This window comes from Enterococcus sp. DIV1328a (assembly GCF_050536905.1).
Taxonomy (GTDB): Bacteria; Bacillota; Bacilli; order Lactobacillales; family Enterococcaceae; genus Enterococcus; species Enterococcus faecalis.
Window position 1 is genome coordinate 621,200 of record NZ_CP172912.1, and the last position, 57,671, is coordinate 678,870.

Genomic DNA, 57,671 nt, shown 5'->3' on the forward strand with positions numbered 1-57,671 from the left:
AAGTAACAAGGTACGATGTGATTGCATTTAAAGCACCGTTGGCTAGCACAGGTACGTACGTCAAGCGAATTATCGGGGTTCCTGGTGATCAAATTTGGGTAAACGAGACAAAACTTTATCTTTCGGAAGGACCTACAGCAAGTGATAATGAGGCACTGCCTGAGAATGCCAGTCGTTTTGACTTATCAGAAGAAGCGGCAGCCCAACTTCGCCTGTTTCAGAAGATTCCAGCTGGTCATTACTTTGTCTTAGGGGACAATCGTACGCATTCAAGTGATAGTCGTACGTTCGGCTTTGTCGAGATACAAGCGATTGAAGGAATCGTGGTGTTTAAAATGGCGCCGTTTAAGGAAATAGGGAAAGTAAAATAAAAAGCTTAAGTCAGCCATTTAAGAGTAGGGCACTTAAGCTTTTCTTTTTAGAGATTATTTGCCCAATAACAATTGAATGATTTTTTCAATTGATTGCAGGTCATAACGATTACTAATATCCGAAAAAATATAGTAATGGTCATACTGGGCAACGAGCTGTTCATTATTGGTATTCATTAAAAGCAAATCATAATGGTTTTCTGCGTTGTAAGGCTCAATTTTCAGCGGATATTTTCCAGCGATACTCTGTTGTATTTTTTGTGCTACCAACTCGCTATAGGCACTGCTCAGTGAGTGATAAACACCAATCGTTATTTTTTTTCATTTAATTCAGCAATGTGATTCAAAATAAGCGTATAATTAATTTCAGTAAATTGATTTTGGTATTTAGAAATAGTGGCTTCTGTGGCAAAGTTCGTTGTAGCGATTTCCACTAATTCGTAAACTTCACTTTCACTAAAAGGATGACGTAAGACTTTCAAAAGTGACTGAATCGTCCAATAATCAAAGGGTAAAATAAATCCTGAAAAATAGTAGAGTTGCGCATGTAATTGGAAAAGTAAATTTTCAATATAAAGTAGCCGAATAGGCAGCACGTAATGGGATAAATAACCACGTGCTTTAAGGTACGTTAAAATGACCCGGTTCATTTCGTTAAGATACGTTTTTTCAATTCGTTGTTGTTTTGCTAAACGAAAGGCGAAAGCAGCATTCGCAGAATAATTATGCATGGAACAAAAAAAGTCATAAAACATATAGGCTTCATTGATTGTATATGGACGGTCGATTCTTTTCATATATGTATGTATAGATAATTTAATTTCTTCAAATAAAGGTCGATCGAGTTGGACATCATGTGGACTAATCGTTGGCAGGGGTTCTAAAACCATGCGACGAAAAGAAATTTTCATCCAAAGTTTAATTTGGAGAATTTCTGTATGGTCAAAGGTAATTCTGGGGATTTCTTGTAATATCTCGATTAATCCTAGGTATTGATTGGCCAGTTCTTTTTCTAAATCTGTTTTTTCTTCAAAGATAAACCAGAAAAAATTAAAAAAGAAAAAGCGAATTTGTTTTTCTTCGCCGATAAGTTTTCCTCGTTTGATACATAAATTAAACTCATTGAGTAAGTCATTTAATTCAACAATTTTTCGATAATAGGTAGCAGAGCTGATGGCATAATTCTGTTGAAAATACCCGCCATTTATTTTATTTTTATGAAAGAGTTGCTGAACCATGTGAAACTTAATAGATTTATTCAAGAACAACATGATCATTGCTTTCATGGAAAAGGTTGGCGCTTTATTTAGATAAAGGGTATCACCTAGTACAGTCATGGTGAGGCTTTCTTGGAGTTGCTCTTCTTTCAAAAATTGTTCTAAAAAAGAAAGATATTCATTCAATGTTGGTAAACTAATATTGAAAAAATCTACTAATTCATTTCGTGTCGCTTGGCCTTTATTATTATATAGGAACAATAGAATATCATTCATATAATCATACGGTTTTTCTAAAAAATCTCGTTTTAACATCGTTGCTCACCTCTCTTTTAAGAATACTGCATCTATGATAAAATGGCAATAAACAACTGATAAAAAGATTGTTTTTTGAAGTGTTTTTTATTATCATTGAGAAAAAGAAATAAAAAGAAAAAACAAAGTATTTAAATGACAACAAAATAATTAAAATGAAGGAGCGACAGAATATGAACAGCGTAGTGAATTTTAGAGATATTGGAGGATTTCCAACGCAACAAGGTACAGTTGTCAAGACAGGGCATTTTTTTCGGAGTGGTGAACTCGTCAATGTTGCACAAGCGGATCAACAGAAACTGGTAGAGGACTATCAAATTAAACGAATCTATGATTTTAGAAGTGCAGCAGAAACGCAAGAACGACCAGATGATTCAATTCAAGGAACCAACTATTTACATATAGATATTTTGGCCGATATTCAGGCACAGACCGCTTCATTAGAAGGAATGCTTAAAACGGTTGGTTCACCCGATGCAGCAATGGACATGGCTTATAAAGAGATGGTTCTTTCCAATTCGGGCCGCAAAGGTTACCAAACATTTTTTGAAAACTTTTTAAGTTATCCACAGGAAGCTATTTTATTTCATTGTTTCGCAGGAAAAGATCGAACAGGAATCGGTGCAGCCTTGATATTAAGTGCTTTAGGTGTGGAACATTCATATATTTTAGAAGATTATTTAAAGACGAACGAGCAAAGAAAAACCGCTAACGAGCAAATTATTGCGCAATATCAAGCAAATGGAACGCCTCCAGCAGAAATTCAACAATTAGAAACGCTGCTTTATGTGAAAAAAGAGTACTTAGCGACCGCTTTACAGGCGATTGAAAAAGAATTTGGTTCGGTAGAGGGCTATTTAAAAGAGGGACTCGGCTTACCTTTATCCGCCAAAAAAGACATGCTAAGTCTGTACACAAAATCATAGATCCTAAAAAAAAGACTATCCTTTCTAAAAAAGAAGTTTTATAATAGAAAAGAATCTGTTTGTAAGGAGGGATAGGGAATGAAAGAAGGACAAGAACAATTCTTAACGTTCATACTAGATCGAACAAAAGAAGATAAAAAAGAAAAAATGCAAGCGCTACTTGCAGAAATGTTTGAACGCCAACAAACAGGCAAATTAGATAAAATGTACTTGATGACAAAAGCACCAAAACTTTTGGCTTATTTAAAACCAGAAGCCATTGATGAAGTTAAACAAGTCGTTTCGGAATTTTCTAAAAATATGAAATAAACAATCTTAGCTTGAACTTACGACATTTTAAAAATGTGTCGTAACATTCAAGCTTTTGTTTGTTATTCTCTTGTATTTTATGCTAAAGTTATTCAGGCACAAAAAAAAGCAGGTGATTTTATGAAACATATAAAAAATACATGGGAACTATTTATTTTAGATTGGAAAAGAATTTTTAAAAACCCAGTAGCAACATTTTTGATTGTTGCCTTAATGATTATTCCATCATTATATGCATGGTTTAACATTAAAGCACTATGGGATCCGTATTCAAATACAGGAGAGTTACCAATAGCGGTCTATAGTGATGACCAAACAGCAACTTTTCAAGATAAATCGGTCAATATTGGTGATGAAGTCTTGAAAAACTTGAAGAAAAACAAGCAATTGGGTTGGCGTTTTGTTGATTCGAAAAAGGAATTAGACAAAGGAGTCCAATCAGGAAAATATTTTGCCGGGATTTATTTACCTAAAGATTTTTCCAAAGATTTGCTAAGTTTTACTTCTGGTGATATCAATAAACCTAAAATTGAATACTCAATTAACGAAAAAATTAATGCAATTGCGCCGAAAATTACGTCAAAAGGCGCTTCTTCCATTCAGTCACAAATTTCGGAAGAATTCATCAAAACGGCAAGTAGTACGTTAATCAAAACATTCAATGATATTGGCTATGATATTGATAAAAACATGGTTAGCATTCAAAAAGTTAAGAGCATGATTTTAGATACAGATGCCAACATTGGAACCATTGATACGTACGCAAAACAAGTCACAGACTTACATGGTAAGATGCCTGAGCTAAAAGAAAAATTAGCGAAAGCCAACGATGCGATGAAATATTTACCTGAAGTTGATGCTTTAGGAGAGAAGATTGTTGAGCTAAATGGCAAAATGCCAAGCATCAAAGAACAAGCTAGTGTTATTTTGACGTTACAAGACAAAATTCCAGAAATTCAAAACGCTGGCCGACAAATTGCTATGATTGATGAAGACTTTGCCTCTGTGGAACAAACAATGAGCGAAGGAATCCAAGAAGCAAAACAAGGATTAGAAATCATTCAACAAGTCCAAACGGCGTTACCAGATATTCGTAAACTAGGTGATCAAGCCAATGATTTAGGGAATGTCACATTAGATGGCGCCAATAAATTGCAAGAGGCGTTACCAAGCATTACGAATAGCGTTGAAGTGACTTTGAAATCTATCCAGCAAGTCGCTACAACAACAACTTCTGTAGTCGCGACTATTCGTCAAGCGTTAGATGATGGACAGTTAACGCCAGAAGAAAAACAACATATTAATGAAGTAGTACAAGATTTCACAACTAATATCCAACGGCAACAGCAAGCAATTAGTAATCTTATAGAATTTATGCAAAAGATTCAAGAAAATGCCGGTAATCATGACTTAGATGAGACTATTCGTCAACTTACTAATTTAAGTACTTTATTAGGAGATTTTAGTAATCGATTAAATGAACTAAATAACTATGTACAGAATAATGATTTACAAAGTGCAAAGAAATTGCTAGACGAAATTGATGCAGCAGCGAAAAATATTGCTGGGATAGCTGGAGCAATTAAAGCAGATGAAATTAGTAACACTGTTAATACAGTCACAAGTAAATTAATTGCTACCATCCAAAACGCTCAAGGTCAACTAAACAAAGCGCAACAAATTGACTTTGAAGGATTATTGAGCTCAACAAGTCAAACGGTCACTAATGCGATTTCTTTATTAGAAAAATATCAAGCCGAAATGCCGGCAATTAAACAAGAAATTCATGATGCGAATACGATGTTGAATGGCAATATGGAAACCATTGTCAATGGCATTAATCGTGGTGCTGATTTGTATAAAAATGATTTACCAGTCATTCAAGACAAAGTCAGCAAAGCGGCAGCCTTTATGCAAAATGACTATCCAGGTATCCGAAAAGATTTAACGAATACCTTGAAAACAGTCAATGAGAAAATGCCAGATGTTGAAGCGGCCTTAGACAAAGCCAACGAGCTGATTATTAATGATTGGCCAAATATCAAAACAGGATTACACAAAGCAGCGAATGCAATCCGTAAAGGTGAAAAAGAAGTTGACTTAGGCGAAATTCTTAAATTACTAAAATTAGATGCCAATAAAGAAAGTGACTTCTTTACACAACCAGTTGAAGTCAAAGAACATGCTGTTTATCCGATTGCTAATAATGGTTCGGCAAGTACGCCATTCTATACAGCTTTGTGTTTATGGGTTGGCGCTGTGTTATTCTCAAGTGTTGCGACAACGGATGTTTATCTCGAAGGAAAAGATAAAAAACGCTTCTCTAAACGGGAACAATTTTCAGCACGGATGTTTACCTTCATTGTCATGGGGATTGGTCAAGCACTGATTGTAACCTTAGGTAATTATTTTGCGTTAGGCGTAGATGTTCGTAATCCAGCGTATAGCGTCTGGTTTGCGGTATTGATTGCCATTACGTTTATGATAATGGTTTATGTGCTCGTTGCTCTCTTTGGCAATGTAGGGAAAGGAATTGCGATAATAATCTTGGTACTATCCATCTCTGGTGGGGGTGGGAACTACCCAATTCAAGTCTCAGGTAAATTCTTCCAAATGATTAATCCGTTCTTGCCGTTTACGCATGCCGTGAACTTGCTAAGGGAATCAGCAGGAGGCATTTACTGGCCAAATGCTTGGTTTGCAATTTGGATTATGGTGGGGATTTCAGTCGTCTTTAGTATTGGCGGCGCAATTCTTTATCCACATCTGGAACACAGATCGAAAAAATTTGCGGCTTTAGCACAAAAGAGCCATTTATTCCATTAAAAAACAAAAAGCTGAAAACGTCTCTAGCGTTTTCAGCTTTTTGTTTTTCTTTATTTTCAAGGCAACCCTAACAAAGAAGTTTTGGGGGCTCTTGCTTTTGACTTTTTGGCAATGCTAAATAATAAAATCTCCCTCAGAAAGTGAGGTTTTTTGTGTACAAATACATAAAAAGGTTTTATAGTATTTTTTTAAGAAATAAAAAGTGGGTAGGGGTTGTAAAATGATTCAAGCATTGCTTCAACGATATGAGAAAAAAATTGAACGTCGTAAATTGGAAAAACGAACAGCATTCGGTGCTTTTGCCGGGCGGATTGGGCTTGTTTCTAATTTATTTTTATTCGTTAGTAAATTTATGATTGGCTTGCTTTCAGGTAGTGTTTCAATCATGGCAGATGCCATTAATAGTTTGTCCGATACTATTTCATCTGTTTTAACATTAGTCGGTTTTTATATTGCTGGTAAGCCAGCAGATAAAGAACATCCCTATGGCCATGAACGTTTTGAATATATTAGTGGAATGCTTGTATCATTAGTGATTACGTTTATTGGGTTTGAGTTTCTAACGACCTCCGTTGATCGCATCCTGCATCCAGAATCAATCAAGGTGACACCCATTTTATTTGCTGTTTTAGCTTTATCAATTGGGATTAAAATTTGGCAAGGGCTGTTTTACAAAAAAGTATCAGCAAAAATTGATTCTCAAGCATTAGTTGCTTCTGCTAAGGATAGCTTTAATGATGTTTATACTACATTAGCTGTTTTGGTTTCTGCATTTATTGAAGGCGTCACTGGTTTGCGAATTGATGGATATATTGGTTTTTTAATTGCTGCATATATTATTTATAGTGGCTTGCAGTTAATTCGCGAATTTATTAATGAGTTGATGGGCATGCGTCCGAGCCAAACAGAAATTGATGAAATGAAGAATGTCTTATCAAAAATGGAAACAATTGTAGGGTATCACGATTTACTGATTCATAATTATGGTCCTAGCCAAACGTTTGCGTCTGTTCACATTGAAATTGATGATCGCTGGGATTTAAATAAAGCCCATCAGACAATCGATGCGATTGAAGCGAAGTTTAAAGAAGAATTGGATGTTAACCTTGTTTGTCATATTGATCCAGTGAATTTGTATGACCCAACACAACAATTTGTTCATCAAACAATCAAAAAGATTATTCGTTCTTTTGACGCGTCTTTAAAAGTCCATGATATCCGCTTAGTTACCCATGGCGAAGAGCCGAAGATTTTGTTCGACTTGGTTTTGCCTACAGAATCAAAATTATCTGAATTTGAACTGGGTGTGGAAATTCAGCGGCAAGTTTATGAAAAAATTGGTCGTTATAAAGTGGAAATTACCTTCGATCATACGTACTTGTTACAATAAAAGGGAATAATTAACTAAGTTTTCAAGCGAGAGCCAAAAGGTCAAATAGACTTTTAGCTCTCGCTTTTTTGTATAGAGAATGCAAATCCTTTTGTTATCTGGATTCTCTTGATAAGATAAAGGAAGCGGGGGACTTTAAATGAGTGTCTGATTAAAAAAAGATGGTGATTTTTTTATCTTTTTCAGTAACAAAAATCAATTGACTTTTCATTGTGAGAAGCGTAGCATATGGATTTGTTTGATAAAAAATAATGAAAAAAGTGAGCGGGTCACTCTAGAGAAAAGGAGTAGAAAAAAATGGCGGATTTAAAACGACTGTTCATTGGGAAACCATTGAAATCAGCCGAAAATGATGAACATAAATTAAGCAGATTTGCAGCGCTTGCGTTGTTATCTTCTGATGCACTTTCATCCATTGCGTATGGTACAGAACAAATAGTGGTGGTTCTGGTTACTTTGTCGGCGGCTGCGATTTGGTATTCATTGCCAATTGCTGCATTTGTTATTATTTTACTTATTTCTTTAACATTGTCGTACCGACAAATTATTCATGCGTATCCGCATGGCGGCGGCGCATACGTTGTTAGTAGTGAAAACCTCGGCAGAAATGCCGGTTTATTGGCTGGTGGTTCGTTGTTAGTCGATTATATGCTAACAGTAGCCGTTTCAGTTTCAGCGGGCGCAGAGGCGATTATATCGGCGATTCCAGCGTTATATGGTCATCAAGTAGCAATTTCTATTGGGATTGTGATATTGATTACCTTAATGAACTTGAGAGGCCTGCGAGAATCTGCTTCGTTCTTAATGTTGCCAGTGTATAGTTTTATCGCAATTATTACCTTACTGATTGTTGTTGGGCTATTTAAAATTGTGACTGGCGCACAGCCATTGAATGCGACAGCTTTACCAGGAGCCGTGGTTCCAGGAATTTCTATTGCCTTAGTTTTACGGGCGTTTTCATCTGGTTCTTCTTCCTTAACAGGGGTTGAAGCAATCAGTAATGCAGTGCCATTCTTTAAGAAACCACGAGCAAAAAATGCTGCTGGGACGTTAGCGTTAATGGCAACGATTTTAGGGTTCTTCTTCGTGGGGATTACATTTATTAACTATTGGTATGGGATTGTGCCAAAAGAAGAAGTGACAGTTCTTTCACAAATTGGGAAAGCGGTCTTTGGTCAAAATATTTTATATTATTTATTACAGTTTGCGACAGCCTTAATTTTAGCGGTTGCCGCTAACACAGGATTCTCAGCCTTTCCAGTTTTGGCTTATAACTTAGCCAAAGATAAGTTTATGCCGCATATGTATATGGATCGTGGCGACCGTTTAGGCTATTCAAATGGTATTTTAACTTTAGCTGCTGGTTCCATTGTTTTATTATTGATTTTCCAAGGTTCCACAGAACGTTTAATCCCATTGTATTCAATTGGTGTGTTTATTCCGTTTGCTTTGTCTCAATCGGGGATGGTTGTAAAATGGCGAAAAGAAACTAAAAATTGGTTGCCAAAATCAATTGCTAACATTGTCGGCGCCTTTATCTCTTTCGCGATTATCGCCATTTTGTTTATTTATCGATTAGGGGACATCTGGCCGTTCTTTATTATTATGCCAGTGTTGATTTATGCATTTTATCGGGTCAATACTCACTATAAAAATGTGGCGGAACAGCTACGTTTAGAAGACGGGGCACAGTTACATGAGTTTGACGGGAATACAGTTATTGTTTTAGTAGGGAACGTAACCAAGGCAAATGTCGGCGCCTTGAACTATGCGCGTTCCATTGGTGATTATGTTGTTGCCATGCATGTCTCAATGGATGAAAACGTTGAGAAGGAAAAAGAAATCCAGGAAGAGTTTAAAAAACACTTCCCGGACGTTCGTCTATCAATTGTCCATTCTTCGTATCGCTCACTGCAAAACCCTATCTTACGTTATGTTGATTTGGTTAGTAAAAATGCCACGAAGCATAACTACAGTACAACGGTTTTAGTACCACAATTTGTACCAAATAAACGTTGGCAAAATATTTTGCATAACCAAACAAGTTTACGTTTGCGGATTCGTTTAGCGTGGCGGGAAAATATTATTGTGGCTACCTATAGTTATCACTTGAAAAAATAAATAAAAAAATCTGCCATCTTTTGATGGCAGATTTTTTTATTGACGTAATTGTTTTTGATAAATTCTAGCGCAAGACTGCTCTTCAGTGGTTACCATTGTCAAAAATTCCCAGTCATATCTTTCATAAAAAGTAGTATGGTCTGTGAGCAAATAAAGCTTTTTAAATCCAGAATTAGCAAGAAAATCACCAACTGTTGTTAAAAGAATTCCTGCTAAGCCTTGGTGACGAAATGTTGGTTCGACATACAATGCACAAAGGTTTGGCGTAAGGTCTGCACGATTGTGGAAGTCATTATCAATTACGCCCACGCCTGCAACGATGTCCTGCTGTTTATTCAAGCAGACCCACCAATGTGGTACGTGATTTTCACTAGTTAGCATTTCCTGCATACTTGCTTGATACGCTTCAGCGGGGATTTGCCACTTTTGGCTAAACCATTGAGCAGCTGACGGAATTAAGTGTGGTTGTTGGTTTAAATCGATAATAGTATAGTTAGACATTATTAATCTCCTAGATAAAAAAACAGATCCCATTGAAAAGAAACAATGTTGGATCTGCTCTTTATTTTTTATTAATTGGAATGTTTGCTAGCTGGGTCTAAACGACGTTCAATAATCCCTAGAACCCAATCTGTGATAATCGCCATAAAGGCCGTTGGTAAGGCACCGACTAAAATGATAGAAGCACCATCTGTGGCATTGGTTCCACGAATAATAATATCCCCTAAACCACCAGCTCCAACGAAAGCACCAATCGCAGTAATTCCGATTGCGACGACTAACGCATTTCGAATACCTGCCATGATTACTGACACAGATAAAGGTAACTCGACCATATAAAGAAGTTGTACTTTTGTCATACCCATTCCTTTACCAACATCTAAAATATTGCGATCCACTTGAATCATGCCAGTGTACGTATTTTTGATGATTGGTAGGAGAGAATAAAGGAAGACCGTTACAACCACCGTGTTGACGCCTAAGCCCATTCCCAACATTAAAATCGAAAGCATTGCCAAAGCTGGTACTGTTTGGATAATGTTCGCTAAACGGATAATCCAGTTGGCTAAGCTACGTTTACGTGAAATCATAATCCCGATAGGAATACCGACAATTGCAGCAAAGATTACGCCATAAATCGAAATTAAAAAGTGACGTAAAAATTGTTGAAAGACGTAGCCGCCATTTTGTTGGAAATAGTAGATAAATTGTTGGAATAAATTCATATTATTCATCTGTTACTCCCCCTCAAAATAGTTATTTTCTTTTAAGAAACGTTCGGCTACGACCGCAGGTTCAATTAAATCATTATCTGCTTGATAGTTCAATTCTTGCATTTTTTTGGTAGAAATTTTACCATCTAAGCGATTTAAGACATCTTTAATTTCCGGCGTTTCTTTTAATAATTTGTCACTAACCACAGGAGCGGCATCATAAGGCGGGAAAAAGCGCTTGTCATCTTTTAACATGACTAAATCGTAACTACCAATCCGGCCATCTGTTGAGTAACCTAAGATAACGTCCATTTTTCCAGCGTTGACTGCATCGTACACCAAGCCAATTTGCATTGGTAAAATAGATTTAAATTGGAAGTTGTATTCCTTTTTAAAGCCTTCATAACCGTCGCCTTCACGTGTGATCCACGCAGTATCGACACCAGCAACTAATTTGTCTGCGACTTTCCCTAAATCACTGACTGTTTTTAAATTGTATTTATCAGCCGTTTCTTTTGTAACTAAGAATACATAAGTATTTTCAAACCCATATGAAGGGAACCAAGTTTGTTGATAACGTTTTTCAAATTCTGATTGAACTAGGTTAAACGCTTTTTTAGGATCTTTTTCCGCTGGTAAGCCCAGCGTAGTAGTCACGTCAGTACCAGTATAACGAGCTGCAGAAATTGAGGCATCTCCGTTTAACATTGCTTGGTGATTGATGGTAGTAGTGGCTAAGTTGTTAATCACATTTGTTTTTTTATCTGTGTAATGCTCAACCATATCCGCTACAATGCTCCCTAAAATCTGCGCTTCTGAAGTAATCCCACCTGTAATGGCAACAGTGTTATCATCAGAAGTTGAAGCGAGACCAGGTAAAGAACAACCTGCCAATAAAAGTAAACTGCTTAAGAAGAGTAAGCTTAACTTGAGTTTCTTTTTCATCATTATTCGCCCTCCCTTAAAGCTTTTGGCGTTAAACGATTTTCTAATAATCCAAGAAGAACATCTGCTAAAAGTGCTAAAATAGTTACTGGAATAGTCCCGCCAAAGATTAATTCTGGCTGATAGTTATTTAATCCACTGAAAATCATATCACCAAGACCACCTGCACCAATATAAGAAGCCAGTGTAGCCCAAGCAATGACATAGACAGCAGCTAAACGAATGCCGGCCATAATTGTTGGCATGGCAATGGGTAATTCAACACTAAAAATAGACTGTAAATTGGTCATGCCCATGCCTTTAGCAACATCTCGGTAATTTTCATCGACATTTTTCATTCCGATATACGTGTTTCTTAAAATAGGTAGAAGGGAATAGATGAATAGCGCGATAATAGCGGGTGTTTTGCCGACACCAAAAATTGGAATCATCAAAGCTAATAAAGCCAACGAAGGAACCGTTTGTAAGGCACTTGTTAAACCAATGACAATATTGGCTACTTTGGGCAAACGTGTTAACCAAACGCCAACGGGCACAGCGATAGCGACCCCTAATAAAAGTGCAAAGAATGAAATATAAATATGTTCAATACTTTTTGAAATCATTTCTGATCCATATTCTTGAAAGAAGCTACTCATTGCTTACGCCTCCTCTTTATCAGTTTCGGACTCGCTTTGTTTTGCTTCTACAGCTTCACTAATCGTTGTTTCATCGCCCCAGATAACATCATAAACAATGTCAACAAGGGAAGCACGTGTTAAGATGCCCACCACTCGTTTTTGTTCATCAACGACTGGCACATATTTTAAGCCACGTTTTAAGATTCTTTGTAAAGCATCACGTAAAAGAGCGGTTTTTTGAACAAAGAAGACATCTTTATTCAAGATATCACCAACACTAGAAGCTTTGCCCCGTTGCTGGTCTAATGTTTCAACATCGATAAAGCCTTTAAGCACATGGGAATTATCAACAACTAATAAGGTATCAACCCGTTTTTCACGCATCAATTTAATCGCTTCTTGTAAAGATTTTTCCGGCGTGATAGTAATGGCTGAATTTAACATGACTTCATCCACTGTGGTGAAATCAGGTTTGGCTTGTAATAAGCGATCTTCTCCGATGAGTTCTTCTACAAATTCATTGGCTGGATGACGTAAAATATTATCTGGTGTGTCAAATTGAATTACTTTGCCTTCGCTCATAATGGCAATTTTATTTGCTAATTTCAACGCTTCATCCATATCATGGGTAACAAAGACAATCGTTTTTCCTAAACGTTCTTGCAAATCTTTCACTAAATCTTGTAATGAATCACGGGTGATAGGATCTAAAGCACCAAAAGGTTCATCCATTAGAATAATATCTTGATTGGCAGCTAAAGCCCGCACAACGCCGATTCTTTGTTGTTGTCCGCCAGAAAGTTCATTGGGATAGCGGTCCAACATTTCTCGTGGTAACTCAACCAAATCAATCATTTTTTCGGCTATCTTATTGCGTTCTTCCACAGGTACTTTTAATAATTTAGGCACTAAAACGATATTTTCACGAATGGTCATGTGAGGCATCAAGCCGATATTTTGAATGACATAGCCAATTTGGCGACGTAGCTCTACAGGATTGATTTTTTGAATATCTTGGCCATCAATTAAAATTTTTCCTTTTGAAGGGTCGGTCATGCGGTTAAGCATCCGCATTGATGTTGTTTTTCCACTACCACTTGTTCCGATGAAGCAGATAAATTCACCTTTATCGAAAGACAAATTAATGTCATCAACGGCGACTTTTCCGCCTTTATAAAATTTTGATACATGCTGAAATTCTATCAACTTACTCACCTCAACTAAATATTTTGAAAATGTATCTTATTACTAGTATGCTATAAAAATGCGATTTCGACAAATGTAATCTATTTTTAATGGGAAAAAGAAGGCGGTAAATTTTTTTTAATTCGTTCTAAAAAAAAGAAAAGATAACTATTGTTTAGTAAAAGTTATCTGAACGAAACAAGATGTTAAAAAGAGTATTCTGAGAAGGAAGAAAAGCCGCTATAACAAAGAAAAGTGTCCTTTGTAGCAAGTTGACGGGAGCTGAGTTTTTCATTAGAATGGAAAGAGAACAAGGGAATAAAATAAAAAAAGGCGCTTCATGATTTAGCGGCAACTAAATCACGAAGCCTTGAATAGTCACCTGTGCAAGTGGACCATCAAGTTGCCCGTTCAATCAATGGAAACCATTGATCACTTTTATTTTACTGAATTTTTGAAAAAATTACCAGTTTTTTTAAGAAGTAAGAAGTGGAAGAACGAAGGATGCTTTTTATGGAATGTGCAATGACGTTCAGAAAAATCTGAAGGTCATTTTTTATTCTCTTGTTCAAACATTCAAACATAGGGGAAGAGAGACGGACGTAATTTTGTCACCGATTATTACGTCCGTCTTCCGTTGTTTTCTAAAGCGTTGGTTACATGTCTTTGTAGAGGTTGGCTTCGATTGCAGTCCGTTTTGGTTCTAAAAAAGGCGGTAAAGCCAATGTTTCTCCTAAATGTTCCAGAGGCTCATCCAATGTAAAGCCAGGAGTCAAAGTAGCAAATTCAACCCGATTCCCGCCTGGTTCACGAATGTATAAACTTTTAAAATATCCACGACTTACATACATTTCAATTTCCCAGCCTTGTGCTAAAGCGCGCGTGTGTAGTTCTTGTAATGCTTCATCATCAGCCACAGAAAAAGCAATATGATCCATACTGCCACGCCCCATTCGGCTTGTTTTATCCGACGTTGTTTGATGAACAGAAAAGCTTTCCGTCTCACTCAAAATAATCGTATTGCCAACTGCTTGCCAACCAAGAAATGTTTCAAAAAAGGCCAAGGTTTTTTCAGAATCTGGTACATGAAATTCTGTAGAGGCCAAACCGATAATTTGAACCGCTGCTGGAATGTCGTTAGAAACAACGAGTGTTTCTTTTAATGGATTTTCAGGAACTTCTGTCAGGATAATATGCGTATCATCTGGATCACTGAAATGTAGGCTCTTTTCTTTTTTGTTAAATGGAATTTTGTTTTCTGTTAAACGTTGTTCCCAAAAGGAAAGGCTATTTTGGGGAATTTTTAAGCCAATCGTGGCTAAATAATTTTTTTCTTCATAGCGGTTGCCTAATAAGGGCACGATAAAAAAAGTTACTAAGCTTCCCGGCGTGCCTTGATAATCGCCATAAAAATAATGAGGCATGCGATTGTTGTCTTGATTTACGGTATTTTTGACAAAGCGTAAGCCTAACAATTTTGTATAGAATGATTGGTTTTCTTGACCATGACGCGCTAATAGTGAAACATGATGAAATTGAGCATGCATTTTGAGTTCCTCCTCTAAATAACTATGTATACTTACTTAAAGTAAGTATAGTGCTTCTGACATTTTTTGACAACTATTTAGTTTGATTCAGAAGGCTGACATAGCCAGAAACAAGAAAAAGTGTTAGAATAACCAAGATAAAAACTAGTAGAAAGAGTGACGGAAATGCTAAGTACAGAAGATTTTGATTTTGATTTACCAGAAGAATTAATTGCTCAAACCCCACTAAAAGATCGCGCTAGTTCACGATTATTAGTTGTAAATAAAGAAACAGGGGACATGGAGGATAAACATTTCCATGATATTCTTGATGAATTACAGCCTGGGGATGCATTAGTCATGAATAATACCCGGGTACTGCCGGCCCGTTTATATGGAGAAAAACCTGAAACAGGCGGTCATTTGGAAGTTTTACTTTTAACAAATACAGAAGGCGATACATGGGAAACCTTGATTAAACCCGCGAAACGTGCAAAAGTCGGCACGGAAATTCAATTTGGCGATGGTCGCCTAAAAGCGGTGGTTAAAGAAGAGTTGGAACATGGTGGTCGAATCATTGAATTTAAATATGATGGTATTTTCTTAGAAATTTTAGAATCGTTAGGAGAAATGCCATTGCCGCCATATATCAAAGAACGTCTAGATGACCCAGATCGTTATCAAACGGTTTATGCTGAAGAAAATGGTTCAGCTGCAGCACCAACAGCGGGTTTGCATTTTACAAAAGAACTATTAGAAGAGATCAAAGCAAAAGGTGTTCATCTCGTTTATTTAACTTTACATGTCGGTTTAGGAACATTCCGTCCCGTGAGCGTTGATAATATAGAAGAACATCATATGCATAGCGAATTCTATCGTTTAACTGAAGAAGCGGCTAAGCAACTAAATGAAGTACGCCAAGCAGGCGGTCGGATTGTTGCGGTTGGAACAACTTCTATTCGTACGTTGGAAACAATTGGCACAAAATTTAATGGTGAAATCCAGGCTGACAGTGGCTGGACCGATATTTTTATCACACCAGGGTATCAATTTAAAGTCGTAGAGGCTTTTTCAACGAACTTTCATTTGCCAAAATCTACGTTAGTGATGCTTGTGAGTGCCTTTGCAGGAAAAGACTTAACATTGGCTGCTTACCAACATGCAATTGAGGAAAAATATCGTTTCTTTAGTTTTGGCGATGCAATGTTTATTAAATAAGCGACACTTTGTGAGCAGAATACTTGGGATTGAAACAAAAATATATTATGATAAACACGTGATTTTTGGAATCACAGTAAAGGTGTGCTTTATTTTTTCTTCCCCTGTAAATAATAAAGTTAGAAACCAAAACGCTACTAGAGCAAAAATGCTTAGTAGACAATCTTAGAATAAAAAGAACGACGCAACCAAGGTTGCGCCGTTCTTTTTTTATGTAAGAAAAGATTAATTATTGAAACAACAATACGAAGAAGTGCTTTCTTCGTATTGCCGGTACTAAGTTGTACCTCGGCAACTCCAAGTACAATCAGAAAAATTGTCTTGTTAAGTACAGCTTATACTGTTTAGGCTTCTTGTTCTACATCGTCATTCAGTGTTTCTTTGAAGGTGAACACATCATCAATGGTTACGCCAAAGACGTTCGCGATGTCATGCGCAAGAAGTAATGAAGGATTGTACTTGTTTCGTTCCAGTTGAATAATTGTTTGTCGAGAGACACCGACTCGATTGGCCAAATCTTGCTGGGTCATACGAGCCATAGCACGATAAACATGAATTGAACTTTCAAACGAAGATTTTTTCTTTTTTCGCATAGCATTCCCTCCTTTAAAAGAAGATAAAATAGAATGTGCACCTTGAATATAACACATATGATTATTTGATACAAATATATTTTATTGCCTAAAAGAAAAAACCGAGCTTAAATTTAAGCTCGGCCTTGTTAACGGGAAGACATCAATTGGTTGAATAAGTGTTTACATTTCGCGATACATGTAAAGCAAAAGGTGAACGTGATGTGGTGAAACTAAAACCTTGTTTTCATACAGTTTCGACGCTTGGATGGTGGATAACTTGCGTTAGGTGATAACAGATAGGGTAAATGCTTTATAGAAACTCCATCCTTCTATAACCTTTCCCTATTTTCCGATACGAGTTATCACTAACAATTACTCTACACGTATTGTTTACAGGTGAATCTTGCAATTCTAACAACTTTGAGTTTACCGATTTTTATCTACTGAGAAAATCTTCAACCAATTGATTTGCATGTCCTCCTTACACTTAAAGAATAGCACCTTTTGGAAGCGTTTGCAAGTTATAACACTTATTAATAAGATTAAATATAATATTTTTCTGGTTATTTTATAACATGTAAAATAAATAATTGTGCGAACTAAATAACATTGTATTTTTTGTTGTTTTTGTGTTGAATATATAGAAATAAACTATTTTTTATCAGACAAAATGAAAAAAATGTCCATTGCTTTTTGGCTGAATTCGTTTCTTTTTTCATAAAATTCCCATAATCAAATAGAAACATTGCTGTAGCAACAACGAAAATACCAGTTTTTTCTGGACATATGAGAGAACGCTAAGCCAAAGATGAAAAAAGTTGCGTGTTCAAAAAAAATCATGTTATATTTAATAGAGACACTATTATATAGGAAGAAAAAATTAGAGGGGGAATAGGATGGAAGCTTACAAGCAAACTGTCGATACTGTCACAAAAGAAGTTTCAGTCAATACTGAAACTGGTTTAACACAACAAGAGGCCCAACAACGGCTGAAAGAAAATGGCCGCAATCAATTTGAAGAGGCTAAGAAGGATTCTGTGTTAAAGAAATTCATTCACAGTTTATCTGATTTTACGACGATTATTTTATTAGTTGCTGCGGCAATTTCGTTTTATACAGCAATCGTAACAGAACATGGCGAATATTTTGAAGGAATCTTAATTATTGCAATTGTGATTATCAATGCTGTTTTGGCCATTGTTCAAGAAGGAAATGCTGAAAAATCTCTGGCGGCTTTACAAGACATGAACAAGCAAAGTAGTGCAGTCTTACGAGATGGCAAGGTAATCGAAGTCGATGCTGAAGAACTAGTAGTAGGAGATGTTCTAGTTCTTGAAGCTGGTTCAATGATTACAGCCGATGCACGACTTATTCAAGCTTCTCAAATGCGCGTAGAAGAGTCAGCACTAACAGGTGAAAGTGAACCTGTTGAAAAAGATCCTACATACGTGGGGCATGACGATGATGGCTTAGGAGATCAAATAAATATGATTTTCAAAGGCTGTACCGTTGTGAATGGCCGCGGACGAGCAGTAGTAACTGCAACAGGAATGAATACAGAAATGGGTAAAATTGCTGGGTTACTGAATAACAGCGATCAGCAAAAAACACCATTACAAAAACGCTTGAATCAATTAGGCAAACGTATTAGTTTGTTAGCTTTAGGGGCTGCAGCAATTGTTTTCATTATTGGTGAACTGCAAGGAGAACCGCTTCTTGAAATGTTTATGACAGCCGTTTCCTTAGCGGTGGCAGCTGTACCAGAAACACTAACCGTGATTGTAACGTTAACCTTAGCATATGGTGTTCAAAAAATGGCTAAGAAACATGCGATTATTCGTCGATTGCCAGCAGTAGAAACGCTAGGAACTGCGAATGTTATCTGTTCTGATAAGACAGGAACACTGACACAAAATAAAATGCGCGTCCGCCGAGTATGGCATCGTGGTGATGAAGTAACGGATACGGAAGATGCCATGACCGATGAAGCCATGGAAGTATTGAAAATGGCTGCTTTATGTACAGATGTCATTGTGGAAAAAGAAGGCGATGAACTAACTGTTACAGGGAATCCGACAGAAGCGGCAATTGTTCGTGCTGTCGAAGAAAATTATCATACTAAAGAAGAACTTGAAGAAAAATATCCTCGTATTGGTGAAATTCCCTTTGATTCAGAACGAAAAATGATGACTACGGTCCATCAATGGGGGAAAAAGTACATCTCAATTACTAAAGGAGCCTTTGATGTGTTACTACCACGTTTTGGTTTCGGAGATGTCGATCAAGCGGCTATTGTTAATGATCGTTTCGGAAAACGAGCGTTACGAGTTATTGCTGTCGGTTATGCCGTATATGATGAACCACCCAAGGAAATTACATCAGAGGCTTTAGAAAAAAATCTTCGCTTGTTAGGCTTAATTGGCATGATTGATCCACCACGTCCAGAAAGTAAGGGCGCCATTGCTCGTGCGAAAAAAGCTGGAATTAAAACAGTCATGATTACTGGTGATCACGTGGTAACAGCCAGTGCAATTGCTAAAGAATTAGGAATTTTAAAAGATAAAAGTGAAGCCTTATCTGGTTCAGAACTGAAAAAAATGAGTGATGAAGAATTAGATAAACGTGTTAAAGATTTATCCGTTTATGCACGTGTAACCCCTGAAGATAAAATTCGAATTGTTCAATCATGGCAACGTTCTGGCGCTGTTGTAGCAATGACCGGAGATGGCGTGAATGATGCGCCAGCCTTGAAAGCTAGTGATGTCGGTTGCGCAATGGGGATTACTGGAACAGATGTGGCCCAAGGCGCTTCAGATATGATTTTGACGGACGATAACTTTGCAACTATTGTTGATGCGGTTGCACAAGGACGTGCCGTGTACCGAAATATTCGTAAAGCCATTAACTTCTTATTAAGCTGTAATATTTCTGAGATTTTTATTGTTTTAATTGCCATGTTACTTGGTTGGGGTGCGCCATTTACTGCAGTTCAACTGTTGTTTGTTAACGTGGTCGCAGATGGGTTACCTGGTTTTGCATTAGGAAAAGAACCAGCGGAAAAAGGAATTATGGATGAGGCACCAATCCCTAAAAACGAAGGGATTTTTGCACGAGGCTTATGGCAAAAGATTGGGATTAATGCAGCAGTGTTCACAGTCATTACTTTGTTTGGTTTTTACCTAGGTGCCTTTGTACCAGGTGTTTCAGCCTATGTTTCAAACAGCTATGAAGTTGGACAAACAGTGGCATTTTTAATCTTAGCTTATTCCTCTATCTTACATGTCTTTAATGTTCGTAGTGCGAACTCTGTTTTCCGTGTAAAATTATCAAGCAACAAGTCGCTCTTTGAAATGGTCGTTTTAGCATTACTAATTACCACAACCATTGCTTTATTACCATTCACACAAGAACTATTTGGATTAGTGCATATTAGTTTAAATCATTGGATGTTAGCAATTTTCCTATCCTTTGTGCCAATTTTCGTCAATGAAATGATTAAGTTCCATTTCTCTGAAGTTGAAGAGGAAGAAGAAGTGATTTAAATTTAACAGGAATAAAAGGAGCTACCTTTGTTCAGAAAATTATCTTAATAGTTAGCAAGTGGGGCAGCAGTCGTTTCGACTGCTGCCCCACTTATTTTTGATTTTCCTTTTTTCAAAATAGGTGGGTTTCTTATCTAAGATGAACATTCTCTAATAAAAAGACTTGCTAAACGATTTAAAACGTATTATAGTGAGTAGCATCGTTAGTCAAAAAGCGCTTTTTGACTAATGAAAAAGATATATAAAACGTTATATAATAAAGAGTTTTAAAAGTTTTTATGGAGCTGTTGGTTAAACTAAACGAAGTCATTTCTTTTGTAGGAGGAAAGTATTGTGTTACACAAAGCAGAGGGGTTTGATCGTCGGAAATTTACGATGGCAGGGATCTTAGTTGCCATGGGCGTTGTCTATGGAGATATTGGAACGAGCCCTTTATATGTAATGAAAGCCATTGTAGGAGATAATGGTGGCTTGGCACGGGTTTCTGAATCGTTTATTTTAGGTTCGGTCTCGTTAATTTTTTGGACATTGACTATCTTAACCACGATTAAATATGTTGTTATTGCTTTAAATGCTGATAACCATGGAGAAGGTGGGATTTTCTCTCTTTATACATTGGTTCGTAAAAAAAGTAAGTATTTGATTATTCCCGCAATGATTGGCGGCGCCGCTTTACTGGCTGATGGCGTTTTGACCCCAGCTGTGACAGTGACGACAGCGATTGAAGGCTTACGGGGGATTCCAGCATTTTTTGAACGTTTTGGCAATGACCAAACGATTATAGTGGTTATTACGTTGACGATTATTTTAATTCTTTTTTCTGTTCAACGATTTGGAACAGAATTGGTCGGGAAAGCTTTTGGGCCGATTATGTTCTTGTGGTTTACTTTTTTAGGCATCATTGGTTTAATGAATTTTAGCCAAGATTGGACGGTTATTCGTGCATTAAATCCATATTATGCTTTGCAATTACTAGTCAGTCCAGAAAATAAATTAGGTCTATTTATTTTAGGGAATATTTTCTTGGCTACAACTGGTGCTGAAGCTTTATATTCTGATTTAGGGCATGTAGGAAAAATGAATATCCGCATTAGCTGGCCGTATATTAAGATTTGTTTGATTCTTAATTATTTAGGGCAAGCTGCGTGGTTATTAACGGTCAAAGAAAACCCTGAAATGCAGGCATTAGCTGAAATTAACCCATTTTTCCAAATGATTCCACGAGGTATTCTTGTATTTGGCGTTGTTTTTGCAACAATCGCCGCAGTGATTGCTTCGCAAGCGTTAATATCAGGTTCGTATACTTTAGTTTCTGAAGCGATTAAATTGAAGTTATTACCAAGACTTAAAATTATTTATCCTGGGAGCAATATCGGTCAAATGTATATTCCAGCGGTAAATTTAATTTTGTGGTTAGCTTGTTCAGCAATCGTGCTGGCTTTTAGAACATCGACACACATGGAAGCTGCGTATGGTCTATCGATTACGATTACGATGTTAATGACAACCATTTTATTGTTGTTTTATCTTTTGGATAAAATTCCAGCTTGGTCTGCGTATCTAATTTCCTTGTTCTTTGCTGCCATTGAAGTTGTCTTTTTCTTTTCAAGTGCTGCGAAGTTTTTCCATGGTGGATATGTTGCTGTGGGAATGGCAGTCTTCTTGTTATGCATCATGATTATTTGGGAACGCGGCAACGAGATTAAGGAAGCGACGGCGGAACAAGTGTCGTTGGAAAAATATGTACCACAACTTAAAGCTTTGAAAGAAGATACATCTGTACCTATGTATCAAACCAACGTGGTCTTTTTAACCTCCGATCGAGTGGACGGCGAAATTAATCGTAATATTATTTATTCGATTTTGGACAAACAACCAAAACGAGCGAACGTTTATTGGTTTGTTAATGTTCAGGTAACAGATGAACCCTTTACTCAAGAGTATTCTGTTGACATGCTAGGAACTGATTTTATTGTGCAAGTTCAGCTATATTTAGGCTTCCATATTTCTCAAGAAGTGAATGTATATTTAAGACAAATTGTTCATGACTTGATGAAAACAGGCCGCTTGCCAAAACAGCCACAACGTTATTCATTAACGCCAGGGAGAGAAGTTGGCGATTTCCAATTTGTATTAATTCAAGAAGAATTATCTAACGTTTCTGAACTGAAAAAATGGGATCGACAAATTATGCAGGCAAAATTAGCTATCAAAAACTTAACTACCTCTCCTGAAAGTTGGTTTGGCTTGGAATACAGTGAAGTCAAATATGAATCCGTTCCTTTAATCATTGGCCCACAACGGAAAACGCACTTAGTCGAACGAAAGAATCGTTCATAAATAGAAGAAATTTAACTAAAAGATTGAGCCTAAGTCCTTGAGATACATGGCTCAATCTTTTTTGTAGAATCAGAGTAAATACTGTAATTCCACAAAGAATTCATTTAAAAGTGTTTGGTCTTTAAAGGAATTCATCCGCTTAAAGATGGCCAGTAAGACTTCTTTTTGAGGTTCAGTTAATTGATCTACTTTTAACAAAGGAAGAAAAGCGATAATCAGAGAATAATCCAATTCTGGATTTTGAGAATGTGTAAATAATTCATGGAGTTCTGACAAAATAAACGGATGATAATAAGATTGGTCAGACTGTTCTTCTGCAGTTGTTGGTTCATAAATAGAAATACTCTCTTGGGAATGAGAGGGGGCTTCTACTGTTAAAGGAAAAGCATAAAAGGACTGCTGTAACTTTTGCGCTTGAATCATAATTTTTAATGAATCGTGATAGGATAGCTGTTCTTCAGATAAACGTACCATCAACTGAGTAAAAAAAGGTGGTTTTAGTAGTTGTTTATTTTGAAAATTTTCTTTTAATAGCTGGCGCACAAATCGATCGAAATCACCATAAAGTAGCCAATCTACTGTTGTGTCACAGGCTTTAGCGATTTTTTTTAAGTATCGTTTATTGGGTAAATTCAAACCTAATTCCCAGTTACTAATTGTACTTCCACTAGATAGACCAATTTTATTGGCTAAATAACGTAAAGTGTACTTCTTCTTTTTTCGAGCTTCACGCATGCGCGCCCCGACTTGCTTTGTAGTAATTTTCATTGAAACACTCCTTTTGTAATAAATATGAGGATAAGGTGTTCTTAAAATATACATACGCAAAATTCGGCTCTTTTTTTTTCTAAACTAAAAAAAGTAATTATTTCTAACAATTTTCATCTTGTGCTATGCTTAAGATGAAAATACTTAAGAAGAGAAGGGATCATATGTCAGCAAAACATAATCATGAACAACATCAGGAAAAACAGCCAACAATGTCCCACGATAAAATGAATCACATGAATCATGATATGGCGCATGAACAAATGGCTATGTCACACCAACATGAAGGAATGAAGGGAATGGACCATTCAATGCATATGGGGAATTTTAAACAAAAATTCTGGCTGTCATTGATTTTAGCTATTCCGATTATTGTTCTTTCACCAATGATGGGTTTTCAATTACCTTTTCAATTTACTTTTCCAGGTTCTGATTGGTTGGTCTTAATTTTAGCAACTGTGCTATTTTTTTATGGTGGACAACCATTTTTAAGTGGCGCTAAAATGGAATTACAGCAAAAGAGTCCAGCAATGATGACGTTAATTGCGATGGGGATTTCGGTATCATATTTTTACAGCCTATATGCGTTTTACATGAATCATTTTACGAATCAGGCCCACGTGATGGACTTTTTCTGGGAATTAGCCACTCTGATTGTTATTATGCTTTTAGGCCATTGGATTGAAATGAATGCTATTTCTAATGCTGGTGATGCCTTGAAAAAAATGGCTGAACTGTTGCCTGACACAGTCAAGCGAATGACTGAACATGGGGAAGAAGAAATTCCTTTGCAAGATGTTCAAGAAGGCGATCGCTTGATTGTTCGTTCGGGAGATAAAATTCCGACAGACGGTAAAATTTTGAAAGGAAGCACAACAGTCGACGAATCGATGGTTACAGGGGAATCAAAAACAGTAGAAAAAAACATTGGCGACTCCGTGATTGGTGGAGCTGTCAATGGCAACGGAATGATTGAAATTTCGGTAACTGGCACGGGTGAAAATAGTTACCTGTCAAAAGTTATGGAGATGGTTAAACAAGCGCAGTCGGAAAAATCAAAACTAGAATCCATTTCAGACCGTGTAGCCAAGTGGTTATTCTATATTGCCTTATTCGTAGGTGTGTTAGCATTTATCGGTTGGTTACTCGTAACGAAAGATTTGTCTCTAGCATTTGAACGAATGGTTACAGTTTTTATTATTGCCTGTCCCCATGCGTTAGGCTTAGCAATTCCTTTAGTGATTGCTAGAAGTACCTCCATTGCTGCTAAAAATGGCTTACTTTTAAAAAATCGGAATGCATTAGAACAAGCCAATAAGGTTGAATATGTGTTGCTGGATAAAACTGGAACTTTAACAGAAGGACAATTTACAGTTACTGGCTTAGAATTAATGAGTAAGCAGTTTACTAGAGAAGAAGCACTTAAATATATTGGGGCATTGGAAAAAAATGCAAATCATCCGTTGGCAATTGGAATCATGAACTATTTAAATAAACAAGCCGTTCAACCTTATGAAGCCCATAATCTGCAAGCTTTATCAGGCGTAGGACTGGTTGCTACTGTTCAAAACCAAGAAGTCAAAATAGTCAATGAAAAAGAAGTTGCACGGTTACAGTTAACCTTCGATGAAACAATTAAAACAAACTATCAAGAGCAAGGAAATACCTTGAGCTATTTAATCATCGCTGGTCAATTAGTCGCACTGCTTGCTTTAGGAGATAAAGTCAAACCAGAAGCTAAAACATTTATTGCAGAGTTACAAGCGCAAGGAATTACGCCAGTCATGTTAACAGGGGATAATCAAACAGCTGCCAGTGCAGTTGCTAATTATTTAGGAATGAAGGAATACTACGCAGAGCTCTTACCAGAAGATAAAGAAAAAATTGTGCAACAGTATCTTACTGAGGGGCATCAGGTCATGATGGTAGGAGACGGTATTAACGATGCACCAAGTTTAGCCCGTGCTTCAATCGGCATTGCGATAGGCGCTGGTACAGATGTAGCGATTGATTCGGCAGATGTTGTACTGACGGATAGTGATCCTAAAGATATTTTAAGGTTCTTAGATTTAGCCAAACAAACACGACGTAAAATGATCCAAAATCTTTGGTGGGGAGCTGGGTACAATATTGTCGCCATTCCTTTAGCGGCTGGGGTTCTTGCACCAATTGGGATTGTTTTAAATCCAGCTGTAGGTGCTGTCTTGATGTCATTAAGTACAATTATTGTAGCAGCAAATGCTATGACACTGCATATTTCAAAAAAATAATTCGATATAATTGTAGAGAGCGGAAAGTAATCAATACTTTTTGTTCTCTATTTTTTTCTTCTTAAAAAAATTTTTGCCTTATTTGACGTATTCTTATAACAAGGGAGTGAAAGGGGACGATATATGGATTTCAAGGAATTATTGTCTTTTGAACATAAAAATATGTTGGAATTGTTGGATTTACTGCAACAAGAGCAGACATTTTCTGTTTTGATGGCTGCAGAAAAACTAAAGGTGAGCGACAAAACCATCCATTGTTACATTCAACGTTTTGAAAAAAAGCAGGAAACGTATAAGATAGAAGGGCTTTGTAAGATTTATACAACGACCAAAGGAATTGTAAAATATCGTGAATTATGCGTTTGTGGCTTGGCTCGATTTAGACAAAAATTTTGTTATTTTATTCCCGAATTTTATATTTTACGTTGTCTAATTGAAGAGCGAATCAATTATGCGCAATTGACCCAGGTATTGGGATTACAGGAATCAACTCTTCGGAAGAAACTTTCTAATATTCGACGTTGGCTAGTTAATTTTGATATTATTGTACGTCAAAAACATTACGATTTAACTGGCAATGAATGGCAAATTCGACAGTTAATCCTTTGTTTTTATTTGTTTTTTCAAGAAAGCTGTCTGGAAGAAAACAGAGAAATGACTCGGAAAATCATTACCTTTTTTGAGTTGGATTTAAATGTAGCACAACAGAATCATCTTAGTTGGCTAATTTATATTTGGGAGAAACGATATAGAGGCGGGCATGAAATTTCAGTGCCAAATGCTAATTTATTTCAACAAACAAGTGCTTTTTTTTATTTATTTCGTCTGGAAGTGTTGAGCACTTCTTTTATGTCTCTTAAAGAACAAAAAGCGTTATTTGTGATTCTTGAAGCACATTTTGGTGGTTGTTTTGGCAAGAGAGCGCGAAAGTATTTTATTCATGAGCAAATGAAAATAGAAAGTTTATGCTTAAAAACAGCTATTTTTATTATGAAAGAAATTAGGAGAAATTTTACACAACATCATTTTAATTATCAAGAAATTCATTTATGTCGATTTTTAAGTACGCATATGAATAGTTTATTAGACGGACAAGCATGGTTGCCAGCTCATAAACAGGAACAAACACTCGCTGTACGTTATCATCAAACTTGGCACAGATTACAAAAACTAATTAGGCTTTTAAAGCGCCTATATCCAGTCTTTACTTCAGTAAAAGAACGGGAATTGACGAGTTGCTATTTTTATCACATCCTAGATTTATTTAACCCGATTTTATATGAAAAAAAATATATTATTTGCCTATTGACGGACTTTCCTCCAGAAAAGGAACAAGCGTTGGGACAATCTATAAAAAGCTATTTCAGTGAAAAAAAGAATATTACAATTATTCATGGAAAACCAACGCATCAACTTCACCAAGCACATCTCTTAATTGTCAATCATTTGTTTCAGATGAACGTAGCGCTTTCTTCTGAGACAGTTGTTTATTTGCCAGAGGAATTATCTCCTGCTTTTTTTGAAAAAGTCGAAGCGAATCTATCGTAAGAAGTCCAATTTTGTCTAAATAGTGTTAAAATGAAGAAGTAAGAGGAATGGATGAGGAGGATATTAAAATGAAACAACTGCAATTTGGTACAAGTGACGAAACAGTTTCTTCGGTTATCTTAGGATGTATGCGCTTAAATGGTGCTGAAAATCCTCAACAGGTAATTGAAACTGCTTATGATCATGGCATTACATTTTTTGATCACGCCGACATTTATGGTGGCGGCGACTGCGAAACCATTTTTGGTAAGGCCTTAAAAGAAAGTACCATTCGTCGTGAAGATATTTTTATACAAACAAAATGTGGGATTCGTCAAGGCTTTTTTGACTTTTCAAAAGCTCATATTTTAGAAGCGGTCGAAGGGAGTTTACAGCGTTTAGGTGTAGATTCAGTCGATGCATTATTATTGCATCGTCCAGATACTTTAGTGGAACCAGAAGAAGTAGCTGAGGCTTTTCATTTATTAGAAAAACAAGGGAAAGTTCGCTATTTTGGTGTAAGTAACCAAACGCCAGGACAAATTGAACTTTTAAAAACAGCTGTTAAACAACCATTATTAGCCAATCAATTACAATTTGGCATCAAGCATACTGGCATGGTGGATCAAGGCTTACAAACAAATATGGAAATATCAGGAAGCATTGATTATGATCATGGTATTTTAGATTATTCACGGTTGAAACAAATGACTATTCAAGCATGGTCACCGTACCAATATGGTTATTTTGAAGGTGTCTTTATTGGAAATGAAAAATTCCCTGAGTTAAATCAAAAATTAAGCGAATTGGCTGAAAAATATCAAACAACGCCAACTGGTTTAGCCAGCAGCTGGATTCTGCGCCACCCTGCTAATATGCAGGTCATCGCAGGAAGTATGAATCTTGGTAGAATTGAAGAAATTGCTAAAGCAGCAGACATTGTGATTAGTCGCGAAGATTGGTACGATATTTATCGTGCAGCGGGAAATGTTTTGCCGTAAAAAGATTTTCATACTTGTGAAGATCCAGCCTGTATTGCTGATTGATTTTGGTATTTGATATAGTTGTCACTAAGGAACTATGTCAAATACCTTTTTCTTTCATTCTGCAATCGCCGTCTACTGCAAATTCTGTAGTTTTTTGTTAAAATAGAAAGGAAACTAGTTTGCTAAAGATGAGGGGAAAAAAATGACCAAAAAAAAATTATTACTCGTTGATGGAAACAGTGTAGCCTTTCGTGCATTTTTTGCGCTACATAACTCATTAGAACGATTCAAAAATAAGAACGGCTTGCATACAAATGCTATTTATGCGTTTAACAATATGTTTGAAAATGTAATGCAAAAAGAAATGCCTACTCATGTTTTAGTCGCTTTTGATGCAGGGAAAACCACATTCAGAACAGAATTTTATTCAGAATATAAAGCCGGACGTTCAAAAACACCGGGGGAATTTAAAGAACAAATGCCGTATATTCGTGAACTTTTAGAAGGTTTAGGCGTAAAATATTATGAACTACCTAACTATGAAGCAGATGATATTATTGGTACATTAGCCAACAAAGTTGATAAAGATGAATTTGATGTTGTTGTGTTATCAGGGGACCGAGATTTGACGCAATTAGCGACGGACACTGTCAAAGTAGATATCACTGTTAAAGGAGTTAGCGATATTGAATCATATACGCCTGAGCATATTGCTGAAAAATATGATGGGTTAACGCCTAAGCAAATTATTGATATGAAAGGGTTGGCTGGCGACACGTCGGATAACATTCCAGGTGTAACGAAAATCGGTGAGAAAACTGCGATTAAGCTGTTAAAACAATATGGCTCAGTTGAAGGGGTTTATGAGAATATCGATGAAATGAAAAAAAGCAAAATGAAAGAAAACTTGATTAATGATAAAGAGCAAGCCTTTCTTTCTAAACGCTTAGCGACAATTGAAGTCAATGCACCAGTCGAAGTCAATGTGGAAGACTTGGCATATGAAGGGAAAAACTTAGAAAAATTGGTTCCTTTTTATAAAGAAATGGATTTTAAACAATTTTTAGCTAAGTTGGACATTACAGAAGAACCTGTTGAAATGGAAGATATTTTATTTGAAGTAGTTGAAGATCAGTTAACCAATGAAATGTTTACAGACGATATGGCTCTTTATGTTGAGATGATGGAAGATAACTATCATACGTCACCGATTGTCGGCCTTGCTTGGGGCAACAACAAGAAGATTTATACCACGAATAATTTAGCTGTTTTTGAAAGTCAGCCATTTATCGATTGGTTGATGGATGAGACACGTAAAAAAAATGTCTACGATGCAAAACGGACGTACGTTGCACTAAATCGCTATGTAGGAAAAATGACAGGGATTGCCTTTGATGTTTTATTGGCTGCTTATTTACTTGATACCAATGACAATAACGCTGATATTGAAGGTGTAGCACAACATTACGGATATGATGCGATTCAATCTGATGAAGCGATTTATGGAAAAGGGGCCAAAAAAGGCTTGCCAGAGGACGAAGAAGTTTTCTTTGGTCATTTAGCACGTAAGATTAAAGCAATTCAATTTTTAACAAGCAAATTAGATAGCGAATTAACAGAAAAGAATCAAGCTGATTTATTCTATAAAATGGAATTACCACTTTCTCGTATTTTAGGCGATATGGAAATAACTGGGATCCGTGTTGATGCCACGCGCTTAAAAGAAATGCAAGTAGAATTTTCAGAACGCTTGAAAGAAATCGAAGAAAAAATCTATGCAGAAGCTGGCGAAGAATTTAATTTGAATTCACCTAAACAATTAGGCGTTATTTTATTTGAAAAAATGGGCTTACCTGTGATCAAAAAGACGAAAACTGGTTATTCAACAGCGGTGGATGTTTTAGAACAACTAAAAGAACAAGCACCAATTGTAGCAGATATTTTAACTTATCGTCAAATTGCCAAAATTCAATCGACCTATGTTGAAGGACTCTTAAAAGTAATTCAGCCAGATAATAAAATTCATACTCGGTATGTACAAACACTGACACAAACAGGACGATTAAGCTCAGTAGATCCCAATTTACAAAACATTCCTATCCGTTTAGAAGAAGGCCGAAAAATTAGAGAAGCCTTCGTACCAAGAGAGGATAATTGGTTGATTTTCTCTTCTGATTACTCTCAAATTGAGTTACGTGTGCTCGCACATATTTCTAATGATGAGCATTTAAAAGAAGCGTTTGTGGAAGGACAAGATATCCATGCCAGCACTGCAATGCGAGTTTTCGGTGTTGAAAAAGCAGAAGATGTCACACCTAACATGCGTCGTCAAGCTAAAGCAGTGAATTTTGGAATTGTCTATGGTATCAGTGATTATGGCTTGTCCCAAAACTTAGGCATTACTAGGAAGCAAGCACAACAATATATTGACACCTATTTTGAAAAATATCCAGGCGTGAAGCAGTATATGGAAGAGATAGTCCGCGATGCCAAAGACAAAGGCTATGTGGAAACATTGTATCATCGCCGTCGTTATTTAAGTGATATTAATTCAAGAAACTTTAATCTACGTTCGTTCGCTGAACGTACAGCGATTAATACACCGATTCAGGGAAGTGCCGCAGATATTTTAAAAATTGCGATGATTGAAATGGCGCGTCGTTTAAAAGAAGAAAAATTACAAGCGACAATGTTATTACAAGTGCACGATGAATTAGTTTTTGAAGTACCAGAATCAGAATTAGAACAATTAAATCAACTCGTCAAAGAAGTGATGGAGCACGCAGTTTCCTTACATGTGCCACTTATCACCGATAGCAGTTGGGGAAAAACATGGTATGAAGCAAAATAATAGCTTACCCATTAAGAACGATGAATAAAATAAGGATAAGTAGGATCTGGACGTTGATATCTAAGCGTTCAGACCTCTTTATATAAAGGAGCAAAAATAATGCCAGAATTACCAGAAGTAGAAACAGTGCGAAAAGGACTTGAAAAACTTGTTGTAGGAAAAACCATTCAAGAAGTCATTGTTTTTTGGCCAAGAATTATTGAATCACCAGAAGTTGATGTATTTCAAGGTCAATTAGCTGGTCAAACGATTGAAGGGATTGAGCGAAGAGGAAAATTTCTGATTTTTAAATTGTCTGATAATGATATGATTTCTCACTTACGGATGGAAGGAAAATATGAGTTTCATCAGGCTGATGATGAAATTGCCAAACATACCCATGTAATGTTTACTTTTACAGATGGCACGCAATTACGTTATTTAGATGTACGGAAATTTGGCCGTATGACATTGGTTCCTAAGAATCAAGGTCATCAATATAAAGGGATTTTAGCTTTGGGCCCAGAGCCAACACCAGACGTTTTCCAATTAGCTACTTTTCAACAAGGCTTGAAAAAGCATCATAAAGCAATTAAGCCATTGCTGTTAGATCAAAAGCTAGTGACGGGCTTGGGGAATATTTATGTAGATGAAGCACTTTGGCAAGCGCAAATCCATCCAGAACAACCAGCAGATTCCTTAAAACCTGCGGAAGTTGCTACGTTGTATCAAGCAATCATTGACGTCTTGGCACGCGCTGTTGAAGCAGGTGGAACCACCATCCGCACCTATCTAAACGCGTTAGGAGAAGCAGGGACTTTTCAAGTAGCGTTGAATGTCTATGGGCAAACAGGCTTACCTTGCAATCGTTGTGGTACGCCAATTGTTAAAACAAAAGTGGCACAACGTGGTACGCATTATTGTCCACAATGCCAACAATTGAAAGGTCGTCGATTGAAATGACAAAAGTTTTAGGCATTACAGGAGGGATTGCGACAGGTAAAAGTACGGTTGTTGCTCTTTTTAAAAAAGCGGGTTATCCAATTGTTGACGGCGACATTATCGCCCGAGAAATTGTTGCAAAAGGGCAACCAGCCTTAGCCGCAATCGTTGAAACTTTCGGACCAGAAATAGTATTAACAACTGGTGAATTGGATCGGAAAAAGTTAGGACAATTAATTTTCGCTAGTCCTCAAAAAAGAGAGCTGTTAAATGAAACGCTGAAACCTTTTTTAAGAAAAGAAATTTTACGTCAAATTGAAGAAGCTAAAAAGAAAGCCGCCCTGGTTATTGTTGATATTCCTCTGCTTTATGAAGCTCATTATGAGGCGATCATGGATCAAGTTGCTGTGGTATATGTACCAGAAAAGATTCAAAAAGAGCGTCTGATGGCCCGAAACCAATTAACAGAAGAAGAAGCGCAACAACGAATTGCTAGCCAATGGCCGATTGAAATGAAAAAAGAACGAGCAGATATCGTGTTTGATAACCAAGGAACTAGAGAAGAAACGGAACAGCAAGTGAAGAAGTGGCTAGAGAAACAAACTGGAAAGAAGTGAATATTTTTTAAATGGCGTAAAATGTTTTGAAAATTTCAGAAAAAACAGTGAAAGTCTTTGTTTTTATTAAAGAATGGCAAAGATTCAACTAAGAACCAGTTCTAAAGACCTAGTAATAGCGCAATTTCATGTTATAATATAGGCAACAAAAATTATACAGAATAGAAGAGGTGAACGTTATGCGTTGTCCAAGATGTCATCATAATAATTCCCGTGTTATTGATAGCCGTCAAGCAGATGATGGACGTGCAATTCGCCGTCGTCGTGAATGTGAAAATTGCAGTTATCGGTTCACTACATTTGAAAGAATTGAAGCGGCGCCATTACTTGTAATCAAGAAAAATGGGGATCGTGAAGAATTTAATCGTGATAAAATTTTGCGTGGGCTCATTCGCTCTGCGGAAAAAAGACCTGTTGCTATGGAACAAATGGTTCAAATTGTCGATAATGTTGAAAATCGAGTGCGTAGTTTAGGGGAAAATGAAGTCTCTACAACGCTTATCGGTGAATATGTGATGGAAGATTTAGTCAATCTAGATGAAATTGCCTACATCCGCTTTGCGAGTGTTTATCGACAATTCAAAGATATGAGCGTGTTTTTGAAAGAGTTACAGGACATTGTCGACAAAGCAAAATCTTCTTCTCCTGACTCAGAAAATTAAAAAGGAGGTCTTTCTTTGAAAGGAAATCGGCAAAGAATCCAACCAAAAAATATTTTTCAAGCGGTTATTGATTCACCGCTTTCTGATCAAGAGAAAGAGGTTTTAACCTTTTTATATCAACCAATTGTCGGCGCCAATGCGTTTAGTTTATATTGGCTTTTGTTATCTGAAACAACAGATTCAGAGGAGAATGGCTCGCTGTTTCATGCAGATTTAATTAGTTTGCTGGACTTGAGTTGTCAACAATTAGAAGAAGCTTGCTACAAATTAGAAGGCATTGGGTTGCTAGAAACGTATAAAAAAACAGATCGGGAATTAGGAGATTGTTATTTATATTATTTAAAAGCACCTGAAACAGCCGCTCGTTTTTTTAAAGATGAAGTGTTAGCTTTAGTGTTATTTAATCGGGTTGGACAACGGAAATTTGATCAATTAGTGCAAAAGTTCCAACCGCATCCTACCAAAACAGAGGGCTATCAAAATGTTTCCGCTAGCTTTCAAGAGGTTTATGCCTTTAAAGAAGAACAAATTGTTTCCGAAGCGAACCGATTGACAACGATTCAAGAAACTTTTTCTCAACAAGAAAAAGCGAAGAAAATTTCTGTATCAACAGATTCTTTTGATTGGCACTATTTTGTGGAAGGTTTGCACCGCTTAGGTTTACAATTGCCTGAAGATGAGGCTAGTTTTCAAGAAGAAGTCTATGTTTTTCATCAATTATATGGCATCAATGAGTTAGATATGGTAGACTTTGCTTCGAAATCATTTGACTATTATACAAGTCGAATTTTGCCTAAGGAATTAGTGCGAACGATTCATCAAGCGTTTGATCCTGATAAAAAACCACAACCAACAAACATAGTGACAAACAAGCAAGTACAATTGACGGTGGAAGAGCAACAAACGTATCGATATAACGCATTAAAAATGAATGGTTTTTCTGAACTGGATATTCAAATGATTATGGATAGTGAAAAGAATCCGCCTATTCAATATTTAGAAGCTTTAAAAAATAGTCGAGGCGGCTATACGACACCACAAGAACGTTCATTAGTGAAATATTTGGTTGCCAAATCAGGCTTACCGACTAGTGTGATTAATATTTTGATTAACTATGTTTACAACATTCAACAACAACCGACTTTAAAAGCGGAGTATGTGAATCGAATTGCGAATGAATGGGGACAAAGTGGCATTCATTCACCAGAAAAAGCAATTGAACATGTCAGAGAATTGGCAAAACAAAGCCAAACCAAACAAAAACAGCGACAACAAAATTATTCAGGGAAACGCCAAACTGTTCGACAAGAGAGATTGCCAGAATGGGCCGATCAGCCAAACGATGAAACAAAACTTTCCCCAGAAGAACAAGCCGAGTTAGATCGACAAATTCAAGAATTTTTAAACCAAGGAGGTGACCAATGATGGAAGACGTAGGAAAAGAAATGTCAAAAATTATCCAGAAGCGTGACATCAATGAACGATATGAAGAGCTGGTTAACGAAGTATTGAAAGATCAAGATGTTCAAGCCTTTATACAAGCAAACCGAGAGCGTTTAACCGATGAAGATATTCGTAAAAGTTATGCTAAGCTGTATGAATTTGTTCAAGAAAAAAAGAAATTTCAATTAAACGATCCGGCAATGATTGCTCCAGGCTATGAGCCAAGATTAATGTTGAATTTTCATTACATTGATGTAACGTATGTCCCAACGGCTGATTTAATCGCTCGTCAGAAGGAAGAAGAAATTCGTAATCGAGTAAGGGCAATGGACATGCCAAAAGATGTCCGAGAAGCAAATTTACGAGATTTCGATCCATCTTCTCAAGGTCGAGCCAAAGCGTTAGCAGAAGCAATGCAATTTTTAAGAGAATATCCTGCGACACCAAAAGAATTTCATAAAGGGCTCTATTTACAAGGCCCCTTCGGTGTAGGAAAATCTTTCTTATTAGGTGCGATGGCTAATGCTTTAGCAGAACGTGGATTTACTACGACAATTGTTCATTTTCCAACATTTACAGTAGAAATGAAGCAAGCCATTGGTCGCGATCAAGTTGGTGAAAAGCTCGATGCAGTAAAAAAATCCCCTATATTAATGATTGATGACATTGGTGCGGAATCCATGACTAGTTGGATTCGTGACGACGTTTTAAGCGTAATCTTGCAATACCGAATGCAAGAACAATTAGTTACTTTTTTCTCTTCCAATCTAGATTTAAAAGCTTTAGAAGAGCATTTAACCGTGACGCAACGAGGAGAACAAGAGCCGCTAAAAGCCAGACGAATTATGGAACGTGTGCGTTATCTGTCAAAAGAGATTACGATGACAGGAAATGATCGACGAAACGGTTAAAGCAATCCTTTTATTTTTATGGATTGCTTTTTTTCTTGCGCTTGAAGAGGTAGCGTAAGTTTCGCAAAAACAAGTACTTTTGTGTACACTGACAATAAAGAAGTGAGGAAAAGAGGCGTAACAATGAAGAGAAAACTTTGGATTTTTATTGGGGTATTCGTGGTGCTTCTGGGAGGATATTTTCTTTTGTTTAGAGAAAAATCCTATAAAGTAGAGGTGGAAAAAGTGAATCCAAAAATTCAACGCTTAATGTCGACAGACAAACAACATTTTTTAACAAAACATGAATTTCACACAAAAGAAACCGCTGAACGCAAAGATTTGTTGAAATTTTTTATTGAAACCCGGCTCAAAACAGACGGCGGTTTTTTAACCAATTATTTACCAGATGCTGAACGCAAAGATGTCGCCACAGGACATGAGTTGCTAAGTGAGTCTTCGGGTCTATATTTGCGTAATTTAGCTTTTGATACGCAGGGACGTTTTGATAATTTTTACAAGCAGACGAAAGACACCTTTTATGACGGCGTCCAATTTAGTTACCGAATTGACGAGCAAGGCAATAAATACAATGTCAATGCCTCGATTGATGATTTACGGATCATTCGTTCATTAATTGAAGCAGGGGGGCATTTTAAAACAGATCAGTATGATCAAGAAATTAAAAAATTAGGCAAGAGTTTTATGGAAACCTCTATGAAAGATAATATTCTAATTGATTTTTACGATAGTAAATCAAAACAACAGTCTTCAGAAACTTCTTTGTTTTATATTGACTTAATTACGCTGGGTTATCTATACAAAGAATTTGGGATTTCAGCAGACTACTTGCAGTATCATTACCAATTAATAGACGATGGCTATATTTCTGATGATTTACCTCTTTATCAAACGAAGTTTAATCATCAAACAAATAAATACGAAAACAACGGAACACTTAATATTATTGAATCTTTATTAACGATTGTCCATTTAAGTGAAGTGGGTATGGCGAAGCAGACTAGTATTGATTTTGTGCGAAAACAAGTTCAGCAAGGAACGCTTTTTAACTCGTATGATTTAAATGGATCGCCCGTGGATAAAAATCAATCTGCAGCTAGTTATGCGATAGCGGCTTTAATTGGTGTTGCCGAAAATGACAAAGAGTTGTATCGTGCGGCAATTACAGTACTTAATAATTTTCAAATTATGGATTCAAGCAGTCCGATTTATGGAGGATTTGGTGATAAAGTTACGAAACAAGTCTATTCCTATAATAACTTAATGGCTCTTTTGGCCTATGATTTCTAGATGAGGTGAAAGCATGGAAAAGATCAAAAAACACATGAACTCGGCTTTTGAATGGTTGAGTCGTTATATTTCTCCAAGTCTTTTGGCCGTTTTAGGGATTGGGTTAGTGACAAGCATTTTGTTATTCGTTTATCCGATTAATGGCTTGGGAGATAATGGCGAGTATTTTCGTGTGTTAAATTCAAATAGTCTTTATCGTGTCAATGGTGATAGCTACGACAATGTGGCCTATTTTGTTAAGGACTTTTCAATTATGCGTTATTTTAATGAAACAACGACGCACTTTGTTTCCACTCAACAATTTTTCATCACCATTGCCATTTGGCTTAATAAACTTTTTTATAGTCAAACACTTTTCGATATTCGTTTCTTAGGTTTCGTTTATCTTAGTTGTTTTTTAGTGTCAATTTATATTCTGGTACGAGGCTTAACCGAAGGCGTATCTTTGAAAAAAAGTTATCTTATCTCCTTGTTGGTTATTTTCATCTTGGGGGATACCTCCTATACGATTTATTTTAATTCCTTTTATACAGAAGCGACGAGTTTTTTACTTTCTGTGAGTGTCTTAGCATTTTCAGTCTATTTTTATCGGGTGACGAAACCACGAACTTGGCTCAGAAGAATAGTTTTGGTTATCTTGGCACAAGCAGTAGTACTTTTAATAGGGACAACACGCCAAGAATATTTGCTGATTATTGGCGTAATTATTGCTGGATTAGGATTTTTTGTCTACTTGTCACAACGTTACCAACGATTGTCAATGACGGCCTTTTTAATTGCGTTGATTGGTTTTACAACGTTAGCAGCTTTTATCGTTCCTAACGATATCTATGAACGTGATGTCTACCACAGCATGACGCGCGGTGTAATGAAGGATAGTAAGGTTCCGGATAAACGGATGTCAGAGGGCGGAATCAACCCGCAATATGGGTTGCAAAAGGGACGTTCCTACTTTGAAGAATACAGTCCTGTATCACCAACTTCTGAACAAATGAAAAAAGATTTTTTTGATAAAACGAGTTTTGGATGGGTGTTATTGAATTATTTAAATTATCCATCTGAATTATGGCAAGGACTGAATTCAGCGGTCCCAAATGTTTACTTAGTAAAGCCTAATAATGTGGGGAATTTTGAGAAAACGACGGGGCGTGCACCGCTGGAACAATCTAAATTTTTTATGGTGTATAACCGTATTAAAGCCAGTTTTTTTCCTAAAAACTTTGCTTTCTATCTATTATTAGGCGTGATTCTGTTTGGTTTATATGGCGTTGGTTTATACAGAGGACTCAAGAGAAACGAACCCAGATTAGTTTTTCGCTTCTTTTTAATGACAGGAATTTATCTAAATTTATTAGTTGTTTTCATTTCAACAATTATTATTGATGGGGATAGTGACTTAGTACGTCATTTGTTTTTAGTCTCAGTATTTTTAGATTTTCTCTTGTTACAAATTGTTTCTGATATTATTGGTAAACGAATGTGGCAAGATACAACACCACAAGTCATTGGGGAGGTAGAGGGAATTGAAAAATAAACAATATCTTATTGGCTGGGTGTGTTTCTTACTCTTTTTCGTTTTTTGCGGCTTTGCTAAACCGGCGCTGGCTGCACCAAGTAAACATGTCTTACTTGTCTATGACAGCTTGAATATTGCTGGAAAAAAAGAAAATGATGTGGATGCTTTACAACGAGTGTTGACGAGTTTTGGAGTAGAAGTTCAGAGTGTGGCGGTATCAGATTATGTACCTGGCGAATTGCTAAATGATGGCTATGACAGTTTGATTTCTATGGTGAATTGGCCTGAACAAGCCGGCGTTATTGCCTCTGATTTTCTAGCAGATCGAGTTCATTTTAAAGGTAAACAATTACACATTGGTCGAAACATGCGTGACGATGAAAAACAATATTTTAGCGGTACATGGAAAGAATTAAGTCATCGTCAATATCGGTTAGAAGATGAAAAAAACCGCTTTTCTCAAGTATTGCCTTTTCAAGATCAATCAGTTGTGCTGGAAAATACGCAAGGTCAGACAGTTGGTCGATTAAAAACACAAGAATTAGCACCAGAAGAATATCCATTTGGTGTAATTGAGAATGGGCATGCTTTTCTCCCAATGTTTGAACGCAAAGGCGCTGTTTTTTTAGAAAGCTTGGACGTAATTAGTCAATGGCTGGAAAGTGAAAAAATGTCACGGCCGTTTTTGACGATTTCTGATTTTAACCCGTTAAGAGATATGTCTGTGGCAACCTATTTGCAAGAAGAATTAGTTAAAACCACGTATCCTTATATTTTATCCAGTACGAGCGTTTCACAAAACAATACGATTTTACCTTATAAACTATTTACGAATGCGTTACGTGCGTTTGCTTCGACGGGGGTTATTTTCTTAGAAACACCGGTCGTTAACAATGTTGATTTAAATGACCAACGTGCCTTGAAACAATTGATGGAGCAGCAGATTAGTTTATTGGTCGACAGACATGTCTATCCAGTAGGCATTTCTGCTCCAGGATACTGGAATCAAGACCTTCAATACCAAGAGGATGGTCTAGCAATTAGTGATACAGTGATTCTAAGAGAAAATCCGCCGATTGAACGCGTTTTTTATCGGAACCAAACGGGAGAATCAATCACTTATAAGAATGCTTTGTTTGATTTACCGTATGATTATTTATCGGGGATTGAATGGACGGATAAAGATAATCCGAATGACTATCGATTTCCAATGCCGACCACCATTAGTTTTTCATTTCCAAATTCTAAAAAAGAAGTGGATCATCTAATTCAAGAAGTCAAGGAAGCACCAATAGTGTTTAGTGTTTCAGAAGCGGATCAACATTTCACTGTTCAAACACAAACGCAGAAAATCGAATTTCGGAATAATCGGTTCTTCTTAAACAATCAAATTGTCAATGGTTTGGCTGATACAGGGGGCTCAACAGTTGAAAAACAACGATTTACAGGGTTATTTTCATTCTTTTTCAGTATCACAAACAATATTTTGATTGGCGTTGTGACACTGACTTTAATCATCCTGATTATTTTGTTTATGATTGGACGAAAGAATTATCGGTCGAAATATATTAATAAGGAGGAAGACAAATGACCATTGCTGACATTGTAATGTTAACAGCAACTATCATTATTTGGAGTCTACTAATTGTAAATATTCTCTTAGTTATTTTTGGCTATGTTTATTATTTAAAAACAGATCCTGTCGCACCACCACCTGTAGAGGACGAAGACGCGCCGTTTGTTTCAATTATGGTGCCGGCCCATAATGAAGGAATTGTCATTGTGCGGACAGTTGAAGCGTTATTGAATTTTAATTATCCGCAAGATCGCTATGAAATTATTGTGATTAATGACAACTCAAGTGATAATAGTGCTGAGCTTTTAGCTAACGTCCAAAAAAAGGCGGTTAATCGAAATTTGCAGATTATTAATACAGACAATATAACAGGTGGGAAAGGTAAGTCTAATGCCTTAAACATTGGTTTCAAGCAAGCCAAGGGGGACGTGATTGCCATTTATGATGCGGACAATACACCTGAACCGAATGCACTCCGTTATTTAGTTGGAGAGTTAATCGCTAGTGAGGAATACGGCGCGGTTATTGGTAAATTTAGAACGAGAAATCGCAATGCAAGCTTGTTGACACGCTTTATTAATATCGAGACACTGGCCTTTCAATGGATGGCACAAGCCGGTCGTTTTCAATTATTTAAGTTATGCACGATTCCTGGCACAAATTTCATTGTTCGTCGTAGTATTATTGAAGCCATTGGCGGCTGGGATGACAAAGCGTTAGCCGAAGATACAGAAATCAGTTTCCGCATCTATATGATGGGCTATAAAATTAAGTTTCAACCAAAAGCAGTGACGTGGGAGCAAGAGCCACAAACTTTGTCAGTTTGGTTCCGACAACGGACGCGATGGGTCAAAGGCAATATTTATGTCATTGTTAAAAATGCTAAATTATTGTTTAATCCTAAAGCGAGTCGGATCCGTTTTGATATTTTATATTTCTTGTCCATTTATTTTCTCTTAATGACATCGCTCGTTTTGTCAGACATCATGTTAGTTTTATCAATGTCTGGTTACTTAACAACGACCCTGCAAGGATTTAGCAATTCCTTATGGTTGTTAGCGATTTTGTTATTTATTTTCAGTACTTTTGTCAGTATTACGACCGAAAAAGGCGAAATGACTTTAGAGAATATCTTAATTATTGCCTTGATGTATATTACATACAGTCAGATGTGGCTAGTAGTCGCCGCTTATGGCATGGTGATGTATATTAAAGAAAATGTTTTTCATAAACAAACACAAACAAAATGGTACAAAACTGAACGATTTAAATAAGGAGGAAACGTGCAATGAAACAAAAAACAGTCACTTTAATAGGGTTGTTCTTTCTGGCAATTCTGATTGGTGTCGCAAGTCCGACCGTATACGCCGAAAACAAAGAACAAGACAACCATACCTTTACACAACCTTTTCAAAATAAAACAATCTCTTTAACAGGTACTTCTGTCCGTAGCACCATGTATTTTACAAAAATTGATTATTGGGACGTAAAAAAAGCATCATTCAATATGACCTACCAAATCACACAATTAAAAAATAATCAGACCTCAGATTTAACTGTGGCAGTTAATGGTGTGAAGTTTTATTCTTGGCGTCCTGAAAATACGACTGGTATTCAACAAAAGACGATTGAAATCCCTTTGGAACTGATTAAAGAGACAAATACATTGACTGTTGAAGGCCAAATTATTAATCAGGCAGGAAACGACATGTATAATTTAATTGAAACTCCAGCAAATTGGTTAACGATGTATGAAGGATCTAACGTAAACTTCCAATACGATTTACAATTACCAGAGAATACGATTCATTCTTTTTATAATCATTTTGTGGGAGCAGACACGATTGCGAATAAACACAGTGTTATTTTGACACCAGAAAATGCATCGGAAAAAGAATTAGCTGCAGCGACCCATGCGTTAGCTGGTGCTGCTCGTTTGATTACTACCTCAGAAGAATTGTTGCCAATGGCTTCTTTGAACAAAGAACAGTCAGCACCCTATCAGTTGATTATTGCCAGCTATGATAAATTACCAGATCAGTATAAAAGTCAAATTGATAGCAAACGCGTGGAGGACCAGGCTGTCTTAAAATTTTTCAATCAACCAGATAAGCATGTTTTAGTAGCTACTTCTAAAGATGAGGACTTACTTGTTCGTGCGGGACGTTATTTAGCCAATTATGAATTAATGACCCAAACAGATAAAGAAGAGACAACAGTTGATGAGAATACCGATACGTTTAGTTCAACTTTAGAATTTGATGGAAATTATCCATTAACCTCAACGGGGGACAAACTAGAAGGGGCCTATCACCAAGAACAAACGTACTTTGTCAATTTACCAGTGGATCGAAACAATGCCAATGGAAGTCGCGTGCATTTACATTTTAAATACGCTGAAAACTTAGATTTTGATTCTTCTTTAGTGACGGTCTATGCCAATGATAAACCAATTGGCAGCAAGAAATTAACCGCTGCTCGTGCGAACGGTGATGAATTAAATCTCGAATTTCCAAAGAACTTAGAAATTGCTGATAGTTTTGTTTTAAAAGTTGCTTTTGATTTGAATGTTAAATCACCAGAAGTTTTGCGAAATGGTCAGACTCCATGGGCCTTTATTGAAAATAATTCGAATGCGTTTATTCAAACAGAAGAACTGAATGACATATTATTTAACAACTATCCGAACATTTTTATCAGAAGCCGTTCTTTTGCTGATTTAGCGATTTTATTACCAGAAAAAATGGACGACAACTATTTTAAAGTGTTGACCAATTTATTTAACTTAATTGGTAATTATGCCGAAAGTAATGTCGGTGAGATTACGTATTATAAAAAAGCGCCTAAAAATGCGGCATTAGAAAATCATAACTTGATTATTTTTGGTACGCCTAAGGATAATCCGATGATTCGTAAGTTAAACGATCAGTTATATTTCCATTATGATAAGGACTTCACACGTTTTGTTTCAAACGAGAAACTGAGTATCGAAAAAGATTATGGTAAACAAATCGGTACGGCGCAGTTAATGTTTTCTCCATATAATGCGAAAGCCGCGGCGTTAATCTTAACAGGAGCTAAATCACAAGGTGTCTTTTTAGCCTCTACACAAGTGAACACAGAGAAGAATACTTCTATGTACAAAGGAGATGCCATTGTGGTCGATCCGAACTATCGTCGCTATGATTATCGTTTCAAAAAACGTGTAAGCAACGTTAGCAACGAATCATTAGGTAAACGAATTGTCAATAATCATAAATTAATGATTTATCTATTTGTCTTCTTAATTGGTATGACCATTATTGGATTAAGTGCGTTCTTCATCGTGAAGAAGAATTTGAAAGGTGGGGAATAGAGTGAATCAAAAACGAGTGACCTTGCTTTTGGATTTAACTTTGTTGGTAGGAATTGTTTTGGTTGTCGGCACAACCATCTTTATGGCCTTAGGAACGAATGATTTCTTTGTGGACTTAAGTTGTCTATTAATTTCAGTTATCTTAATTATTGTTACCTATTTTGTAGGAATTACAGCGGGGTTAACATTTTCGCTTATATTTATTTTTCTACAATTGACCTATGTTGTATATCAGTATGTCTATCATGATTTGTTTAGCTATGGCTCATTATTTTGGCTAATCATGCCGCCGCTCTACTGTTTAACAATCTATGCAGTGACTTATCAAATTCGTACGATTGAAGAAGAAAATATTCGCTTACGTAAAGAAACTTCACGGTTAAATGCGTTAGATGCAGTAACTAATTTAAGAACAGCAAAAATGTATGAAGAAGGATTCGATTTATTTTCTGACATTTCTACACGTTATGAAGCGCCGTTATATTTAGTCGTGATCCGAGTGGCCTATTGGGAAAGTATTCGTAACTTATTAAGTCCTGAACAAAAGAATGAATTGCTACAAATCGTGACAGCGGCGATTAAAGAGACAACGGATGATCGCTTCTTACCATACTTTATCGACGGCACACCGCCGACTTGGGCGTTATTAATTTTCCGCGATGGGGATGACGGATACACCACTAGAAAAGAATTCAAACAACAAGCTCAAGAGAAATTTGCCCATTCTGAAACCTTAAGGAATATTACTTTGACATTACAAGTTTCCTATACCAAATATGATCCTGCCGAATTTAACAACGCTTCAGAATTTTTAGGGGATGGAATTAATTCTCTTCAATATGATGTTTAAAAAGGAGGCAAACAAATGACTGAAAAAATTGCTGTTTTTACAGGGAAATTAGCAGAGGCTGGTGTGTTAAATGAGACGCAGCCATTGTCAATGCGATTACATTTAGAAAATATCCAAGCAGAAAGTGATCCAGAATCCATTGTTCCCTTATTTTCTCATGGGGTAATTTTAAACATACTTGTTGAACAGTTAGAGGAAAGTATCCCACTGTCTCACTTGAAAAAAGGAACCAAAGTCCGTTTCACAGTCGTGGGCTTGCCACCGATGACTATGTCGATTCCACCGCATGTTGGTGGGCAAGCGATTGAATTGATAGAAGAAATCTAAAAAGCTTCTGCATTAGCTATGATTATTAGCTAATGCAGAAGCTTTTTTATTCAAAGGTCATTCTTTCAATTCGATCGAACGCTTCCTTTAATAAATCTAAATTTTGTGTTGCGGCTAAGCGAATGTACTCATCGCCCGTTGTTTCACCAAATGCTTTTCCAGGAATCACTAATACCTGTGTCTCTTTTAAAAGCTTTTCCACAAAAGGGACGGAAGTTAGTCCGGTTTTTTGAATGTTAATGAAGGCGTAAATACTTCCTTTGACTGGATGAAGCGAAAGGAAAGGGATCTTTGCTACTCGTTGGGCCACATACTCTAAACGTGTTTGGAACACTTCAACGATTGGGTCTACAAATTCGTCAAAATGTTGTAACGCATAGATTCCTGCTTGCTGTGACAACGTAGGCGCAGAATACGTAACGCCTTCATTAATTAATTTGGCTACTTCGTTAATATAGTCTGGGGCAATCATATAACCAATACGCCAACCAGTCATTGCAAAGGCTTTTGAAAAGCTACCAAAAGTGATAGTATTTTCTGGAGCAAACGTAGCCATGGGAGTAAACGTTTCTTGGAAACAAAAGGCTTCATAAACTTCATCTGAAAGAATGTATAAGTTGTGTTCAATCGCTACCTGTGCAATTTCTCTGAAAGTTTCTTCAGAGAAAACAGCGCCTGTCGGGTTATTCGGTGAATTAAGAATAATCGCTTTGGTTTTAGGCGTGATTTTTTCTTTCAAAAGAGCTACATCAATTTGGAAACCATCTTCTTCATAGGTTGGCAAAAAGACCGGAACGCCATCTGCTAAAAGAACTTGGTCTTTATAAGGAGAGAAGTAAGGTTCATGAATAATCACTTCATCTCCAGGATTTAGAATCACTTGTAAGGCAAGGTACATTCCATGCAGAGCGCCAACTGTGGCCCGGACTTGATTCGGTTGAAAAGATAATTGATAATGTGACTGATAAAACTGAATGACCGCCTCAATGAATGCCTCGCTACCATCAGAAGCGGTATATTTTGTATGCCCATTTTTGGCATCGTTAGCTGCTTGTTCGATAATCCGCTCATCGGTAATTAAGTCAGGGTCACCAATCGATAAATCGATTAAATTTGGGGTCTTTTTCGCCAATGTTGCAATATCCATGAGTAAATTTTCAGTAGGTTGTTGGTAACGTGTTGCGATATTCTTGCGATCCATACCAGGTGCTCCTTTTTATAAAACTTTTCTTAGAAAATCTTGTGTTCTTGGGTTTTGTGGCGCATCAAAAATTTCTTCAGGTGTGCCTTCTTCTTGAATGATTCCTGCATCCATAAAAATGACACGGTCCGCGACTTCTTTTGCGAAGCCCATTTCGTGGGTAACCACTACCATTGTCATCCCTTCAATAGCTAAATTTTTCATAACGGATAGCACTTCACCCACCATTTCAGGGTCTAAGGCAGAAGTTGGTTCATCGAACAGCATCACGTCAGGGCGCATGGCTAAAGCACGAGCAATCGCTACCCGTTGTTGTTGCCCACCAGAAAGTTGAGCGGGATAATTTTCTTTTTTATCTGATAAACCAACTTGTTCTAGTAAAGAAAGAGCATGTTCTGTGGCTTCGGCAGCGGCTTCTTTTTTTACTTTAACAGGACTAATCGTTAAGTTTTCCAAGACATTTTTATGCGGGAAAAGATTGAAATTTTGGAATACCATTCCCATTTTTTGACGAAGTTGATCAATGTTGGTATTTTTATCTAATAAATTTTTTCCTTCAAATTCAACGCTGCCACCAGTTGGTGTTTCTAATAAGTTCAAGCAACGTAAAAAAGTACTTTTACCACTGCCAGAAGGGCCAATAATTACGACAACTTCACCAGCTTCAATTTCTAAGTCAATTCCTTTAAGTACTTCATTTTTTCCGAATGTTTTCTGTAAGTTTTTAATGTTAATCACTAGTACTCATTCTCCTTTCAGCAACACCTAATAGACGTGAGATAGTAAAGGTTAGGACGAAATAAATCAACGATACAATTAAGTAAGGTAGGAAGGGTTTAAAACTTGCTCCTTGAACGTTGCCAGCTTGGAAAATTAGTTCTGAAACACCAATGACTGAAACAACGGAAGATTCTTTAATTACTGTAACAAATTCATTGCCTAACGCTGGTAAAATATTTTTAATAGCTTGTGGGAAAATGATGTATCGCATTGCTTGGTTTTGATTCATTCCCAAAGAACGAGCAGCTTCCAATTGTCCTTTATTAACTGCCTGAATACCAGCACGAATAATTTCTGCTACATATGCACCACTGTTTAAAGAAAGAGCAATACAACCAGCTGCTACTTTTGATAAGTCTAAACCAAGAACGCCTGTCCCGAAATAGACAATAAAAATTTGAACAAGCAAAGGAGTGCCACGAACATATTCAATATAAGCAATGGCAATGCCACGTAAAATTTTGGAATTGGCTAACTTCATTAAGGCAAGTAATGCCCCTAAAATGGCACCAAACAAAACACCAATGAAAGCTAGGAAAATGGTATAGCCCGCACCGTTAAGGTAGAACTTTCCATACTTTTGTAAAAAGCTTTGATCTTTTTGGAACATTAATTGATTGGCTTCTTTTTTATAACCGTCCATTAATTTTTGATCATTAATTTGTTTAATAGAGGCATTTACTTTCTCCGTCAAAACGGGCGCATCTTTAGGAAAAGCAACGGCAGTATCTTTTGAGCCTTTTTCAAAGGTAACATCAGCAAAAGCTAAATCCTCATTTTGAGAAACATAGGCTTCGCCAACCGGTTCTTCCATAACGACTGCATCTAATTTATTATTTTTTAGATTCATAATTAAATCTGGAATTTTTTGAAGAGAAGTAGGGACAGCACCGGTTAATTCGGTTTTAATTAATTCTTCTTGTGTCGTTTGCTTTTGGGCACCTGCACGAACGCCTTCGAAATCTTTAGTGGAATGAAATTTATCTTTGTCTTCTTTCCGAACAATGACTCTTTGTTGAACGTTCATATATGGTTGAGAAAAAGCTACTTCTTTTAATCGTTCAGGCGTTGGCGACATGCCAGAGATGACCATGTCAATCTTGCCAGTTTTTAAGGCCCCTAACAGAGCATCAAAGCCTAGTTCTTCGATTTTTAATTTAACGCCTAAATCGTCGGCAATTTTTTGAGCAATAGAAATATCAAAACCGACAATTTTATCTTCACCATCTACTTTTGCATGAAATTCATAAGGGGCATAGTCTGCGGATAAGCCGACAACTAGTTCTCCCTTTTGGATGATTTTGTCATAGACTGGATCGTTTTCGGCTGCAAAAGTTTCTTTAATAGGTAATAATGAGAGCAACAAGAATAAAATTGGTAAAATCGTCTGTAGCCATTTTTTACATTTGGTCATTTGCGTAAACTCCTTTTTGTATTATTTTTATAAATATTCAAAAAAAGCGAATAAATGTATAAAAATTTATTGTGTTATGATGTGGTTTATCATATCATAGAATATGTAAAAGGAAAAGTAGTAGAGTTGAAAAAATACAACTTTTTCAAAAAAATTTTCAAAAGTCAAAAATGAAGGGGATTTTCAAGATGGAACAATCATTAATTGTGAGAGGGACACCACAAGAGTATCTTTGCGAAATTGGTTCGTGGGAATTATTAGAAGGACAACTATTATGCAGAAATATTCATCGTGTATTCATTTTACACGGGACTGAGTCATGGCAAGCGGCAAAACCGTATTTTCCGACGTTTCAAAAAGTAACAGCTGTTTTTGAAAACTATGGAGGTGTTTGTACAGATCAACGTGTGCAAGAGTTAGAAGCGCAAGTGCTGGACAATCATTTAGAGGCCATCGTCGCTGTTGGTGGAGGAAAAGTGGCCGACTTGGGCAAAGCCTTAGCACACAAAATGGCGTTACCGGTAATTATTTTGCCCACTTTAGCAGCTACTTGTGCGCCGTGCACGCCATTGAGTGTAATGTATCGAGAAGATGGAGCAATGGAACGGTATGACGTTTTTCCGCAAGCAAACGCTTTGGTGTTGGTAGAACCAAGAGTGTTATTGCATTCGCCTCGGTCCTTAATGGTGGCAGGTATTGGGGATACATTAGCTAAATGGTACGAAGCAGATGCGATTATTTCGCAGTTAGATGTCCAAGTGTTACCTATTCAAGTTTCTCATTTTGCCGCGGAAAAATGTCGCGATATTTTGTTAAATGAAAGTATCAATGCTTTAAAAGCGATGGAAGAGCAGCAATTAAATCAATCGTTTATTGATGTCATCGAAACGAATTTAATTATTGGTGGAATGGTGGGTGGCTTTGGCGATGATTATGGTCGGACAGCGGGTGCCCATTCCATTCATGATGCACTAACTTTGCTGCCAGCTAGCCATCAACAATTGCATGGAAACAAAGTGGCGTATGGTGTGTTTGTTCAATTAGCCATTGAAGAGAAATGGCAAGAAATCGATGAATTAATTCCTTTCTATCACCAACTAGGTTTGCCTATTTCTTTAAAAGAAATGGAGATGGACTTAACTGAAGCCGAGTATCAAGAAGTAGCAGAACGTGCTTGTATAGAAGGCGAAACGATTCATTATATGAAACAAAAAATTACCCCTGAAATTGTGAAAACAGCGATGCAAGATTTAGAAAAATATACAGCGACAAAATAAGTGCCAAACAGCAACTAGCTCATTTGAATTATTTGAACTAGTTGATGTTTTTTAAGGATCCTTTTTTGAAAAAAGAAACCTTGAGAAATCCTTGCAAATTCAATAAAAAAAAAGTATGATGATGGGAGGACAAATTATAGTAGAAAGTAGGGAAATGAATGACGGAACCAGCCATTCGTTATCGTTTAATCAAAAAAGATAAACACACAGGTGCGCGTTTAGGTGAATTAATTACTCCTCACGGCACATTTCCAACACCAATGTTTATGCCGGTAGGTACACTTGCGACAGTTAAAACAATGTCACCAGAAGAATTAAAAGAAATGGGTGCCGGTGTTATTTTAAGTAATACTTACCATTTATGGTTACGCCCAGGTGAAGATTTAGTCGAAGAAGCAGGCGGTTTACACAAATTTATGAACTGGGATCAACCTATTTTAACTGATTCAGGTGGCTTCCAAGTCTTCTCATTAAGTGATATGCGGAAAATCGAAGAAGAAGGTGTGCATTTTAGAAATCATTTAAATGGTTCAAAAATGTTCCTTTCTCCAGAAAAAGCGATCAATATTCAAAATAAATTAGGATCAGATATTATGATGAGCTTTGATGAATGTCCACCATTTGATGAAAGCTATGAGTATGTCAAACGTTCGATTGAACGGACTTCTCGTTGGGCTGAGCGTGGCTTAAAAGCCCATGCGAATCCTGATAGACAGGGATTATTCGGTATTGTTCAAGGTGCGGGATTTGAAGATTTACGTCGTCAAAGTGCTAAAGATTTAGTGAGTATGGATTTTCCTGGCTATTCGATTGGTGGCTTATCTGTTGGTGAGTCTAAGGAAGAAATGAACCGAGTCTTAGACTTTACGACACCGTTAATTCCTGAAAATAAACCACGTTACTTAATGGGTGTGGGTGCCCCTGATTCATTAATTGATGGAGTGATTCGTGGGATTGACATGTTTGATTGTGTGCTACCAACACGTATTGCGCGCAATGGTACTTGTATGACTTCACAAGGTCGCTTGGTTGTTAAAAATGCCCAATATGCAAGAGATTTTCGTCCGCTTGATGAAAAATGTGATTGTTATGTTTGTCGTAATTATACGCGGGCCTATATTCGTCATTTGATTAAATGTGATGAAACATTCGGAATCCGTTTAACATCGTATCATAATTTATACTTCTTGTTAGACTTAATGAAAAATGTCCGTCAAGCAATTATGGACGACAATTTATTAGAATTCCGACAAGCGTTTTTTGAAGAATATGGCTTTAATAAAGCGAATGCAAAAAGTTTCTAAAAATTAGAGGAAAAAACTAGTTCTTCAAGCATTTTTTTGATACAGTTAGTAGTGTGAATAATGCAGAGTGAGGTGAAACAAATGGGTGGCGGATTTACAATGATTTTTACATTAGTCCTTTTAGGAGGAATGATGTTTTTCATGACACGTTCTCAAAAGAAACAACAACAAGAACGTCAAAAACAACTAAACGCAATGAAAACTGGCGATAGTGTTGTCACAATTGGTGGTTTACATGGTGTTTTAAGTGAAATCAACGAAAAAACAGTTTTAATCGATTGCGAAGGTATTGTCTTAGAATTTGACCGTGCAGCAATTCGAACTGTAACACCTGGAACTGCTGTTACAAATGATTCAGCAGTAACTAGTGTACCAGTCACAGAAGTTGAAGAGACAGTCACAGAAGAAGTAACTGAAGTTCCTGAAACATCAGATCCTTCAAAAGAAAAGAAAGACTAAACGGTTCAACTAATTCATTTAATGGTTAGAGAGAGCGGAACAGGCTTTTCAAAGGCGAAACTGTGACCAGTAGTCACACGAGAAAGCCAATAAGAAGAGATAATTCCTATTCCGCTCGTGTCGTTTATCTTAAAATGTAGGACTAGGAAGGTAGGTCATTTGGACTTACGTCCTAAGTCCTTTTTAACTATTAAGTTTACAAAAAAGGTTCCTTTTTATAGTGTTGGAAGATAGTTAAAAAGTGAGCAATCTTTCGCTTGGTTGGAAGGAGAAGAGCCCATGACAAAGGAAAAATTAAGTTGGTTACAACAAAAAATGCTCAATAAAAGTATTAAAAAGAAGTGCCAAAATTTTCGTGAACTAGGTTATTCTTCCATCAACGAAGAAGATTTATTGACTTATTTACTCACCTATCGTTGGAAAAAACAAACCCATTTATCTGTCAAAGACTGTCGTAAAGACATTCAGAAGGTTAAGCCAAATGAATTTTTTGACTATCAACAATTATTGGCACAGACATCAAAAAATCCTTTAAGGGACTGGCATGATATTGAAGACTTATTCTAGAAAAAAGAATAGGTCTTTTTTTTTGAGATAAAAAAAATTATAAATAGTTGTGAAAAATATCACAAAAACTATTTACAAGATTCGTTTTATGTTGTATGATGTGAATGTGAAATAGTTAACAAAGTTTTTTTAAAATGAAACTCTTAGGAGGATGAACATGGTTAAAACAGTAAAAAAAGAAAAGACAGAAACGGTTGATGTTTCATCAATGATTGATGAATTAGCAACAAAAGCGAATGTCGCTTTAAAAGCAATGGAAGATTTTACACAAGAACAAGTAGATCACATTGTCCATCAAATGGCGATGGCGGCGTTAGACCAACATATGCCTTTAGCAAAAATGGCTGTCGAAGAAACTGGCCGTGGAATCTATGAAGATAAAGCAATCAAAAATATGTATGCATCTGAATACATTTGGAATAATATTAAACATGATAAAACAGTGGGTGTAATTAACAAAGACGAACAAACCGGTTTAATGGAAATTGCTGAGCCAGTTGGCGTGGTATGTGGGGTCACACCAACAACAAACCCAACGTCAACAACTATTTTTAAATCACTAATTGCCTTAAAAACAAGAAATCCAATTGTTTTTGCTTTCCATCCTAGCGCACAAAAATGTTCGGCAGAAGCGGCACGTATTGTACGGGATGCGGCGATTGCAGCAGGTGCACCAGAAAATTGTATTCAATGGATTGAACAACCATCGATTGATGCAACATCTGCTTTGATGAATCATCCAGGGATTGCCATTGTTTTAGCAACTGGTGGCGCAGGCATGGTAAAATCTGCGTACTCAACAGGTAAACCAGCACTAGGCGTTGGTCCTGGGAACGTACCAGCTTATATTGAAAAAACGGCTAAAGTAAAACGTGCGGTTAATGATTTAATTGTTTCAAAATCATTTGATAATGGAATGATTTGTGCTTCTGAGCAAGCGGTCATTGTGGATAAAGAAATTTATGCTTCTGTCAAAGCTGAGTTTGAAGCACACAATGTTTACTTCGTGAAACCGAATGAATTACAAAAACTAGAAGATGCAGTGATGAATGAAGGCAAATACGCAGTAAATCCAGCGATTGTCGGTAACTCTGCAGAAAAAATTGCTGAATTAGCAGGAATTAGCGTACCAAAAGGCACAAAAATTTTAGTCGCTGAATTAGAAGGTGCAGGTCCAGAATATCCATTATCAAGAGAAAAATTATCGCCAGTTTTAGCAATGATGAAATCAAACAATGCAGAGCATGCTTTTGAACTATGTGAAGCGATGTTAAACTTAGGTGGTTTAGGACATACAGCAGTAATTCATACAGAAGATGAAGAGTTACAAGTTGCTTTTGGTTTACGTATGAAAGCTTGTCGTATTTTAGTGAATACTCCATCAGCAGAAGGCGGTATCGGTAACATTTATAACGAAATGATTCCATCCTTAACACTTGGTTGTGGTTCATACGGGAAAAACTCTGTTTCTAAAAACGTATCAGCCATTAACTTAATTAATATTAAAACGGTAGCGAAACGGAGAAATAATATGCAATGGTTTAAATTACCTCCAAAAATTTTCTTTGAAAAAAATTCTTTACAATATCTACAAAAAATGGAAAATGTTGAACGTGTCATGTTAGTTTGTGACCCAGGTATGGTTCAATTTGGCTATGCAGATATCGTACGTAAAGAGCTACAAAAACGTAAAAATGATGTGAAAATCGAAGTATTTTCTGATGTTGAACCAAACCCATCAACAAATACTGTTTATGCAGGTACCAAAATGATGGTTGATTTCCAACCAGATACAGTGATTGCCTTGGGTGGCGGTTCTGCAATGGACGCGGCGAAAGGCATGTGGATGTTCTATGAACACCCAGATACAGAGTTCTTTGGTGCAAAACAAAAATTCTTAGATATCCGCAAACGGACATATAAAATTGCCAAACCAGAAAAAACACAATTTGTTTGTATTCCAACTACTTCAGGAACTGGTTCAGAAGTTACACCATTTGCCGTTATTACTGATAGTGAAACACACGTGAAATATCCGTTAGCAGACTATGCGTTAACACCAGATGTAGCGATTGTTGATCCACAGTTCGTAATGTCTGTGCCAGCTTCAGTCACTGCAGATACAGGTATGGATGTTTTAACACATGCTATTGAATCTTATGTTTCCGTGATGGCTTCAGATTACACACGTGGTTTAAGTTTACAAGCAATCAAGTTAGTTTTCGATCATTTAGAAAATTCAGTGAAACGTCCAGATATGGAATCTCGCGAAAAAATGCATAATGCATCAACCATGGCAGGGATGGCATTTGCTAATGCATTCTTAGGTATTTGTCACTCTATTGCTCACAAAATTGGTGGGGAATATGGCATTCCACATGGTCGTACAAATGCGATTTTATTACCACATATTATTCGTTACAATGCGAAAGATCCATCAAAACACGCAATGTTCCCTAAATATGATTACTTCCGCGCCGATACTGATTATGCAGATATTGCAAAATTCTTAGGCTTAAAAGGAAATACTACCGCAGAATTAGTAGAAGCTTTAGCAACAGCAGTAGCAGACTTAGGTAAATCAGTCGGAATTGACATGAACTTGAAAGCCCAAGGTGTCTCACAAGAAACATTAGACACAACGGTTGATCGTATGGCAGAACTTGCATATGAAGACCAATGTACAACTGCAAATCCGAAAGAACCATTAATTAGTGAACTAAAACAAATTATCTTAGATGCTTATGTAGGATAAAAGAACTCAAATAAAGAGACCAGAACATTAATGTTCTGGTCTCTTTAACGTTTTGCGAAAACAGTGCTGTCGATACCACGGTTATGACACCAATTAACTAAAACTGGATCGAGGATAAGTGCGGTACTCGTCAATTCTTCTGTCGTCTTTTTTCCTAAAAGAGTATAAAGCATTTTCACTTCTTCTTGCCATTGCTGTACAAGGACTAAGGTATTTTCTAAACCATTTTTACTCATAAGGGAAGCTAAGATAGTCCCAGCAACTCCCATGCTTTTGGCACCTAAAGCGAGTCCTTTGACAATATCAAGAGAGTTACGCACACCGCCAGAGCCGAGAATAGTTAGTTTCTTTTGCCAATTTTGTGATTCCAGAAGAGAGATGACCGTTGATTGCCCCCAATCATCTAAGAAAGAAAGTTCTCGTTTTTTCCGCCGGGCATTTTCAATTTGTGTAAAACTCGTTCCGCCTTGGCCGCTCACATCCGCTGCTTGAACGCCGATAGAGGTGAGTTTTTCTAAGGTTTCTTGGCTCATGCCAAAGCCAACCTCTTTGACAATGACAGGCACTTCTACGGCCTGTACGATAGCTTCAATCTTGGTTAGCCAATTAGTGAAATCACGATCTCCTTCAGGCATGACCAATTCTTGGGGCACATTTACATGGATTTGTAAGGCATTCGCTTGAAATAAATCAAGCGCTCGCTTTGCTTCTTCCACACCCAAGCCTGCACCAATATTGGCAAAAATGAGTCCATCTGGGTTTTCTTTTCGCATAATTTGATACGTATCCGATAAACTAGCATCTTTTAACGCTGCCGAGACAGATCCTGTCGCAACTAAGAGGCCAGTTTCTTTGGCAATAATGCCTAATTGCTGATTAATTTCTTTTGCACGCTGACTACCACCTGTCATTGCATTGACATAAAAAGGTTGGGGAAGCTGAAAAGAAAGAAACGAAGTGGAAATATCCACTTCGTTAACAGCGGATTCAGCAAACGATTGGTGAACAAAACGCACACGATCAAAGTCATTACTTTTTTCTTTGTGGAACGCTTTAGCTAATGATAGATGTTCATCTTTTCGATTCATGCTTCTCCTTACACTCCTTTTGACCATAGGTATAGACGTGAAGTGGCAGTGGGGTAATTCCGTCTTTTTCCCAAGCAGTCATTAATGGTAAAATCCCAGATTTTTGGCGGAAAATTACAATCCCACAATCGCCCCCGCCAGCGCCAGAAGATTTCGCAGCTCCTGTATAAGATTCAGCCAAATCACAAAGATTTTTCAAGGCTTCTGTTTCGATTACCACACCAGTCAGTGAAGATAATTCGGCAAGCAATTGGCGATTTTTAGTAATTTGTTTTTGAATAACAGAAATTTTTCCTGTGTTAAAGCCATTAATCATTGTTTCGACACAAAGCCGACTTTTCATTAAGAACTGCTCATAAGCCGCTTGTTTTTCTTCTTTTGATTGATGGACTCGATCAACTAAGTCTGAAGTGGACGCAGGGCTACCTGTCCAACCAATTAGTAAACGTAGTTGTTTCGGTACTTTTAACGGAAAAATCATTAATTCAGGCCAGTCCATTGCTAACAAATCAGTTAATGTTTCAGTGGCTACTTTTTGATTGACCCAATCATGATCGAAGGTTGAAAAGGCAATCCAGCCCCCGTAACAGCTGGCGGCGATATCTCCGCAAGAACCATTTCCTTGAACGGCTAAGTGAGCTAATGCTGATAATTTGAAAATTTCCTCATTTTCCAAACCTAAATCATAAAAAATATTCAAGGCTTTGACAGTTCCAACGGTTACCGCACCGCTTGAACCAAGACCATATTTTCGTCCATTTGAACTATCTAATTCACTCGTCACTTTTAAATGATAAAATGACAATTCTTTGTTTTGCTCTTGCGCATATTTTTCAGTTAGATGAATCGCCGCTAGAACATAATGAAAGGGATTTTCGCGAATATCTAATACGAGCTCACCATTTCGGCGTGTCCAACGAATAGGTAAAGAGCTGTATTGTGCAGATTGAATACTGCCTTCATCTGTTGTTTCTTCGACAGTTACAGTTACGAATTGATCCACAGCAACGATAATGGCAGGGTGGCCAGGTTCAACAACGGCATATTCTCCTGCAATAAATAACTTTCCTGGCGTAGTAACTTCAATCATGCTTATTTATCCATTCCTTTCGTTTCAAACAATTCAATTCCGGGACCAGCAAAAGCTGGGACTAACTGCTCTTTTGAAAAATGTTCACTTAAAAATGTTTTTAATGCTTCTAAGTTTTTCTTTTCGACTAAGACCTTGACATTCGGACCTGCATCCATTGTAAAGTAGCAAGGAATTCCTTTGGCCCGTGCTTGGCGAACTAAAGCCATCGCTTGTAAGCTGCCTGGGGACCAGTAAGTAAATGGAGGGACAGCGCCTAAGGTTGTTCCATGCATCCTTAACCCATTGGCTTCAATGATTTCTCCTAAACGAGGGAAGTCTTTTGTTTTAATTGCTTCATGAACTTGGGATAAATCTTTTTCCACATTGTCCAACCAACCTTGATAAAAGCTAGAAGTTTCTACTGTTCGTTTCATTCCATCACGGCTGGAAACATCTTTTTCGCCATCGTTAATTAAGATAAAGAGCATGGCCAATTCGTTTTCCCAATTATTGGCTGGAATATTTTCAGCAAACGAAGTTTCATCAGAGTGGCCTTTGTTCCATTGAGCAAAACCACCAAAAATGCTGCGACAAGCAGAACCTGAACCACGTCGCGCTAAACGTGATAAGTCTTTTGCTGAAAGATTTAATCCTAAGGCTACGTTACAGGCCCCTGCTAAAGCAGCTAGACCACTCGCTGAAGAAGCCAAACCAGCTGCAGTAGGCACAAAATTTTGACTTTCCACTTTTGCAAACCAAGTACAATCGGCTTGTTGACGAACAAGGTTCAAAAATTCTTTGACTTTTTTTGTTTGTTTTTCGTTTTGCAAGGTACCATCTAAAATAAATACATCTTCTGAATAATGGGCATCAAATGTCACAGTTGTTTCTGTGTAAAAGGCATCTAATGTTAATGATAAACTACTATTCATTGGTAAAATGTATTCTTCATTGGCTTTTCCCCAATATTTAATCAGAGCAATATTTGTATGCGCTCGTGCTTTTCCTGAAAGCATTACTTTTTCACCTCTAATGATTGAATCCATGTAGCAACAGCTCCATTTTCTTCTAAAGTCTGTGCAATGGTTTGTGCGGTCTTTTTATTATCTGTTAAGGCAATCATACAGCCACCGCGACCGCCGCCGGTTAATTTTGCTCCTAGAGCGCCATGTTCTAGAGAGAGAGCCACTAGTCGATCCAGCATATCGTTGCTGACGGTTAATTGCTGGAGTTGCTCTTGCGCT

At 37.0% G+C, this 57,671-nt stretch carries 45 protein-coding genes and 1 pseudogene (2 of these 46 running past the window's edge); 30 read left to right on the forward strand and 16 right to left on the reverse strand.

Annotated elements, in window-relative coordinates; all coding sequences use genetic code 11:
* A protein-coding gene (gene lepB, locus IGL93_RS03055; RefSeq protein ID WP_016618063.1) for a signal peptidase I crosses the window boundary here: on the forward strand, window positions 1–371 show its 3' portion. 379 nt of this gene lie to the left of the window's left edge; the window shows 371 of its 750 coding nt (coding positions 380–750); its start codon lies off the left edge, out of view; it ends in the stop codon at window positions 369–371.
* A gap of 54 nt (window positions 372–425) precedes the next feature.
* On the opposite strand, the pseudogene IGL93_RS03060 reads toward lepB, so the two are convergent.
* Window positions 426–1,903, reverse strand: a pseudogene (locus IGL93_RS03060) (helix-turn-helix domain-containing protein).
* 173 nt (window positions 1,904–2,076) lie between these two features.
* Here IGL93_RS03060 and IGL93_RS03065 point away from each other — a divergent pair.
* From IGL93_RS03065 to IGL93_RS03085, 5 genes are all read left to right on the forward strand, one after another.
* Window positions 2,077–2,829: a tyrosine-protein phosphatase gene (locus tag IGL93_RS03065; protein ID WP_010775659.1), complete on the forward strand. Its 753-nt coding sequence runs from the start codon at window positions 2,077–2,079 to the stop codon at window positions 2,827–2,829.
* Between the two features lie 78 nt (window positions 2,830–2,907).
* Window positions 2,908–3,138 carry a hypothetical protein gene (locus tag IGL93_RS03070; protein ID WP_002355737.1) on the forward strand — a complete coding sequence of 77 codons (231 nt, stop codon included), beginning with the start codon at window positions 2,908–2,910 and terminating at the stop codon, window positions 3,136–3,138.
* A gap of 120 nt (window positions 3,139–3,258) precedes the next feature.
* Window positions 3,259–5,964 carry a YhgE/Pip domain-containing protein gene (locus tag IGL93_RS03075; RefSeq protein ID WP_010713838.1) on the forward strand — a complete coding sequence of 902 codons (2,706 nt, stop codon included), beginning with the start codon at window positions 3,259–3,261 and terminating at the stop codon, window positions 5,962–5,964.
* A gap of 220 nt (window positions 5,965–6,184) precedes the next feature.
* Window positions 6,185–7,354, forward strand: coding sequence for a cation diffusion facilitator family transporter (locus IGL93_RS03080; RefSeq protein ID WP_002391646.1), 1,170 nt, complete (start codon window positions 6,185–6,187; stop codon window positions 7,352–7,354).
* Between the two features lie 297 nt (window positions 7,355–7,651).
* On the forward strand, window positions 7,652–9,475 hold the full coding sequence (locus IGL93_RS03085; RefSeq protein WP_002379167.1) for an APC family permease: 1,824 nt from the start codon (window positions 7,652–7,654) through the stop codon (window positions 9,473–9,475).
* 36 nt (window positions 9,476–9,511) lie between these two features.
* Here the strand turns inward: IGL93_RS03085 and IGL93_RS03090 are convergent, their stop codons facing one another.
* The 6 genes from IGL93_RS03090 to IGL93_RS03115 all read right to left on the reverse strand — a co-directional run bounded on the left by IGL93_RS03090 (window position 9,512) and on the right by IGL93_RS03115 (window position 14,986).
* Window positions 9,512–9,976, reverse strand: coding sequence for a GNAT family N-acetyltransferase (locus tag IGL93_RS03090; RefSeq protein ID WP_002361333.1), 465 nt, complete (start codon window positions 9,974–9,976; stop codon window positions 9,512–9,514).
* A gap of 71 nt (window positions 9,977–10,047) precedes the next feature.
* Entirely contained in the window at window positions 10,048–10,710 is a 663-nt protein-coding gene (locus IGL93_RS03095) for an ABC transporter permease (protein WP_002363261.1), read from the reverse strand.
* Window positions 10,711–10,713: 3 nt separating this feature from the next.
* Window positions 10,714–11,634, reverse strand: coding sequence for an osmoprotectant ABC transporter substrate-binding protein (locus tag IGL93_RS03100; protein WP_025192660.1), 921 nt, complete (start codon window positions 11,632–11,634; stop codon window positions 10,714–10,716).
* A 2-nt stretch (window positions 11,635–11,636) separates the two neighbouring features.
* Window positions 11,637–12,272 (reverse strand): ABC transporter permease, encoded by a 636-nt coding sequence (locus IGL93_RS03105; protein ID WP_002355744.1) that lies wholly within the window; start codon window positions 12,270–12,272, stop codon window positions 11,637–11,639.
* Between the two features lie 3 nt (window positions 12,273–12,275).
* On the reverse strand, window positions 12,276–13,469 hold the full coding sequence (locus IGL93_RS03110) for a betaine/proline/choline family ABC transporter ATP-binding protein (protein WP_002355745.1): 1,194 nt from the start codon (window positions 13,467–13,469) through the stop codon (window positions 12,276–12,278).
* Window positions 13,470–14,095: 626 nt separating this feature from the next.
* Window positions 14,096–14,986, reverse strand: a complete 891-nt coding sequence (locus tag IGL93_RS03115; protein WP_002355746.1) for a ring-cleaving dioxygenase — start codon at window positions 14,984–14,986, stop codon at window positions 14,096–14,098.
* 165 nt (window positions 14,987–15,151) lie between these two features.
* Here IGL93_RS03115 and queA point away from each other — a divergent pair, with 165 nt between their 5' ends.
* On the forward strand, window positions 15,152–16,183 hold the full coding sequence (queA, locus tag IGL93_RS03120) for a tRNA preQ1(34) S-adenosylmethionine ribosyltransferase-isomerase QueA (RefSeq protein ID WP_002355747.1): 1,032 nt from the start codon (window positions 15,152–15,154) through the stop codon (window positions 16,181–16,183).
* Between the two features lie 344 nt (window positions 16,184–16,527).
* Here queA and IGL93_RS03125 read toward each other — a convergent pair whose 3' ends face one another.
* A complete protein-coding gene (locus IGL93_RS03125) occupies window positions 16,528–16,833 on the reverse strand; it encodes a helix-turn-helix transcriptional regulator (protein ID WP_002355748.1) in 306 nt (101 codons plus the stop codon).
* An 821-nt stretch (window positions 16,834–17,654) separates the two neighbouring features.
* Here IGL93_RS03125 and IGL93_RS03130 point away from each other — a divergent pair.
* Both IGL93_RS03130 and IGL93_RS03135 read left to right on the forward strand, forming a co-directional pair.
* Window positions 17,655–20,300, forward strand: a complete 2,646-nt coding sequence (locus IGL93_RS03130) for a calcium-translocating P-type ATPase, PMCA-type (RefSeq protein ID WP_002358801.1) — start codon at window positions 17,655–17,657, stop codon at window positions 20,298–20,300.
* Window positions 20,301–20,633: 333 nt separating this feature from the next.
* Window positions 20,634–22,640 carry a KUP/HAK/KT family potassium transporter gene (locus IGL93_RS03135; protein ID WP_002381294.1) on the forward strand — a complete coding sequence of 669 codons (2,007 nt, stop codon included), beginning with the start codon at window positions 20,634–20,636 and terminating at the stop codon, window positions 22,638–22,640.
* Between the two features lie 69 nt (window positions 22,641–22,709).
* Here IGL93_RS03135 and IGL93_RS03140 read toward each other — a convergent pair whose 3' ends face one another.
* Window positions 22,710–23,408: a helix-turn-helix domain-containing protein gene (locus IGL93_RS03140; protein ID WP_002396538.1), complete on the reverse strand. Its 699-nt coding sequence runs from the start codon at window positions 23,406–23,408 to the stop codon at window positions 22,710–22,712.
* Between the two features lie 125 nt (window positions 23,409–23,533).
* Here IGL93_RS03140 and IGL93_RS03145 point away from each other — a divergent pair, with 125 nt between their 5' ends.
* The 16 genes from IGL93_RS03145 to IGL93_RS03220 all read left to right on the forward strand — a co-directional run bounded on the left by IGL93_RS03145 (window position 23,534) and on the right by IGL93_RS03220 (window position 44,510).
* The gene (locus IGL93_RS03145; protein WP_002361337.1) at window positions 23,534–25,678 is read left to right on the forward strand and encodes a heavy metal translocating P-type ATPase; all 2,145 of its coding nucleotides are present in this window, start codon (window positions 23,534–23,536) and stop codon (window positions 25,676–25,678) included.
* 123 nt (window positions 25,679–25,801) lie between these two features.
* On the forward strand, window positions 25,802–27,226 hold the full coding sequence (locus IGL93_RS03150; protein WP_010775661.1) for a helix-turn-helix domain-containing protein: 1,425 nt from the start codon (window positions 25,802–25,804) through the stop codon (window positions 27,224–27,226).
* 68 nt (window positions 27,227–27,294) lie between these two features.
* Window positions 27,295–28,206, forward strand: a complete 912-nt coding sequence (locus IGL93_RS03155) for an aldo/keto reductase (protein ID WP_002355754.1) — start codon at window positions 27,295–27,297, stop codon at window positions 28,204–28,206.
* 187 nt (window positions 28,207–28,393) lie between these two features.
* A complete protein-coding gene (gene polA, locus IGL93_RS03160; RefSeq protein WP_002355755.1) occupies window positions 28,394–31,042 on the forward strand; it encodes a DNA polymerase I in 2,649 nt (882 codons plus the stop codon).
* 99 nt (window positions 31,043–31,141) lie between these two features.
* Window positions 31,142–31,984 (forward strand): DNA-formamidopyrimidine glycosylase, encoded by an 843-nt coding sequence (gene mutM / locus IGL93_RS03165; RefSeq protein ID WP_002355756.1) that lies wholly within the window; start codon window positions 31,142–31,144, stop codon window positions 31,982–31,984.
* Window positions 31,981–32,580: a dephospho-CoA kinase gene (gene coaE, locus IGL93_RS03170; protein ID WP_010713834.1), complete on the forward strand. Its 600-nt coding sequence runs from the start codon at window positions 31,981–31,983 to the stop codon at window positions 32,578–32,580. Before mutM ends, coaE begins: the two co-directional genes overlap by 4 nt.
* 179 nt (window positions 32,581–32,759) lie before the next feature.
* Window positions 32,760–33,242 (forward strand): transcriptional regulator NrdR, encoded by a 483-nt coding sequence (gene nrdR, locus IGL93_RS03175; protein ID WP_002381296.1) that lies wholly within the window; start codon window positions 32,760–32,762, stop codon window positions 33,240–33,242.
* Window positions 33,243–33,257: 15 nt separating this feature from the next.
* Window positions 33,258–34,667, forward strand: coding sequence for a replication initiation and membrane attachment family protein (locus tag IGL93_RS03180; protein ID WP_010775663.1), 1,410 nt, complete (start codon window positions 33,258–33,260; stop codon window positions 34,665–34,667).
* Window positions 34,667–35,596, forward strand: coding sequence for a primosomal protein DnaI (gene dnaI, locus IGL93_RS03185; RefSeq protein ID WP_002355760.1), 930 nt, complete (start codon window positions 34,667–34,669; stop codon window positions 35,594–35,596). Before IGL93_RS03180 ends, dnaI begins: the two co-directional genes overlap by 1 nt.
* Window positions 35,597–35,677: 81 nt before the next feature.
* Window positions 35,678–36,886 (forward strand): hypothetical protein, encoded by a 1,209-nt coding sequence (locus IGL93_RS03190; RefSeq protein WP_002390400.1) that lies wholly within the window; start codon window positions 35,678–35,680, stop codon window positions 36,884–36,886.
* Window positions 36,887–36,899: 13 nt separating this feature from the next.
* Window positions 36,900–38,420: a hypothetical protein gene (locus IGL93_RS03195; RefSeq protein ID WP_010713831.1), complete on the forward strand. Its 1,521-nt coding sequence runs from the start codon at window positions 36,900–36,902 to the stop codon at window positions 38,418–38,420.
* Window positions 38,410–39,993, forward strand: a complete 1,584-nt coding sequence (locus IGL93_RS03200) for a hypothetical protein (protein WP_010713830.1) — start codon at window positions 38,410–38,412, stop codon at window positions 39,991–39,993. Before IGL93_RS03195 ends, IGL93_RS03200 begins: the two co-directional genes overlap by 11 nt.
* Window positions 39,990–41,252 (forward strand): glycosyltransferase, encoded by a 1,263-nt coding sequence (locus IGL93_RS03205; protein WP_002355764.1) that lies wholly within the window; start codon window positions 39,990–39,992, stop codon window positions 41,250–41,252. The genes IGL93_RS03200 and IGL93_RS03205 overlap by 4 nt, the downstream gene beginning before the upstream one ends.
* A gap of 14 nt (window positions 41,253–41,266) precedes the next feature.
* Window positions 41,267–43,333, forward strand: a complete 2,067-nt coding sequence (locus IGL93_RS03210; RefSeq protein ID WP_002373524.1) for a cellulose biosynthesis cyclic di-GMP-binding regulatory protein BcsB — start codon at window positions 41,267–41,269, stop codon at window positions 43,331–43,333.
* Window positions 43,323–44,183 carry a hypothetical protein gene (locus IGL93_RS03215; protein WP_002385041.1) on the forward strand — a complete coding sequence of 287 codons (861 nt, stop codon included), beginning with the start codon at window positions 43,323–43,325 and terminating at the stop codon, window positions 44,181–44,183. The genes IGL93_RS03210 and IGL93_RS03215 overlap by 11 nt, the downstream gene beginning before the upstream one ends.
* A 15-nt stretch (window positions 44,184–44,198) precedes the next feature.
* Entirely contained in the window at window positions 44,199–44,510 is a 312-nt protein-coding gene (locus IGL93_RS03220) for a hypothetical protein (protein ID WP_002366283.1), read from the forward strand.
* Between the two features lie 46 nt (window positions 44,511–44,556).
* Here the strand turns inward: IGL93_RS03220 and IGL93_RS03225 are convergent, their stop codons facing one another.
* From IGL93_RS03225 to IGL93_RS03235, 3 genes are read right to left on the reverse strand one after another with little or no spacing between them, the layout of a single operon-like run.
* Window positions 44,557–45,711: a pyridoxal phosphate-dependent aminotransferase gene (locus IGL93_RS03225; RefSeq protein ID WP_002355768.1), complete on the reverse strand. Its 1,155-nt coding sequence runs from the start codon at window positions 45,709–45,711 to the stop codon at window positions 44,557–44,559.
* A 15-nt stretch (window positions 45,712–45,726) separates the two neighbouring features.
* Window positions 45,727–46,449, reverse strand: a complete 723-nt coding sequence (locus tag IGL93_RS03230; protein WP_002355769.1) for an amino acid ABC transporter ATP-binding protein — start codon at window positions 46,447–46,449, stop codon at window positions 45,727–45,729.
* On the reverse strand, window positions 46,442–47,905 hold the full coding sequence (locus IGL93_RS03235; RefSeq protein ID WP_002355770.1) for an ABC transporter permease subunit: 1,464 nt from the start codon (window positions 47,903–47,905) through the stop codon (window positions 46,442–46,444). The genes IGL93_RS03230 and IGL93_RS03235 overlap by 8 nt, the downstream gene beginning before the upstream one ends.
* A gap of 170 nt (window positions 47,906–48,075) precedes the next feature.
* Here IGL93_RS03235 and IGL93_RS03240 point away from each other — a divergent pair, with 170 nt between their 5' ends.
* The 5 genes from IGL93_RS03240 to adhE all read left to right on the forward strand — a co-directional run bounded on the left by IGL93_RS03240 (window position 48,076) and on the right by adhE (window position 54,267).
* Window positions 48,076–49,182: an iron-containing alcohol dehydrogenase family protein gene (locus IGL93_RS03240; RefSeq protein ID WP_016617482.1), complete on the forward strand. Its 1,107-nt coding sequence runs from the start codon at window positions 48,076–48,078 to the stop codon at window positions 49,180–49,182.
* A 158-nt stretch (window positions 49,183–49,340) separates the two neighbouring features.
* Complete coding sequence (gene tgt / locus IGL93_RS03245) at window positions 49,341–50,486, forward strand: tRNA guanosine(34) transglycosylase Tgt (protein WP_002355772.1); 1,146 nt, start codon at window positions 49,341–49,343, stop codon at window positions 50,484–50,486.
* A 60-nt stretch (window positions 50,487–50,546) separates the two neighbouring features.
* Window positions 50,547–50,945, forward strand: coding sequence for a preprotein translocase subunit YajC (gene yajC, locus IGL93_RS03250; RefSeq protein ID WP_002383336.1), 399 nt, complete (start codon window positions 50,547–50,549; stop codon window positions 50,943–50,945).
* Between the two features lie 261 nt (window positions 50,946–51,206).
* Window positions 51,207–51,512: a post-transcriptional regulator gene (locus tag IGL93_RS03255; RefSeq protein ID WP_002355774.1), complete on the forward strand. Its 306-nt coding sequence runs from the start codon at window positions 51,207–51,209 to the stop codon at window positions 51,510–51,512.
* 157 nt (window positions 51,513–51,669) lie between these two features.
* Window positions 51,670–54,267 (forward strand): bifunctional acetaldehyde-CoA/alcohol dehydrogenase, encoded by a 2,598-nt coding sequence (gene adhE / locus IGL93_RS03260; protein WP_002388933.1) that lies wholly within the window; start codon window positions 51,670–51,672, stop codon window positions 54,265–54,267.
* A 44-nt stretch (window positions 54,268–54,311) separates the two neighbouring features.
* Here the strand turns inward: adhE and fni are convergent, their stop codons facing one another.
* The 4 genes in view from fni to mvk are tightly spaced (at most 2 nt apart) and all read right to left on the reverse strand, a layout consistent with a single transcriptional unit that may run on beyond the window.
* Window positions 54,312–55,355, reverse strand: a complete 1,044-nt coding sequence (gene fni, locus IGL93_RS03265; RefSeq protein ID WP_010775665.1) for a type 2 isopentenyl-diphosphate Delta-isomerase — start codon at window positions 55,353–55,355, stop codon at window positions 54,312–54,314.
* Window positions 55,339–56,445: a phosphomevalonate kinase gene (locus tag IGL93_RS03270; RefSeq protein ID WP_002355777.1), complete on the reverse strand. Its 1,107-nt coding sequence runs from the start codon at window positions 56,443–56,445 to the stop codon at window positions 55,339–55,341. The genes fni and IGL93_RS03270 overlap by 17 nt, the downstream gene beginning before the upstream one ends.
* Window positions 56,446–56,447: 2 nt before the next feature.
* Window positions 56,448–57,443 (reverse strand): diphosphomevalonate decarboxylase, encoded by a 996-nt coding sequence (mvaD, locus tag IGL93_RS03275; protein ID WP_002358822.1) that lies wholly within the window; start codon window positions 57,441–57,443, stop codon window positions 56,448–56,450.
* Window positions 57,443–57,671: the 3' end of a mevalonate kinase gene (gene mvk, locus IGL93_RS03280; RefSeq protein WP_002355780.1), read on the reverse strand. Its footprint extends 716 nt past the window's final position; the window shows 229 of its 945 coding nt (coding positions 717–945); its start codon lies beyond the right edge, outside the window; the stop codon is at window positions 57,443–57,445. Before mvk ends, mvaD begins: the two co-directional genes overlap by 1 nt.

Bases quoted from the DNA above. Each gene is read 5' to 3' on its own strand.
- IGL93_RS03065 (WP_010775659.1), top strand. From the start codon at position 2,077: ATGAACAGCGTAGTGAATTTTAGAGATATTGGAGGATTTCCAACGCAA.
- IGL93_RS03070 (WP_002355737.1), top strand. From the start codon at position 2,908: ATGAAAGAAGGACAAGAACAATTCTTAACGTTCATACTAGATCGAACA.
- IGL93_RS03075 (WP_010713838.1), top strand. From the start codon at position 3,259: ATGAAACATATAAAAAATACATGGGAACTATTTATTTTAGATTGGAAA.
- IGL93_RS03080 (WP_002391646.1), top strand. From the start codon at position 6,185: ATGATTCAAGCATTGCTTCAACGATATGAGAAAAAAATTGAACGTCGT.
- IGL93_RS03085 (WP_002379167.1), top strand. From the start codon at position 7,652: ATGGCGGATTTAAAACGACTGTTCATTGGGAAACCATTGAAATCAGCC.
- IGL93_RS03090 (WP_002361333.1), bottom strand. From the start codon at position 9,976: ATGTCTAACTATACTATTATCGATTTAAACCAACAACCACACTTAATT.
- IGL93_RS03095 (WP_002363261.1), bottom strand. From the start codon at position 10,710: ATGAATAATATGAATTTATTCCAACAATTTATCTACTATTTCCAACAA.
- IGL93_RS03100 (WP_025192660.1), bottom strand. From the start codon at position 11,634: ATGAAAAAGAAACTCAAGTTAAGCTTACTCTTCTTAAGCAGTTTACTT.
- IGL93_RS03105 (WP_002355744.1), bottom strand. From the start codon at position 12,272: ATGAGTAGCTTCTTTCAAGAATATGGATCAGAAATGATTTCAAAAAGT.
- IGL93_RS03115 (WP_002355746.1), bottom strand. From the start codon at position 14,986: ATGCATGCTCAATTTCATCATGTTTCACTATTAGCGCGTCATGGTCAA.
- queA (WP_002355747.1), top strand. From the start codon at position 15,152: ATGCTAAGTACAGAAGATTTTGATTTTGATTTACCAGAAGAATTAATT.
- IGL93_RS03125 (WP_002355748.1), bottom strand. From the start codon at position 16,833: ATGTGTTATATTCAAGGTGCACATTCTATTTTATCTTCTTTTAAAGGA.
- IGL93_RS03130 (WP_002358801.1), top strand. From the start codon at position 17,655: ATGGAAGCTTACAAGCAAACTGTCGATACTGTCACAAAAGAAGTTTCA.
- IGL93_RS03140 (WP_002396538.1), bottom strand. From the start codon at position 23,408: ATGAAAATTACTACAAAGCAAGTCGGGGCGCGCATGCGTGAAGCTCGA.
- IGL93_RS03145 (WP_002361337.1), top strand. From the start codon at position 23,534: ATGCTTAAGATGAAAATACTTAAGAAGAGAAGGGATCATATGTCAGCA.
- IGL93_RS03150 (WP_010775661.1), top strand. From the start codon at position 25,802: ATGGATTTCAAGGAATTATTGTCTTTTGAACATAAAAATATGTTGGAA.
- IGL93_RS03155 (WP_002355754.1), top strand. From the start codon at position 27,295: ATGAAACAACTGCAATTTGGTACAAGTGACGAAACAGTTTCTTCGGTT.
- polA (WP_002355755.1), top strand. From the start codon at position 28,394: ATGACCAAAAAAAAATTATTACTCGTTGATGGAAACAGTGTAGCCTTT.
- mutM (WP_002355756.1), top strand. From the start codon at position 31,142: ATGCCAGAATTACCAGAAGTAGAAACAGTGCGAAAAGGACTTGAAAAA.
- coaE (WP_010713834.1), top strand. From the start codon at position 31,981: ATGACAAAAGTTTTAGGCATTACAGGAGGGATTGCGACAGGTAAAAGT.
- nrdR (WP_002381296.1), top strand. From the start codon at position 32,760: ATGCGTTGTCCAAGATGTCATCATAATAATTCCCGTGTTATTGATAGC.
- dnaI (WP_002355760.1), top strand. From the start codon at position 34,667: ATGGAAGACGTAGGAAAAGAAATGTCAAAAATTATCCAGAAGCGTGAC.
- IGL93_RS03195 (WP_010713831.1), top strand. From the start codon at position 36,900: ATGGAAAAGATCAAAAAACACATGAACTCGGCTTTTGAATGGTTGAGT.
- IGL93_RS03205 (WP_002355764.1), top strand. From the start codon at position 39,990: ATGACCATTGCTGACATTGTAATGTTAACAGCAACTATCATTATTTGG.
- IGL93_RS03210 (WP_002373524.1), top strand. From the start codon at position 41,267: ATGAAACAAAAAACAGTCACTTTAATAGGGTTGTTCTTTCTGGCAATT.
- IGL93_RS03220 (WP_002366283.1), top strand. From the start codon at position 44,199: ATGACTGAAAAAATTGCTGTTTTTACAGGGAAATTAGCAGAGGCTGGT.
- IGL93_RS03225 (WP_002355768.1), bottom strand. From the start codon at position 45,711: ATGGATCGCAAGAATATCGCAACACGTTACCAACAACCTACTGAAAAT.
- IGL93_RS03235 (WP_002355770.1), bottom strand. From the start codon at position 47,905: ATGACCAAATGTAAAAAATGGCTACAGACGATTTTACCAATTTTATTC.
- IGL93_RS03240 (WP_016617482.1), top strand. From the start codon at position 48,076: ATGAAGGGGATTTTCAAGATGGAACAATCATTAATTGTGAGAGGGACA.
- tgt (WP_002355772.1), top strand. From the start codon at position 49,341: ATGACGGAACCAGCCATTCGTTATCGTTTAATCAAAAAAGATAAACAC.
- yajC (WP_002383336.1), top strand. From the start codon at position 50,547: ATGCAGAGTGAGGTGAAACAAATGGGTGGCGGATTTACAATGATTTTT.
- adhE (WP_002388933.1), top strand. From the start codon at position 51,670: ATGGTTAAAACAGTAAAAAAAGAAAAGACAGAAACGGTTGATGTTTCA.
- fni (WP_010775665.1), bottom strand. From the start codon at position 55,355: ATGAATCGAAAAGATGAACATCTATCATTAGCTAAAGCGTTCCACAAA.
- IGL93_RS03270 (WP_002355777.1), bottom strand. From the start codon at position 56,445: ATGATTGAAGTTACTACGCCAGGAAAGTTATTTATTGCAGGAGAATAT.
- mvaD (WP_002358822.1), bottom strand. From the start codon at position 57,443: ATGCTTTCAGGAAAAGCACGAGCGCATACAAATATTGCTCTGATTAAA.